The following is a 47364-nucleotide window of genomic DNA, read 5'->3' as shown; positions in this document are numbered from 1 at the left end:
TCCCTATACGCAGGCGCTGCTGTCGGCGATCCCACCCTCGCATCCCGACGAGCCGCGCCACAGACATGAATTGGTGGGAGATCTCCCCAGCGCGCACGACATCCCGGCCGGATGCCGTTTTGCCGCCCGGTGCCCGTTCGTGCAGGATCGCTGTCGAACTCTGGATCCACCTTTGATGCCCGTGCCCGACGGACGCCTTGTCGCGTGCCATCGGGCTGTCGACGGATCGCTTCCCACCTATCGTCTTAACTCCTGAGGTAACGAAAACGCCATGTCCAGAATCCTGATAGCCGAGTGCATGCAGGAAGTTTCTTCGTTCAACCCGCTGCCTTCGCATTACGAGAACTTCCACTTCGAGCGAGGGGAGGAGCTTTATGTCAAACGAGGCTTGAACACCTCGATCGGCGGGGCGCTCGCGGTGTTCGATGCCGAACCGGGCGTCACCGTCGTTCCGGTCATCAGTGCCCATGCGGGCAGCGCGGGCCTTCTGGCGGCTGACGATTGGAAGCGATTGTCGACGGAAATTCTTGAGGCGGTACGTCGTGAGTTGCATGACATCGACGGGATTTACGTATCGCTGCATGGGGCGATGGGTGCGGAAGGCGAACTCGATCCGGAGGGCCATCTGCTGAGCGAAATTCGCAAGATGGCAGGGCCCGATATCCCCATCGTCATCTCGCTCGATCTCCATGGCATCCTGACTGATAAGATGCTGCGCCAGATCGACGGACTCTCCATCTACCACACCTATCCGCATGTTGATTTTGCCGATACGGGTGAGCGCGCTGCCCGTCTCCTCCTTCGTCTGCTGCAGGGAGGCGTCAAGCCTGTGATCGCCCGAGTGGTAATCCCGGCATTGGTGAGAGGCGACGAGTTGATTACACAGACCGGATGCTACGGCGACCTGATCGGAGAATGCCGTCGGATTGAGCGTGATGGAACCGCCCTAGCGGCGGGAATCATGATCGGAAACCCGTTCACCGACGTTCCGGAACTCTGTTCCCAGGTGCTTGTGATGACCGATGGCGATGCCGACGGGGCGCAACGGGAAGCAACGCGGCTTGCGGCGGAGTTCTGGCCGCAGCGGTTCAGGATGCAGGGAAAGTTGATGTCGCTCGATCGTGCGATCGCGCAGGCGTCGGCCATCGACGGGCCCGTTGTTTTCACGGATGCGGCGGATGCAACCTCTTCGGGCGCGACCGGCGATTCCAATGTCATCGTCAAGGCGCTGAAGGATGCCGGGTACGGCAAAAAGGTTCTGGCTCAGATCGTAGATCCCGAGGCTTCCGCCGCGGCTCATAAGGCGGGGGTCGGTGCGACTATCAACGTGAACCTTGGCGGTCATTTCGATCATGCGCGCTTCACGCCCATGCCCGTGCGGGCGGAGGTTCGCCTCCTGTCGAATGGAAAGTCGCGGCTGGAAACGATGAAGACCCCCCTTCACGCGGGGGAGACTGCCGTCCTTACATTCGACAACTTCACCGTCGTGGTTTTCAGCAGATCGATCAGCCTGTTCGATCGTGCGATGTATTATGCCAATGGCCTCGATCCGGTGGATTACGATCTCATCGTGGTCAAGTCGCCGCATACCGAGCATCATATGTATGACGGCTGGGTGGCCAAAAACTTTAATGTGGATGCGCCCGGCGCGACATCCGCGAACCTCAAAAGTCTTGGCCATACGGTCTGCGCACGACCGATGTACCCCCTCGATGACGATGTTTCCTTCGTGCCAGAAGCCGCGATCTACCAACGTTCCTCAGCTCACTCTCAATCACGGTAGCCCCCCATGAAGATCGAGACTGTCGATTTTTTCTATCTTTCGATGCCGGAGGTCACCACGGAGGCCGACGGCAGCCAGGACGCGCTTCTCGTGCGTGTGTCGGCGGGCGGGTACGTCGGATGGGGAGAATGCGAGGCGTCACCGCTCACATCGATCGCGGCGTTTCTCTGCCCGATGTCCCACGGCGTCTGCCGTCCCGTTCGTGATTCCGTGCTTGGAATGTCCCTCGACAGCCCGGCCGATATCGCGAAGATCGCGGCCGCCGTTGAATATAACAGCATGGATCTGTTGCAGGCCGCCCACACGTTCTCAGGGGTCGAAATGGCCCTTTGGGATGTGCTCGGGAAAGTCAGGGAAACTCCTGTCTGGAAGCTCCTCGGCTATGCGGCTTCGCACAAGAAGACGCCGTACGCATCGCAACTTTTTGGCGATACGCCCGAAGAGACGTTGAACGGGGCCCTCAGGGCGCGCAGGGAAAACTTCAAGGCGGTGAAATTCGGTTGGGGCCCGATCGGACGTGGCAGCGTCAAGGATGATGTGGATCACCTTCAGGCGGCGCGTGAGGGCTTAGGATCCGACGGCATCCTGCTCGTGGACGTTGGTCAAATCTGGGGAGAGGACGTCGCCGCCGCCCAGGCCCGCTTGCCGGCCCTGGAGGCCGCGGGGGCGCTCTGGCTGGAGGAGCCCTTTCACGCCAGCGCGCTCGAAGCATACGGGCAACTGGCGAGGGTTAGCCCGAAAGTGAAGATCGCAGGTGGGGAGGGGGCCCACAATGTGTCCATGGCACGCCACCTCATCGATTACGGCGGCATCGGCTTCGTTCAGATTGATTGCGGCCGTATCGGCGGCATCGGTCCAGCGAAAGCAGTGGCGGATTATGCAGTCGCTCGCGGTGTGACCTACGTGAACCACACCTTCACGTCCCATTTGGCTCTAAGTGCGTCTCTGCAGCCATTCGCGGGTCTCGCCGATCACCGCATCTGTGAGTTTCCCTTCGCGCCAAAGGCGCTCGCTCGCGAAATCAGCGCCAATCACCTTCAGCGAGACGAGAACGGCGAAGTTGCAGCACCCGATGCGCCGGGGCTCGGCATAGAGATCGATGCAGCCGCGTTGCGAACGTACCTGGTCGATGTTGAGATCAAAGTCGCGGGGCGCACGCTCTATGTCACACCCGAATTCGCCTGATCGCCGAGAAAGAATCCGCTCATGACCGACGATCGTTTTCAAGGCAAACGCGCTATCGTGACCGGTGGCGCCTCCGGGATCGGACTTGGCGTTGCAACTAGGCTCGCCGCGGAAGGAGCACAGGTCGCGATCTGGGATATGAACCAGTCCGCGATCGATCGCGCCTGCGATACGATCAAGTCGAATGTCGTTGGCGTCCAGGTCGACATCACGGATGCCGCTGCCGTCGCGACCGCCCGGGCGAGAACCGTGACGTCGTTCGGGGGCATCGATATCCTCGTCACCAGCGCCGGGGTGACGGGACCCAACGCAAAAGTGTGGGAGTATCCGGTCGCCGCCTGGCGGCAGGTTATCGAGGTTAATCTCAATGGCTTGTTTTATTGCAATCGGGAGGTCGTCCCCACCATGCTGGAGGGGGGGTACGGACGCATCGTCAATGTAGCGTCGATTGCCGGCAAGGAGGGGAATCCGAACGCCTCCGCTTATAGCGCATCCAAGGCCGGGGTGATCGGGCTGACGAAATCACTGGGAAAAGAGCTTGCGACGAGCAACATCACCGTGAACTGCGTGACACCCGCCGCCGTGAAGACGGTAATTTTCGACCAGATGAGCCAAAGCCACATCGATTTCATGCTCTCAAAGATCCCTATGGGACGCTTCGGAGCAATCGACGAGGTCGTCTCTCTGATCGCTTGGCTCGCAAGCGAAGAATGCTCATTCTCGACCGGCGCGGTCTTTGACGTTTCTGGTGGACGAGCCACTTATTGAAGAAGCGCCACTTTCGATTTCCCTAACCACAGGGGCTCCGTCTACAACAGCGGAGGGAGCCTCTGTCGGCACTTTCTCGTTACGCCGGTATCCGGTCCTCGTAATCGGTCTTGAGACGGCTCCAACCTTCCAAGAAGGATGCCGGCTCCGTGCCGTTCAATCGTGCAGCCAGGACATCGAGATGCATGTGTGTGACTCTCTCTCTTCTGATCTCGCTCGAACCTGCCGCGAGCGCGGGCTAGCCTGGGAATCGGTCTTTCCCGATCCGGGCATGACCGCCGTAGCGATCGATAGACTCGTTCATCACGCCATCGTCCTGGAAGTAAACACCGAAAGCTACTGTGGCAAGGCGGCACAGGCTCGCGCCGTCACGTCCGATCTGGCACCGCCGCTCATCCGAATTGACGCGCAATCAAAAATCTTGACCTCCATCGACAACTAAGAAAGCAAACCGTGGCGCCGCAGGCGCTCAACGCATCAGCCGCGACCAGGAGCATGTGGCGGYCCTCTTCAAGCAGATGATCTTTGCCGGGGTACGGATCGAGATCGGCGAGCTGCATGTCGGGCTCAAGCGGACCATGAATGCCCTGTTTCTCAAGGACCTCGCCGACAAGACCCGCCGGGGGTTGAAGGGCCGGGTCGAGCGAGGCCAGTCCGGCGGCGGCCTGTGTTTTGGCTACAGCGTCCGGTGTGAACTCGCGACCGATGGGAGTCCGATCCGCGGCGGCCGGGTCATCAACGAGAGCGAGGCGGCCATAGTCCGCCAGATCTTTACCGACTTCGCTGCCGGCAAGAGCCCGCGCAAGATCGCCTTTGAGCTCAATGACCGGGGCATCCCTGGTCCCCGACATTCCGCCTGGGGACCATCCACCATCTACGGCAACCGGGCGCGCGGCACCGGCATCCTCGCCGACCGGACAGCAGATCACCGTCATCGGGCCGGATTGATGCATATCTGATCGTCATGCGGCAGCAGCCGATGGCTTTACACGCCCGCCGTTCGCTCATCCCGAATGTGCCCTCGAGATGCATGACAGCTTTCCGCTCGTCAGCGGGCGTCACCATTTCTTTCCCAAAAGGTCCTTCAGCGCCGCATTGTCCTGCATTGCATCGGCGAGCAGCCGCTTGAGGCGCGTGTTCTCGTCTTCCAGCGTCTTCAGCCGCTTGGCCTCCGAGACCTCCATGCCACCGAACCGGGCCTTCCATTTGTAGATGCTGGCATCACTGACGCCGTGCTTGCGGCATAAATCCGCGACTGGGACACCGGCCTCGTGTTCCTTCAGGATCCCGATGATCTGCTCTTCCGAAAAGCGACTGCGCTTCATGCTCTGGTCCTCAGATTGGGCCAGAGCGAACTTCAAACCGGATTAAGCTCGTGGGGCAACGTCAGTCCCCTCAGGGCCGACATGCAGATCAGCGCGGAGCAATCTACTTCTCAATGAGACTCGAACGCTACATTCCGCTGGCCGCTTTGGCTTTCCARCCTATCGGTCGGTCCGACGTCTGGCAGTTGGGGCCAAGTGGATCTTCCGCGCACTCAACTCAGCTTTTACTGGCCTCAAGCTGCGTCGCGCTTCGCCTTCGGGCTGTGGTCAGGTGCCGATCCTGATCGATCAGAAGCTTGGTACCGCGGTGTCGTCAAAGAGAGTCGTCGTTGGAGATGTTCAACAAGCACATGGGCTTGCGTCGTTAGCATGCCCATGTGGCCGCCCGGGATTTCGACCACCTCTAAATTGGAACTGATGCGACGCCAAGCCCTGCCATCATGCGCAGCGGCGTAGAACACTGTGGGCACCTCCAGAGGCAAAGACAGGTAGCGCGCCATCGCCACATTGTAGGCTTCCAGCCATGATGGCAACAGGAACACAAAGTCTGCATCAGCCACATGCCGACGGGCCTTGGTCAGGAAGGCCGCCAAGGGTAGCTTCGAGGCGCGCTCCAGCACAGTCAGGTGCAAGTAGATCCAAGCAAGCTGGCGGGGTGCAACCACGCGCCTCAGGAGCTTGAGAAGGAGCCTCGACATCGGACGGACGCTGACGGTTGGCGGATCAATCAGGGCAAGAAGCCCAACCTCGTGTCCAGTCGCTATCAACCGACGCGCCACCTCAAACGCGACTATGGCTCCGTTGCAATACCCTGCTAGCAGGATCGGTCCCCCTGCCGCATGCTTGAGAATGAGTGGCAGGCAGTCTGCTGCGATTTGCTCGATAGTGGTTGGGATCGGCTCCGCACATGCCCCGGGGGGGCAACAGTGACCACCGGCTGATCAGTCCCGAGAAGTCTGGTCATCTGGTGGACATAGCCCGCCCTTCTCAAGGTCGCCGTGGAACAAGACCAGCGGCGGGAGGCTGCCATCTGAGTGAAGGCGGGACAACGGTGYCAGACCCGGGCAGCGCCGATGTGCCGACACAGGAAAAGCTGCTGCCGACGGCGCCCTTGAGCCACAGGTCGCGCATCCTGCTCCTCTACAACTCATTGCGCGAGCAGTCCTACAGCCGATTTCTGACCCTCCAGGCGGAACGTTTCCTTCAGCGTTTCGGCGCCGAGACGCGTGTGTTCGATCCGCGCGGATTGCCCCTACCGGATGCGACGGCGGCCGACCGGACCAAGGTGCGGGAACCGCGCGAGCTGTCGCTGTGGTTGGAGGGGCAGGTTTGGACAAGTACTGAGCGGCATGGCGCGATGACCGCCGCTTCCGATTTCTAGTGTGATTGCGTTTGCTCTCACTGCGGCGCGAATGGGTTCTTGAACCCGCCGGCCCGAGCCGGTGCCTTCGGCGGGTGGTGCGAGGCGAGATAGTCGAGGATTAGGTCCCGGTCGGCGCCCTGGACATCGGGCATGCCGTGACGCTCCGTCATCCAGGTCAACGTCTCCTCCCACCTGTCGCGGGTCATGCCTTGGTTCGAGACCAGCTTGTAGCCATGGCATGCCGTACACATGCCAAACGTCTCGTCGCGTCCGGGCCCATCCGGCAGGTCCTCGATCTGCTCGTCCCTCGGCGTGAATGCCGGTGCTAGCCCCTGAGCCTCCACCGGCACGGTCGGGATTGACGCACTCAAGCAGAGCGCCAAAAGCCATCGGCCCGCGTACGGCATAGCGGTCTCAGCCGACGAGGATCGCCACACGGTGCATGGCGTTCCCGCCATACCCTTGCGGGTTCCAGTTGTAGGCCACCGGCGGCTGCATCTTGCCGTCCGAATCCGTGGCGCGCGTCCAGATCTCATAGTAGCCATCCGATGGGAGCCTCACGGTTGCCGTCCACCGGTTCCAGTCATAGCGGTTGCGGATGGGTGCCATCGCCGCCTGCGTCCAGGTCTGGCCAGCGTCCGCCGAGACGTCGACCCGGCTCACCGTGAGGTCGCCAGCCCAGGCGGCGCCGCGCAGCGCCACCTCCCGGGTGCCGGCCGGCAGGCGCGCACCGTTGGCCGGGCCCGTGATGATGCTTCTGACCGGCATGGATTCGAGAATGCGGAAATCCTTCTCGTCAGCCTTGCCGCCCGGCACCATCGGTGTATTGGGGACGCGGTAGGAGGTGCCGGTCATGCCCTGCCCGTCATGCTCCCGGTCCCGGATCGTGATCCGCGTCAGCCACTTGTGTGACAGCGAGCCGGGCCAGCCGGGGATGACCAGCCGCCGCTGCCCMCCATGAATGGTGGGCAGCGGCTCGCCGTTCATGGCGTAGACGATCATGCTGTGTGGCTCCATCGCCTTTGTGATGGGCATGCCGCGCGAGAGCGGGTCCTTCGTTGTTTCGCCCGAAAGGTGCGGGTCGGCACCGTAATGAGCGGTGTATTTCGCGGTGTCCTTCAGCCCTGCCGCCTGGAGCACTTCGCCGAGCGGGATGCCAGTCCATTCGGCGCAACCCGCCCCACCATTGGTCCACTGGTTGCCTCTCGCCTGCGGCTGGAAGAAGGAGCGGCCATTGCCGCCGCATTCGAGCACCATGCGGAAGGTCTTGGGCTGGAAGCGGGACTTCAGCTCGGCCAATGTCAGCTCAAGCCGGTTGTTCACCTCGCCATCGACGACAAGCTTCCAGCCGTCCGGGTTTGTGGCCGGCTCCGGGATCTGACCATTGTTGCGGATGAAGAATTTTGAGATCGGTGTCGTCTCGTCGTCGAGCAGATGCTCGGGCGTCTCAGCCACCAAGGGCCTTTCTCCCAGAACAGCGAGCCCCTTTTCCTTGCCGGGATAGTCGAGGGGCTGAGGAGCTCCGCCGGAAGCCGGAGCTCCCTGGGCGAGGGCTGACGATATCACTGTGCCTAACATGTGCGATGAAAAGGACACCGTGGCCCCAGAGGCGGCGCCGATCCCGATCAGGCTGACCCCTCCCAGGAAACCACGGCGACTGATGCGCACGGAGTCCCGGTCACGGGTGTGAGTTTGTTGAACCGACCCCTGGATTTCGGGTGTCATGGGCTGTCCTCCGCACGCCCCGGTCGCGCGGGACCCGTGGCCGTCGCGTCGTTTCACTCATTGTAGACTGAGAAGTTTGGCTTCGTGAAGTACTGGCCCGCCGGGGTGTGTTTTGCGACTGACGACTCGGCAACGAGACGCGTGGCCGCCCCTGTCAGGGCTTCGCGCGAGATCTCGCCGACATGCACGGACCGGAGCTTTCCATCGGGTCCGATGAAGAGCGTCGCCGGCAGACCTGGCATGGAATAGTGGCGTGCCACCTCCTGGCGTGGGTCGAAGAGCACGTTCGGCAGCGTGAGCTGCTGGTCTGCAAGGTAAGCCTCAATCGGACCTCGCCTTTCCCCCTGGTTCACAAACAGGAACGTGACATCTGATCTCGCCGCGGCCATTTCCGCCATCATCGGCATTTCCCGCCGGCAAGGCGGACACCAGCTCGCCCACAGGTTCAGCACGATGGGTTTTCCGCCGAAGGACGTCAGAGACGTGGCGCGTCCCTTAGCGTTCTCCAGGACGACATCGGGTATCGGCGTCGAAGGGGCGGCGTTCGTCAATTGCCACACGACGTTCCACGCAAACAACGCTACGGCGAGACTTATCACTGCCGCGATAGCGGCACGGCGCGTCCGCACCAAGGCCACGGAGACTGCGAGGATAGAACCAGCTGCCCAGGGCCAGGAGAACCCTCCTTGCCAGATCGCGAGGATGCGCCAAGGCTCGGCGGCGAAACTGGAGGCGTTCTCGATCACGTGGCCGAGACGTGCCGCGATCAGGCCCGCGATGAGGGCCCAGGTCGACCACCGCGTGAGACGGGGCTCCAGGCGGGAGGATAGGATCGACGTTGCGACCATGAAGGCAACGATGCCGCTGATGGCCGCGAGGCGATCACCGGCGATCACAAAGGGACCGATTGAGACAGCTTGCATGGGCCTGCTGATCGTAGGTTCAGCTTAAGGTCGCCTTAAGGGCCGGCACAAGTCCAACCCGCCATCGTCAGCCCTTCGCCTCGTTGATGCCGAAGCCGGCCCATAATCCGGACCGGTCCTGGCGGTTTCGGAGGACGAGTGAGGCCTTCGCCCGTCTGAGCGCCGCGTCGACGATGGCAAGACCCAGGCCGCTGCCGACGGCGCTGCGAAGACGGCCGCGGAAGAACCGGTCGGTCACAAGGCCGATCTCGTACTCGGGGATGCCGGGGCCCTCGTCCGCCACGGCGATCACCGGCGGGCTCGCGCTGCCGTCGAGAACCCATCGAACGAGACCGTCCTCCGGCGAGTGCTGCACCGCGTTCTCATGCAGGTTGCGCACGGCAAGATGGAAGAGCTCCCGGTTCATCCGGATGGTCGTGTGGTGAAGCGCGGGGTCGATCTCCACCCGGGTCGTGGTCTTGCCCGCACCAAGGCTTGCGATGACCTCTTCCAAGGCCGGGCCGACGAGGATGTCCTGAGCCTCCCCATCGTCCATGGCCGAATCGAGCTCGGACATGGCGAGCAGTTGGCGCACGAGCCGGCTGGTGCGGTCGACGGCCACCAGCGTTTGCCGCAGGGCCCCTTCGCGGATCTCCGGATCTCTCGCCGCAAGGGCCACCTGGACTTGGGTGCGCAGGCCGGCCAGCGGAGTGCGGAGTTCATGCGCCGCAAAGGCCGTGAAGCTGCGCTCATGCTCGCGCTCCGCCGCGACCTTGCCGAAGAGGCCGTTCAGGGCCTCGACCACGGGGCGGATCTCCGAGGGCGGATCGCCGACGTTGACCGGGCTCAGATCCTCTGAGCCGCGCGCCACAAGGCCCTGCGTCAGGCGGCGCAGGGGCCGCAACCTGCGTCCGACGCTGGCAAAGATCAGAAAGGCGAGCAGCGGGACCACGACGATGGCCGGGAGAAGGAGCCCGCGGATGAGGTCCGTCACGAGGCGGTCCCGCAGCCCCAGCCGGTCGCCGACCAGCACGCGGATGCCGCGTTCACGGTCGGCGAACGCGTAGACCCGCCATGGCTCGCCGCCGACCTCCTGTTCCGAAAAGCCACTGGTCTCGTTGGACAATGCGGCTTCAGGTGCCCCGCTGGACCGACCAATCAGGCGACCGTCGAACGACCAGATCTGGCACGAGAGCTGACGCTCGTAGCCCACTTGGATTGGCTCGGGGAGGGGAATGGATGCCGGGGCCTGATCGGCGCGGGCCGACAGCGCGATCTCGCCGCTGGTGACGAGCGAACCGACCATGCGGGCCGCCTCCATGAGGCGGGTGTCGAGCACATGCTGTAGCTGGCGCTTGGTGTCGAGATAGATCCAGGCGGTCGCGAACAGCCAGATCAGGGTCGTGGCGGCGATGAGGATGATGAAGAGGCGGGTTCGAATCGAGCTCACGTCAGGCACTCCGGAGACGGTAGCCGAGACCCCGCAAGGTCTCGATCGTGTCACGACCGATCTTGTCGCGCAGATGGTGGATATGGACCTCGACCGTGTTGCTCTCGACATCCTCCTGCCAGCCATAGAGACGATCGACGAGCTGGTCGCTGCTCGGGGTGCCGGCGGCAGCGGAACTGCCCGCTGTACGGTGGAAGCTACAAAACCTGGACAGGCTGACGGCGGATGCCCGAAGGCGGCTCGTCCGGGAAGTGGAAGAACTGCTGATCTGACGGGGGAAACGAATGCGCGATTATTCGAAGATGCTGGCCTTGGTCGCCGTGTGCGACGATGCCGGGAAGCTAAAGCAGTGGATTACGAATGCGCGGAAGGAAAACCAGAAAGAGCTAGAGGATGCAGCCTTCCGGCGCCTCATCGCGATMCTGCCGAAGGAGCTGCCGGGAACGGTCGAGCATGATTTCTGGCGCACGGTGCACGCGTTCGAGCATGTCCTGAGCGAAGAGCGGGGCAAGACGACAAGACTTGCCCGCACACGGCAGAAAGTGGCGCGCGTCGGCGAGATCGCGACGCTGAAGGACTGGGCCCTCAGCACCAAAAGCACTGACGGCTTTGACATGCTGATCGAGCGCGGCATGCCGGAGCTCGCAGGGGAGGCGATCGTGCTGCGGCATTCAGGGCGGTTCGAGGCCGCTGTGGTCGAGGCCGCGCGCAAGCGTCTCGAGGAGGCCGGGATCGATTTAGACAAGCTGCCGAAAGGCGATCAGGATTCGTAAGTCGGCGCATCCTGCCGGACCCGGCTCTAGGCTTGCGCCCCGTGCTTCTGCTGCGCAGATCACGGCCCATGTGGGTGACGATCCCTTGCGCAAGAAGGCTCGGGGATTAATCCACCAAAACAGGCCTTGCGTGCTTCGCCCGTTTCCACCGTCGCCTGTCAGGGTGAAGGCGACGGATGGCTCCAGACGAAGCAGAAAAGGGATTGTGCACAGGGCGCGCCGCGCCTGCTGTGCTGCAAGCGGTCTAGCGAATTTTGCCCCTCGGCTTGCTGGGCCGCTGATCCGCCGGCCCTCGATAGCGCAGGGCATCCACAAGCAGCGTAAAAGCGGGGGTCGGCTGGCGGCGGCTCGGATAATACAAATGATAGCCGGACATAGGCGCCGACCAGTCGGCCAGAACCCGCACCAGCCGGCCTTTCGCGAGATGTTCCCGCACCACGTCCTCAGGCAGGTAGGCAAGGCCGAGGCCCGCAAGCGCTGTATCGAGCGCCAGCGTGATGGTGTTGAACGCCAGCTGTCCTTCTGGCCGCACTTTCAGCTCGCGGCCCCCCTGCGTGAACGGCCACGACCATAGGCCCCCAGACGTCGGCAAGCGAAGCGCAATGCAGTGATGATCCGTCAAATCATGCGGTGTTTCGGGTTTGCCCTGCTTCTTGAAGTATGAAGGGCTTCCCACCACGAACTGATCGAAGTCCGGTCCGATGCGCACCGCGATCATGTCCTGCGCTACCTGCTCGCCAAGGCGTATGCCCGCATCGAAGCGAGCGGCTACAATGTCGGTAAGGCCGTAGTCATTGACGATCTCGACCGCGATATCCGGATAGCCGGGCAGGAGCTTTGCCAGTGCCGGTGCCAATATCGTCTGTGAGGCATGCTCCACGGACGTGATGCGCAGACTGCCGGCCGGCTTGTCCCTGAGATCGCCGAGGGCTGCCAGCCCCGCTTCGATACCGTCGAAATGAGGGCATATGGTCTGAACCAGCCTTTCGCCCGCTTCTGTCGTTGAAACGCTTCGCGTCGTGCGGGTGAGCAGGCGGACGCCCAGACGGTGTTCCAGTATCCCGATCGTTTTGCTGAGCGCCGGCTGCGACACCCCGAGCTGCCCCGCTGCGCGCGTGAAGCTCCCGGCCCGCGCCACGGCCAAAAAGGCAATCAGATCATCCACAGACGGGCGCGGCATTCATAACCCCAGGATATAAGACCAAGACGATTATAGCATCTAATTGTATAGGTGGCCCAGTGCTAAATTAGATCATGCAGTCAGCGCAAGCTGGCGAATAAAGACAGTTAAAACAGAACGGATGAGGCTCATGGCAAGTAGTAACGACTGTGAAATCAGTACTGGCATGCCGACCGGCCGCGAAAGCGTTGGTTTCGGACGGCGTCAGTTTCTGAAGTCGACCGCGTTGCTAGGCGCAGCGGCCGCCGCCGGCCCCTTGTGGGCAGCGGTAACGGCTCAGGCGCAGGAGACCAGCCCCGTCCAAAGCAAAGGAAACAAAAACATGAAACAACGCAAACTTGGCACTCTTCAGGTGTCGGAACTGGGCGCGGGATGCATGAGCATCAGCGCGAACTACGGCGCCGCCGCCCCGAAAGAGCAGGGCCTCAAAACCATCCGCGCAGCCTACGAGAATGGCGTAACGTTCTTCGATACCGCCGAAGTCTAYGGCCCCTACATCAACGAAGAGCTGGTCGGCGAAGCCCTGCAAGGAATACGCGACAAAGTCTCGATCGCCACAAAATTCGGGTTTGCGATTGACGGGACCGCCGCCCTCGACAGCCGTCCGCAGCGCGTCAGGCGTGTCGTGGAAGAGTCCCTCAAGCGCCTGCGCACCGATCGCATCGATCTCTACTACCAGCACCGCGTCGATCCGGCCGTACCGATCGAGGATGTTGCGGGCACGATCAAGGACCTCATAAAGGAAGGCAAGGTCCTGCACTTCGGGCTGTCCGAGGCGAGCGCGAAAACGATCCGGCGCGCCCATGCCGTGCAGCCCGTTTCCGCCGTTCAGTCCGAGTTCTCGATGTGGACACGCGACGTCGAAACCAACGGCGTGCTTGCCACCTGCGAAGAGCTCGGCATCGGTTTCGTGCCGTGGTCCCCGATTGCGCAAGGGTTCCTGACGGGGAAGATCGACCTGAATACCCGGTTCGACCCGCAGAACGATTTCCGCGACGGTTTCCCGCGTTTCTCCGCAGAAAACCGGCCGAAGAACATGCCGATCATCGAGTGGCTAAAAGCCTACGCGGGGAAGAAAGGCGCAACCCCCTCCCAGGTGGCGCTGGCCTGGCTGCTCGCCATGAGCCCGAACGTGGTTCCCATTCCGGGTACCCGCAACGAAGCTCATCTGCTTGAGAATCTCGGCGCTGTGAACGTCCGGCTCACGGACGAAGACATGCAGGAGATCGCCACGTCTTTGTCCCGGTTCACCGTCCACGGGGAACGCATGGGCAAAGATCACATGGCGTCGATCGATTACACAGTCTGATCCCACGTTGACCGTGTTGCTGTCACCTTGAAACCAATAGAAGAAGGAACATCCAATGAACAAGAACACTGGCGGCCTGAGCCGTCGCAAGCTCCTCCTGAGAAGCTCCATCGTTTCTGTAAGCCTGCTGCTGGCGGGTGTGTCGACCGTCGCCATGGCTGCTTCTCCTGCCGCGCAGATCACGAAAGCCCAGAGCGGAGAAGTTGCTGTGAAAGCCGTTGAGTTCAAGAACAACGACATCACCATGTCGGGCAACGTCTATCTGCCCAAGGGCTTCAACGAAGGCCAGAAATACGCCGCGATCGTGGTCGTGCACCCGGGCGGCGGCGTCAAGGAACAGGCTGCCGGCCTGTACGCGCAGAAGCTCGCAGCGGAAGGCTTTGTCACATTAGCTTTCGACGCGTCCCACCAGGGTGCGAGCGGCGGCATGCCCCGCTTCGTTGACGATCCGATGAAGCGCGTTGTCGATATCTATAGCGCCGTCGATTATCTGACCTCGCTTCCCTATGTCGATGCGCAGCGCATCGGCGCGCTGGGAGTTTGCGCGGGCAGCGGCATCACGGTGAAGGCGTCCATGACGGAGCGCCGCATCAAAGCGGTCGCTACCGTGAGCGCGGTCGATGTGGGCGCAGCCACGCGCAAGGGCTGGGACGGCAAGGGCTCCGAAGCCGATCTGCTGGCGACGCTTGACGCCGTTGCCAAGCAGCGGACGGCCGAGGCCGCCGGAGCAGCGCCGGTGTATGTGAACTATGTGCCGAAGGTCGGCGACAAGACGGCACCGCGCGATCTGCAGGAAGCCGCCGATTACTACCTGACGCCGCGTGGCCAGCATCCGAACTCGACCAACAAGATGCTGATGACGAGTGTCAGCACTCTGGCGTCGTTCACCGGCTTTGAGGGCGCGGAGACCTTCATTACCCAGCCGCTTCTGATCGTCGCCGGCAGCGATGCGGGATCGCTATGGCATAGCCAGGAGCTGAACGCCAAGGCGGCTTCGAAGGCCAAGGAGCTCTTCATCATCGACGGCGCCACGCACATGGACCTTTATGATGGTGAAGGCGCGACGACCGCCGCGAAGAAGATCGCGCCTTTCTTCCAGAGCAATCTCTGATCCCGACCAAGAGCCCCGGCCATTCCGACCCTGACAGGGGTCAGGCCGGGGCTTGCTCGCCTGATTTCGAGAAACGCTCTGCCGGAGGCCACTATCGCCCGCAAATCCCTGCATGCATTTGCTGTCCCGGTGATCCTGGCCCTGACGGCCGTCGCCGCCTTCGCGCAGAGCAACCGCGCCACGTTCCCGGCAAACTTTGACAAGTACGTCCGCTACGCGGTTTACGACCGCGGCTCCTCAAAAGAGGAAGCGTTCGCGACCCCCGAGACACTGGAAATCGCGAAGTCCGGAAAGCCGCTGCCGCCCGGCACGCAGCTGGTGCTGGGCATCTGGCAGAACAACAAGCTCACCGACTATTTTGTCATGGAGAAGGGTGTCGGCTGGGGCCWTGAAGTCTCCGCGGAGATGCGCACCGGCGACTGGCATTTCCAGCAGTTCGATACGAACCGCCAAGTCATGCGCGCCGCCATCGCCGAGCGGTGCCAGTCATGTCACCAGTCGCAGGCGAGAAACGACTTCATGTTCACGATGGACCGCATGCGAGCCTACCTTCCGTGAACAGGCTGTTTCTGTTTCGTCTCGGACTGGATCTTCTGGCGGTCAGCCTGCTGCTGGCCGCCTATGCCTACAACGGCCTGGGCAACGCCGCTCACGAGGTCATCGGCACCGTCATGTTCGGGCTGCTGATCACACACAATGTCTTCAACCGCCGCTGGTACGGAACCATCACGAAAGGACGGCGCGACGCGCGCGGCGCAATCGCCAAAGCCATAAACCTGTCGCTGCTCGCAGCGATGCTCTCATTGCTTGTCACCAGCGTCATCATTTCCCAGACGGTTTTCAGCTTCCTGCCGATCGCCAGCAGCGTCACCGCCCGTCAGGCGCATACTTTTGCCGCCTACGCCGCGCTGCTCGTCGTCGCGCTTCATCTCGGCCTGCAATGGTCGATGATCATGGAGCTGGTGCGGATCAGGCTGCGGCTTAGAGCCGGCAACCCGGTGCGGGCATGGGCGCTGCGCGCCGTTGCGGTACTCATCGCGGCCTATGGCATCCACAGCCTGATGGCCGTCAACATCGCCTCGAAGCTGTCGATGCGGGTTCCCGAAGGTTTTTCAGATTTTCAGATGCCGGCCCCGGCACTGCTCTTTCATCATCTCGCCATCGTGGTGCTAGGGGTAAGTATCATCCATGGGAGCCTGAAGCTTGTCCGGACTTTGGCTGCTGCCCCCTGCACCGATCAGGCCTGAATGCCGGCATCTGCTAAAATTCGCAATAAACCACAACGACACAGGAGTTCTCGGTTTCGTCCTGTCGGGCGCGCCCAATTGGAATGTACATTCCAATTCGCCTTCTAAATTCGCACTCGCCGCATTGTCGTGATGGCCCGGCGTTCGTCCATTGCCTTGTAACCTTCCGCGACATCCGCCAGCGGAATGGCGAGGTCGAACACCTTTCCGGGATTGCCCACACGCGTCCCTCGGCCCGAGCACGCCAGAATCGTGCGCGCCGTTCAGCGAAGGTCGCGATGGCGCAGGGCGTCGACGATAACTTTGAACGCCGGCGCGTTCTGCCGCTTGCTGGGATAGTAGATGAAGTAGCCGTCGAAAAAGGGGGACCAATCGTCGAGAACCACTACGAGGTCGCCGGTCTTGATGTGATCCGCTACGATATCTTCGGGGACGTAGGCTATGCCATATCCGTTGAGGGTTGCATCGATCATCGCGTAAGAATTGTTGAAGGTCAGCTGACCGTCCACCCTGACACGAAGATCCTCGCCGCCTTTGGCGAACTCCCAGGCATACATCCCGCCCGCCCTGGCCTGACGCATGTTGATGCAGTTATGCCGGACAAGGTCCTTGGGATGCTTTGGCTTCTGATGAAGCTCTAGATAGGCGGGTGAGGCGACCGCTACGAGGCGCCAGTCAGGCCCGATGCGCACCGCGATCATGTCCCTCTCCACGCTCTCACCCAACCTGATACCCGCGTCGAAACCGTCCTCGACGATATTGCGAAAGCCGGAGTCGAGGCTGAACTCGACTTTGATGTCGGGATAATCTTTCAACACCGGCCGCAGCTTGGGCCATACGGCGCTGGCGAGCGCATGGTCCGACAGCGTGATCCTGATGCTGCCGGACGGCTTGTCCCGCAGGGCCATCAGGTCCGCTATTTCTGCTTCGATTTCATCGATGCGGGGCGCCAGTGATTGGCGCAGCCGCTCGCCCGCGTCGGTCAAAGCGACATTTCTGGTCGTCCGCGTCAGCAGACGAAGGCCCATTTCTTCTTCCAACCGCTTGATCGTGTGGCTGAGTGTCGATTGGGCGATGCCGATCTTCGCCGCGGCCTTGGTAAAGCTGCGTTCCCGGGCGACAGCCAGAAACCACAAAAGATCATTAAACTTATGATTTGACATAGTATTTTCTCGATTAGCTCCCTTATAGATTTATGGCTCCAGTCGATTAATGCAAGCGAATTGCGACGACTAATCGAACTGACCTCCACACGCTACATTCTTGGGAGTGAGGCGTCGGCTCGGCCGTTGGCGCCTCGGAACCCAGAGGATGATAATGGATACGACTTACGACAAAGCATTGATGTCGCCCGCCGCCGCCTGGAGCGCTGTGGCCTCCATGGCTTTGTGCGTGTCGGTCCTCATCGCGTCAGAATTTATGCCGGTGAGCCTGCTGACGCCCATCGCGGGCGATCTCGGGCTCACGGAAGGGCAGGCCGGCCAGGCGATCTCCATCTCTGGACTGTTCGCCGTCATCACGAGCCTGACGATCGCCCGCCTGACGCGGGGCATCGACCGGAAGCTGGTGCTGGACGGTTTCTCGTGGATGCTGATCATCTCAGGCGCTCTTGTCGCCTTCGCTCCGAATTACGCCGCGCTGATGTTGGGACGCGCGCTACTCGGCGTCGCCATCGGCGGGTTCTGGTCGATGTCGACAGCCGTCGTGATGAGGCTTCTGCCCGTCGCCGACGTTCCGCGCGGGCTGGCGATGCTGAATGCCGGCAATGCCATAGCGGCGACCATAGCGGCGCCGCTCGGCAGTTATCTGGGTGACATCATCGGCTGGCGCGGCGCCTTCTTCCTCGTCATTCCCCTCGCTCTATTCGCGTTGGTCGCCCAGCGCTTGACACTGCCAACGCTGGCGGCCCCGCGCCGCGAGGTGCTCAGCGGCAATGTCTTCAGCCTGCTCCTGCGGCCGCAGGTGGCGTTGGGCATGGCGTCCATCCTGCTGCTGTTCATGGGCCAGTTTGCTCTTTTCACCTATCTGCGGCCCTTCCTCGAGCAGGTCGCCGGGTCCTCTGTCCCCGCGCTCTCGCTGGTTCTCCTGCTCATGGGGCTCGCAGGCGTCGCCGGCACCTGGTGTGTCGGGCTGGTACTGCGGTCCCGCCTTTACGCCATCGTCATTGTCATTCCCGTCGTGATGGCGGCCATCGCGGGCCTGCTGATGGCGTTCGGGACGACGCCTCTGCCGGTGGGCATTCTTCTCTTCGTCTGGGGATTCGTTGGAACGGCTGCGCCCGTCGCCTGGGGCACATGGCTGAGCCGCGCTCTCAGCGACGATGCCGAGGCGGGCGGCGGCCTACAGGTCGCTACCATCCAGCTTGCGATCACAATCGGCGCTGCTGCCGGTGGCATCCTTTTTGACAGGGCAGGCTGGGCCAGCACCTTCGCACTGGCCGCCTTCCTGCTGCTCGGATCGGCGCTCTTCGCCATCGCGGCCGCGATCAACGCAAGACGCGACAATAAACACGGAAAAAATCAGTTTAACGAAAAGCAATACGGGCGCTGAGCAACATCAGTTGAAATCCCTTCACCACCAAAAGACAAGGAAAGACGATGCAGAACATCCTGAAGGCAAGCAATCGAACAACAAACAGACATTCACGCCGGCAATTCGTCCAGACGGCAATCGTTGGCTGCCTCGCACTATGGGCAAGCCATGCCGCGGCTCAAACGACAGCAAATTCTAATTCGGGAAATACCATGCAACTCACTCAGGACTGGGACAAGACCTTTCAGAAAAGCGACAAAGTCGATCATCAGAAGGTCACGTTCAAGAACCGCTACGGGATAACCCTGGCGGCTGACCTTTACATTCCCAAGAATCGCGGGGGCCAGCCCTTTGCGGCCCTTGCCATCGGCGGACCGTTTGGCGCTGTGAAAGAGCAGTCTTCGGGACTCTATGCGCAGACCATGGCGGAACGCGGTTTCGTCACCCTGGCTTTCGATCCGTCCTATACCGGGGAAAGCGGCGGCGAGCCCCGCAATGTCGCATCGCCGGATATCAACACCGAGGATTTCAGCGCCGCCATTGACTATCTCGGCCTGCACGCTTCGGTCGACCGCGAGCGGATCGGCGTTATCGGTATTTGCGGCTGGGGCGGCATGGCTTTGAATGCTGTCGCCGTGGACAAGCGCGTCAAGGCCGTCGTGGTCACCACGATGTATGACATGACGCGCGTCATGTCCAAAGGCTACAACGACAGCGTGACCCTTGAACAACGCACGCAAACGCTGGAGCAATTGAGCCGCCAGCGTTGGGCAGATGCGGAAGGGGGAACCCCGGCATACCAGCCGCCTTACAACGAGCTGAAAGGCGGTGAAGCGCAGTTCCTGGTCGACTACCACGACTATTACAGGACCCCGCGCGGCTATCATGCGCGCGCGGTCAACTCAGGGAACTCCTGGTCGCAGACCACGCCGCTGTCGTTCATGAACATGCCGCTCCTGACCTACATCAAGGAGATTTCACCGCGCCCGGTCCTGCTAATTCACGGCGAAAAGGCGCACTCGCGATATTTCAGCGAAACCGCCTACGCGGCTGCGGCGGAGCCTAAGGAACTCATGATCATCCCCGGTGCCAGCCACGTCGATCTGTACGACCGCGTGGACGTCATCCCGTTCGACAAGATGACCACCTTCTTCGCTCAGCATCTTGGCTCATAAGGATGCCTGATGGGGCCTGTGCCTTCGGAAACAGGCTCCATCGGCATTGTCGGGAGGACGATCCGAATGAAAGCCTTGCTTACCGCCGCTGTTCTCACTTTTGGAATGATTGGTCCCGCCATGGCTCAAGATCGCATTCGCATCTCTTCAGACTGGGGCGAGGTCACCGCCGACCTTGCCGACAATGAAGCCGCGAAGGCTCTCGCCGGGATGCTCCCGCTCTCTGTTGAGATGAGCGATCATCTCCGTCAGGAAAAGACGGGTAATCTGCCGGTCGCCTTGCCCGAGCTGACGCGGCAACGCGACTTCTCCGTCGGCACGTTGGGGCTTTGGAGCTCCAATCATTTTGTAATCTATTATCGCGGCGGCAGCGTCCCTTCGCCGGGCATCATCGTGCTCGGGCAGGTTACTGGCGACGTCTCGATTTTTGATCGCCCGGGCCCCGTTACGGTGCGAATTGAGCGCGCCGGCCCATAGTCTCTTCAGAATTATATAGGTCCCACAATGACATAGCGGTGCCCAGTTTCATCCTGTCCGGCGCGCCACTTATCTCATTGAAAACTTTCGCTTCTTTCTAACTGGCCCCTCCATTCGAAGTGCGGTCAAGCGCGTGAATGGCCACCGGATAGCCACGGAATGCGATCTCGTGCCCTATATTGGAGCAACGACTCAATCAAATGCTCCGAAAAGCAACGGGTTGCGACGAGGGCGACGGCTGAGAGGAAGTTGCGCTCCAGTCTATCATAGCGTGTGACAATGCAGTCGTATGTCCGCTCCTGGCAATCTCGGAAGTACCGCGTCGGTCAGGTCAGGGTCGGTGAGCGGACGTTCAATGTGAACTCTCTACTTCGCATAGTGACCCGGTGCGGACCTTCCACAGAGGGGCAGCTATCCTGACGCGCCGCAAGCAAAGGCTTCTGCATCAACCGGAACTCTCTGCTCTGGCACTGAACGCCGACGCTGCGCGTTATGTGAAAATGGCGAACCCACTCAAGCTTGTCTCCATCCATCCGGAAGTCACACCTGGCGTGGTCGCCTCAGCCGCGTATGTGGCGGGTCAGCGCGTGGCTGAGATCCCGATTGAGAAGGCCGGGGAGTGGTCGCGCAAACCCGGGCACATGGTCTGGATCGGCTTGCACGAACCCAGCCTTGATCTCCTGCGTCAGCTTCAACGCGAGTTCGGCTTGCACGATCTGGCCATTGAGGATGCGCTCAAGGCACATCAGCGGCCAAAACTCGAACAATATGGCGAGGCATTGTTTGTCGTCGCTCGCACGGCTCAGATGTTCGATGGACGCATCGCCTTCGGCGAGACCCACCTGTTCCTCGGGCGCGGCTATGTGGTGTCTGTCCGCCATGGTGCTTCCACGACCTACACTCCGGTGCGGGAGCGCTGCGAGGCCGCGCCGGCAGCGCTCTCGGACGGCGAGGATTTCATCCTCTATGCCATTCTCGACTTCATCGTTGACAACTACATGCCCGTGATCCAAGCCATCCAGGAGGAGGTAGAGGAGATCGAGGACAGCATTCTCGCGGAAACCTCCACCCAGTCCCTTGTACGACGTCTGTATCAGCTCCGCCGGGATCTCCTGCGCTTGCGCAATGCCGCTGGTGGAGGTTTGCCGCCGTCTTGAACAACCAGGGCTGCCGGGGATCGATGCTTCCATGTCCCCGCTCTTTCGCGACGTCTCTGACCACATTCGCAGGGTCCAGGAGGAGATCGAGTCGCTGCGTGAGGTGCTGGCGTTCGCGTTCGAGACCAGCCTAATGAGCGGACAGGCGCAGCAGACCGAGATCACCCGCAAGCTCGCAGCCTGGGCGGCGATCCTGGCAGTGCCGACGGCAGTGGCCGGGCTCTACGGCATGAACTTCGACGTTATGCCCGAGTTGCACTGGCGGTACGGCTACGCCTTGGTGCTGACAATCGTCATCGTGGTATGTGGCTGGCTGTACTGGCGCTTCCGCCAGAAGCAATGGCTTTAGGCTGACGGCAGCACGGTGGTCCCACGGGGTTCAACCACATCAGCGGCTGCGGCTCGGCCGTCGTCTCTTGCTGCGGTCTCCACGGATTGCCTGAAGAGATCGAGCGTACGCCGGCATCGCATAGCTTCGGCCAATCTTTCAGGGTTCCGGGGTTGCGGCAGCGCTGTCGGACAAGTCCGGTGAGCAATCCGCATAGGCTCCCGGAACCGGAGCGCCCTGGCGACCGCGAGCGGGTCATCGAGCAATTCCGCACGCATTTCGCGAGCCGGACGGATCTCCACGAAAGGCTGGGCGAACTGCGGGGCAAAGTGCTGATCCGAAACCATGCCACGGCGATTATCTCGCCGAGTTGTCAATGCGTCGGAGTGACTATTCGCACCGCCTAGCGGGCTTTCGCGGGATCGTATTTCGCGGCAAATGCTGGGGGTGTTCTTCGCCGGCCCGGGCTAGTCCTGCGAATATTCGCGGTCGCGTTTATGGGATTTACACAACGGGCTTCAGTCGCGCGAGACCTACTCCCCGGTAGAGAGTAGGATAGCGAGAGCTGTTCCGGGAGGAACGCAATGCGAGTCGTCGATCATGCGGAACAGGAGCAGGAGCGGTGGCGGCCAGGCGTGCTTACTCGCGTGCGCATCTCGGCCCTGACCGCTGCTGCGCAACTGAGTGTCTTCGAGCAATGGTGCGATCCCGGCTGCGGCGCACCCGCTCATCTGCACGGCGTGGAAGAGGTACTAACCGTGCTCGATGGCTGCGCCGAGATCTGGGTCGGTGAGGAGCGCACCACCGTGCTGGCCGGGCAGTCCGTGATCGTGCCGGCAGGCCAGCGACATGGCTTCCGCAACACTGGCGAGACGGTGCTTCATCTGGAAGCAATCCTTGCTGCGCCAATGTTCGGTCCAGTCACGCAGCGCGACTGAAATGTGAGTTTATACTGCGCCTTATCGGAACTCCTGCGCTCGCCCTCGCACACCCGGACCAGGACGAGCCTAGGGGGCCGGATTTGGTATTCAGTTGCGATAAGGCGTAAGCTGGATCATCCGCGACGACGCCCCTCTCGCGGATTTCTTGAGCGCCTTCGGAAAGCGCCCCGGAACCACGTGGTGGTAACGGAGGAAAGACCCATGCACGCTGTAATCAGAGCCTACTCCGGTTCAGGAGCCAAGGAGCTTTTTGATCTGCTGGAGGAGCGCAAGTCGGATGTCGAAAGCCTGATCCGGTCGGTCAAGGGATTTGTCAGTTATTCCCTGGTCCGCACCGGCGATGGCGGCATCACCGTCACGGTCTGTCAGGACAAGGCCGGCACTGATGATAGCGTCCGAAAGGCCAAGGACTGGATCGGGAAGAACGCATCGGACATCGGCGCTAGTGCGCCGAAAGTGTCAGAGCGTCCGGCCATTCTTCATTTGAAGTAGTGGCGCCAGCCGACGCTGCGGAGCCACCTCCGTTAGCAGAGCGCTCAAATCGCCCCGGTCGAAAGACCGGGGTATCCTTACCGGGTTCCGTAAACGCGCTTGTCGGAAATTAGCGGTCTCTAAGCCGTCGTTCCTGGTTCCTGGCTGCACGGCCGGCTGACCTGGTGATAGGACTTTTCCCTAACACCTCTGGCAGTCCATTCCTGAGGGCAATTACTGGGTTGCGATGCACCCGAGGCGGAGAGCTACTCAGGCGACTGCCGGATCTCACCTCGTCTAAGCCCCACCGGCTTTGGAGGGAAGGCGCCTGGTGCGGATGGCACCGCCGCGGCGTCCAGGTCAGGGCCGGCCAGCGCTTTCCTCATGGAAAACCGCAGGATGACGCCAAGCGATGCGGCCAGCGGAATGGCAATGAGCAAGCCTGCGAAGCCGAACAGATACCCAAACGCGAACAGCGCGAACATCAGCCACACCGGGTTGAGCTTGACGCGACTACCAATGATCCGCGGCGACAGGACATAGTCAGCGATCGTTTCACCGAGCAGGAAGATACCGGCCACGACAGCCAGGGGAGTCCAGTTGGGCCAGAACTGGGCGATCGCGACGCACGCCGCAACGACGACGCCGACGCCGAGCCCCAGATAAGGGACAAAGCTGATCAGGCCGGCCGTGAGGCCAATCAGGATGGCATGGTTGAGCCCGGTCAGCCTCAGAGCTCCTGCGTAGAACACCGCCAGGATCAGGCAGATGACGATCTGCCCGCGCACGAAGCCAGCCACCGTGTCATGGATCTCCCGCCCGACGGTACGGACGTCCTCGCGGTGCTGAGCCGGCAACCAGCCGTCGATCGTCGCGATCATCCCGTCCCAATCTGTCAGAAGATAAATGCTGACGATCGGAACCACGACCAGCAGCGAGAGGAGGGAGAGCAAGGCTTTCCCGCCCGACCAGGCCGAGCGGACGAGATCATCGATCCAGGCACTGCCCGCGGCCTCCACCGTGTGGGTGACGGATTCCTCGATTCGGACTTCCTGGCCCATGACCCTGTGCAGCCAAGGCCGGCCCATGTCGGCGGCCAGCGACTGGACCCGCGTGACATAGCGGGGAAACTCGTCAAGGAAGAACCGCAGCTCCCCGCCCAGCGCCGGGAGCATCACCAGCAGCAGACCGACGAAGCCGACCGCCAGCACCAGGATGAGGACCAGGGCGGCCAGTCCGCGATTGATTCCGATCCGCTCCAGCCTGTCGACGACGGGGACGAGCAGGTAGGCGAGCGCCATGCCGACTGCGAACGGCAGCAGGATCTCGTGCAGCAGCACCAGCAGCACCAAAGCGATGATGGCGATTGTGATCCAAAAGACAGTGGGGCGAGCAACCGTCATTGCGTGCCTCCCGGGCGTGATCCTGCCGTACGGCTCCTAAGGCTGGGCGGGAAGATAGTCTTCCAGTCCCGCTTCATGTCAACTACGGTCCATCGATCCACCACCGCGGCATCGAGGGCGTTGTCGAGATGGCCGACCTTCGACTGGCGGTCACAGCCTACCTGGGTGCGGAGGAGTTCAATGACGGTCCCGCAATGGGCGCTCCTCCGCTTTGCTGTCTGGACGCTGCTGGTGCTCTTCGGAACCGTCGGTGTTTACCGATGGTCGAGTTCTCACTGGTGCGGACAATCGCTTCCTTGACCTGCTTGCCGGAGTCATTCTGGTCGCGAGGATCTGTCAGACAACAGTACACCTCGCTTGGGCTCCCTCCGATGTCGCCGCCTCGGTTCGGTTCGCATTGTTTTTTGTGCAGGCGATCGGCATGCTCTCAATGGCCGCAGCCGTCGCTGTCGCGGCCATCGGATAATCGCAACCTTCGAAGATTGAAGGTGTCCGCGCTGGCAAGTCCAACCGCGGCCCGCGACGCCATCCTCACCTTAACGACCAGAATTGAAAAATCCGCGCTCGGCTCGGGCCAGATTTAGGATCCCGCTTCCTGACCCAGATAGATGGCTTACGCCACCGTCCCTCAGGTGGGGAATTGGCCGTATCGAGGAGAAGGTCTCCAAATGGCACGCGCCGGTCGGTTGGGCTGCTTAAGCCTCAAGGCCGGACCTTGGCTCCCTAATTGGCAATAGGCTCTGAGGCGGCTCGTCGGGGAGCCGCCTCAGGCGGTTGGATCTCAACCTCCTCCGCAATCAGAAGAGCATCGTCGACCTCAATTCCAAGATACCGAACAGTGCTCTCGATCTTGGTGTGACCCAGCAGGAGCTAGACCGCCCGGAGATTGCCGGTTCTTCGATAGATCATCGAGGCTTTGGTACGCCGTAGTGAATGTGTGCCGTAGGCCAAGGGATCCAGCCCAATCGCGCGAAGCCAAGATGCCAGCAGGCGAGCGTACTGACGCGTTGTCATGGGCCTTTGTCGATCAATCCGACTCGGAAGGAGTGGCTCGCCCTTGTGCAGATCCTTCTTCTCCAGCCAGTGCGCCACAGCCTCGCGGGTCTGCTCTGTGATCTCGAACTGAACAGGCCGGCCGGTCTTCCTCTGCATGATGGTGGCTCGGGATCGCACCCGCCCATTGAGAGCTACATCGTCGACCCGGAGCGCGACGAGGTCGCAGGCTCGCAGCTTGCTGTCGAGGGCTAAATTGGACAGAGCCAAATCCCGGGTGCGCTGAGCAACCTGAAGCCTGACCCGAATGGACCAGATCTCTTTGGCATTCAGAGGCGGCTTGGGTCCAATCAGCTTGCCCCGATTCCATGGTGCGGTGGTTCGGCAAGTATGGTCAGCGATACTGTTTTGCATTGCAGTGCTCCTGAAGCGAAGCCCCTGCAATGAACCTTGGCCGTTCTGCCGACAAAACCAGACTGAGCATTTCCCCTAAGGTCTTCGTCAGCTTACCGACGTAAGCTGGGCGTCCCTTTCCATGCGCCGATCTCCTGCTCGTGACCCGCTCCGGACCTTGGCAACCCCGATTCTGATGGGTCGATACCACGGCTGACTGCACCAGCCCCCGCGCAAAGCTCATCCCCTACAAACGCGCGGTAGTGGGCGTCTGCCTGGTCCGTCCCCGTTACGTAAAAGGGGCGCGGGCCCGGATGAGGCTTCCATCACTTACGCTTGATCAGTCGGCTGCCGCCATGGACCACGAGCACAGGCGGCGCTACCTCTATCGGGTCAGGCGATGGCTTGCTGCACCACACTCGGTGGCTCACGCTGCGTGCACGGTTTTTTCTAGGCCCTCTCAGTGCATACAACTACTCCTCCACGGAGATGCGACATGACTTATGAGATCCTCAGCCGTCGCTCCATTCTCGCAGCGACGGCCGGCCTCGCCGGGACGGCGCTTCTTTCCAGGCCCCTGGGCCTCGTTGCCTCTGCTGCGGCTGCGACCGGGTTTGCTCCGACCCCGACCATGCGCGGGGGCGCCAACAACTACCGGCCAAACGCACCCCTTGTGGAACGGCTTGGCTCCGGGTTCCTGGTGCGGGGCAAGGTTCTGCGGGCCGGCGACGGCGCTCCGCTGAAAGGATTGCGCATCCAGATCTGGGCCGCAACGGTTCTCGGGGGCGAGCCCGATCCGGTCAACCATGGGAGTGTCCTCACCCGCGCCGACGGCACGTTCGAACTCGAGATGGCGCAAATCGTCCCGAACTTCGGACAGCCGCACGCCCACCTGGCCTATGACGACGGGGCATTCCAGACAGTCTTCCTGCGTCCCGTCATGCCGAGCGCGCGGGACACGTCCGTGTCCGCCGATTTCGTCCTCGCCCCTGCTTGATCGCCGGCTCAGCCCTGATGGAGTCGATCGACAGGCGTCGGTTTTCGGCTGTTCTTGCCTGGGGCAGTGCGGCCGCAGTCATGATCGTGCCGGTCGCGGTCGCGGCCTTCAGCCCGTACCTCGCGTCCCGCAACATGCCCTACATCGTGGGCGGCTTCGCCGGCATCATTTGCCTGTCGCTCCTCTTTCTCCAACCGCTCCTCCCCGCGGGCTACTTCGCCGGATCGGAGGGGCGGGCCGGACGGCGCTGGCACCGCTGGCTCGGCGTCGCAATCATTGTGGCAGTGGTGCTCCATGTGAGCGGGCTCTACCTGGCCAGCCCGGAGGACACTACCGATGCACTCCTACTGGTCTCGCCGACTCCTTTCTCGGTCTACGGCGTCACGGCAATGTGGGGTGTCGTGGCCACGGCGATCCTGGTGCTCTCCCGCCGTCGGCTGGGGCTGCGCCCTTCGGCCTGGCGGCTGGTCCACAACGGCCTGGCGGCGATCGTCGTTATGGCAACCGTAACCCACGCGCTACAGATCGAGGGTGCGATGGAGCCGGTCTCCAAGTGGCTGCTGTGCATGGCTGTCGTGGCCGCGACGGGCGTGGCACTCTGGGACTTGCGCGTCGTAAGGCCATTTCGTGCGTGGAGCTAACGCGGCCCGAATCGAGGCGCCAAGCGCGTGCTGCCAAAGTCCAACGTCGGTTGAAAAGCCGCGTCGACGAATGGCCGCCGGCGCATAGAGGCTTTGGCATGGCCGGGGCGCTACGCACAACTCGGGAACGACAATAGTCGGTTTGTTGCCGACAAGCAGACTTTGATTGCAAGGCTCAGAGATCAGACTCTGACCCCACGCTGACCTTCCTTGCTCTTATTGAATGATAGCCACAGGAGCCCGTTCCGAAGCTCGGACAGGTCGTCCTCGTCGCGTGTGGGGGCACCTCGGCAGCAGAGGCAGTGATGTCGCCAGGGCTCGAGGCGCAATGAATGGGGATGGTGCTCTCAAGATGCCGCTCGATAAATGAGTGCCCTAGGTGTAACCTTCTTGCTTGCTGTGGTCTCTTGGCAGGAGACGGGACGTGGATGTCGCACAGTGGCTACGAAGCCTCGGACTGGCGCAGTACGAGCAGGCCTTCCGCGACAATGCCGTGGATGCCGCAATCCTGCCGCGGCTCACCTCTGATGATCTGAAGGAACTCGGCGTTCATGCCGTCGGTCATCGCCGAAAGCTCCTGGACGCCATTTCTCGCCGCGCTCGGTCGCCAGCCCATCCCGCCAACGTCGGAGCGGAAGCGGAGCGGCGGCAACTGACGGTCCTGTTCTGCGACCTGGTCGGATCGACGCCCCTCGCAAGCGCTCTGGATCCGGAGGAATACGGTAGGATCCTCGACGGATATCATGAAGTTTGCGCCGAAGTCGTCGCCGAGTTCGGCGGCTTCGTGGCGAAGTACATGGGCGACGGGGCGCTCGCCTATTTCGGCTATCCGCAGGCTCATGAGGATGACGCCGTCAGGGCCGTCAGTGCCGGGCTGGCCCTGACGGAGAAGGTGGGGCGCGTCCCGGTTCCGTCTGGCGTCGATCCGCTGCGCGCCCGCGTTGGCATCGCCACCGGCTTAGTGGTCGTGGGCGACCTGGTCGGCACGGGTTCGGCCCAGGAACGGAGCGTCGTGGGCGAGACCCCGAACCTTGCGGCGCGGCTTCAAACCCTTGCGTCACCGGGCGCGGTGGTGATTGCATCAGCGACCCGGCGTCTGCTCCACAGCGGATTCAACCTCGGCGACCTCGGTTCCCAGCGCTTAAAGGGTTTTGCCGCCCCCGTCACGGCCTGGCAGGTTCTCGGCACCCGCGCCGTCGAGAGCCGCTTCGAGGCCCACGGCACCGGAGCCACGCCGCTGATCGGGCGAACTGAGGAACTTTTGCTGCTCGCACAGAAGTGGGAGCAGGCCAGGGGTGGAGACGGTCAGGTGGTGCTGCTGTCCGGCGAGGCCGGGATCGGGAAATCACGGATCGCGCGCGAGTTCCGCGACGGCTTGCAGTCACAGCCGCACACCGACGTGCAGTGCCAGTGCTCGCCCTTCTTCAGCAATTCTCCCATGCACCCGTTCGTCGAGCGGATAGAGCGGGACGCGGGGTTCCAGCAGGACGAAACGCCTGGCGAGCGGCTGGTGAAACTGGAGACCCTCCTGGCCCAAGTGACGGATGAAGTCCTGACCGCCGCGCCCGGGTTCGCCATGATGCTCTCGCTCCCCTTGGGCGATCGATACGGGCCATCCCCATACGATTCAGGGCAGCAGCGAGAACTGATGATGGAGGCGCTGATCGGGTATCTGATTGGTCTCGCCCGGCGGGTACCGCTCCTCCTGCTGATCGAAGACGTCCACTGGGCCGACCCGACGACCCTCGAGGTGTTAGACCGACTGGTCGACCGCGTGGGGTCCGAGCGCGTCCTGCTGCTGATCACCTTCCGGACGGAGTTCTCGCCCGTATGGCGCGCGCGGTCGAGCGTCACGTTGATCCCGCTTGCCAGCCTAACGCAGTGCCAGAGTACCGAGCTCACCGAAGCAATTGCAGGCAGCGCGGAATTGCCGGTGGAAGTGCGCCGCCAGATCGTTGAGCGGACCGACGGCGTGCCGCTCTTCGTCGAGGAACTCACCAAGGCCGTGTTGGAGCGCGAGTCCGGCGCCGTCCCGGCCACTCTGCACGACAGCCTCATGGCGCGCCTTGACCGGGTCCCAGCTGCGAAGGCCGTGGCCCAGCAGGCCTCCGTGATCGGGCGGGAGTTTTCCTACGACATGCTGGCCAGCATCAACCCGCAGGACGAACGCGGGCTGCGAGCCGCGCTCCGGCAGCTCATGTCAGTCGAACTGGTCGCCGTGCGCGGCACGCCTCCCGATGCGCGCTACACGTTCAAGCATGCGCTGGTGCGCGACGCCGCCTACGGGAGCCTGCTCAAGAGCCGCCGGCAGGAACTGCATGCGATCATTGCGGAGGTTCTCGAACGACGCTTTCCCGATGTGGTGACCCGTCAGCCCGAACTCGTCGCCCACCACCTTACCGAGGCGTGCCTACCGGAGCGAGCGGTCTTCTACTGGCAGCGTGCCGCGGACTATGCCGCTCATCGGCAGGCTCACCAGGAGGCGATCGCGCATTGCATGCGGGGTCTCGAGATGGTCAACCTTATCCCCGACCCGGGGCCGCGCGCCCAGCACGAACTTGGGTTGCAGGTGCGCCTGGGAAACTCTGCCACCAGTGCCAAGGGATATTCGGCGCCGGAGGTCGGGAAGGCGCTGTACCGGGCACGAGATCTCTGCACGGAGTCGGGTGACAAGCGGCTGATGCACCCCATTCTGGTCGGCCTCTACTTCTTCCATGCGAACAAGGCCGAGCTGCGCACTGCCGAGAGCCTCGGTGTCGAGATCCTGGCGCTGGGGAATGCCCAGAACGACCACGTCATCCAAGTCGACGGCCACAAGACGCTCCTTAATGCACGCTACAAGCTGGGGAAGTTCCCGGAGGCGCAGGAGCATCTCGAGCGAGGGATCCGTCTTTACGAGGAGCGCCCCTGGCCCGCGGCCCTTATCGAGCAGTTTGACGATCCGGGCCCGCACCTGCTGGTCATTGGCGGATGCGTGCTGTGGGTTCGAGGCTATCCGGACCGTGCTCGGCGGGCGGTGGCCGATGCCATCGCTCTCGGCCACCGCGGCGGGCACCACCTGAGCACCGCCCACGCGATCCACATGTCCGGTCACTTGGCCGAGCTGATGGACGACTGGGACGGCGCACGAAACGCCAATGAGGCGACCATGGCCCTTGCCACGGAGTGGGGCCTCTCCGGGCTGCGGCAACAGGTGGCCCTGCGCGAGCGCCTCGTGGCGGTGGCCCTGCACGACGACCCGGAGCAGATGGAGTACAAGCGCCAGCACCCGCAGCCGGGCTTTGCACGATCGCTCCACGACGGCGTGCTGGCGCGGGCCTACTGTCGTTGCGGCACCTCTGAGGAAGGCTTGCGGGTCATTGAGGAATCCCTGGCTTGGACGGAGGAGACGGGCAGCCGGTTCTTCAACGCCGAGCTGTACCGGATACAGGCCCAACTGCTCCTGCTCATGCGGCGCCTTGATGAGGCCGAGCGCAGCTACCGCAAAGCTCTGGAGATCGCGCGGGAGCAGGGAGCACGTATGTGGGAGCTCAAGTCTGCCTGTGATCTTGCCGAGATGCTTCGTGAGCAGAAGCGGCAGGCAGAAGCCCGTGATCTCCTTGTTCCGATCCACTGCTGGTTCAGCGAGGGATTTGATGTCCTTGAGCTGTGTAGGTCGAAGGCTCTGCTCGAGAGGCTGTCGCCGCCACTTCCATGACGCCCCCCCGCCAGAACCCGTCCATTGCAAGCAGCGTAGTCGTGCTGGCAGTTGAAATAGAGGGGTGATGGCGCCAGATGAATGTCGCCTAATGGCACTTCTCGGAAGTAAGCCGAGTGTCTGCTTGAGGTGCGAACACCGGACGTTGACGCRGTCCTTCAGCGCCGGAGCAGATCATTATGCAATCCGCCATCAACGGATGAGAATGCCGCGGAAATCGTTCACGTTCGTCAGGGTCGGTCCTGTGACCACAAGCCTGTCGAGTTTCGCAAAGGCTGTATAGGCATCGTTATTCGCCAAGTAGGCCGCAAGGTCCATCCCCTTGTCTCGCGCGCACTCATGCAGCATCGGACCGAACCATGCTCCCGCGTTGTCTTCCGAGCCGTCGATGCCATCCGTATCGCAGGCGATGGCGGAAACAGTAGCCTCGCCCTTTAACTCCAGAGCGAGTGACAGTAGGAATTCCGCATTGCGCCCGCCCCGCCCTTGCCCTCGCACGGTGACAGTGGTCTCGCCACCCGATAGCAGTACGCAGGGAACTCTGACCGGGTCTCCATGTCTGCGGGCCGACTGAGCAATTCCAGCCATGACGCGCCCTACCTCCCGCGCCTCACCTTCAATGGCATCCCCGAGGATTAAGGGGGCAAGACCGAGTTCACGCGCTTTCGCTGCGGCGGCATCGAGCGCCATCTTCGGGGTCGCGAGCATATGCAGCGCGCCGCCCGCAGGGGGGCCGTCTATCGTATTGGCCTTGATGGTCTGGAGGACATGTTCAGGCACGTCGATGCCGTACTTGCGCAGGATACTGAGAGCGACGTCCGGATCGACCCGTTCGGGGATCGTCGGGCCCGACCCGATGCTGTCGGGATCGTCGCCCGGAACGTCAGAGATCAAGTAGGTGACGAGCTGCGCCTTGCCGGCCGCTGCCGCGAGCCGCCCGCCCTTGATCGCGGAGAGCGACTTGCGCACCCGGTTCATTTCGCCGATTGGTGCGCCGGATTTCAGCAAGGCACGGTTGAGATTCTGTTTGTCAGCCAGCGTCACCCCTTCAGCCGGCAACGACAGGAGTGCCGAGGCCCCGCCAGACATCAGACAGACGACGAGATCATCCGGGCCAGCCTGCTGTGCGAGAGCCAGGATTCGGCGCGCTGCGTTCAGGCCTGCCTCATCGGGAACCGGATGGGAGGCTTCGACGATCTCGACGAATCGGGTCGGCGCCGCATGGCCATAGCGCGTGACCACGAGTCCTTCGCAGGTTCCGCCCGCATGTGTCCAAGCTTCCTCAAAAGCTGTTGCCATGCGCGCAGAGGCCTTTCCTGCGCCTAGGACGATAGTTCGTCCGTATGGTTTCGGCGGCAGCCTACCATCGAACTTTCCGTTTGGGAGAGCTGCGTTCAGCGCCGCATCGAACAGGGCTCGCAGAATTTCAGCATCGTTTAACATTACTGACCTCGTGCCCGAGTTTGTTTGTGGAAAGGTAAAATGCTGGCTGACTGATCTGTCTTCTCTGAGCCGGCAGATTCGGGTGCTAGTGAAAGCATGGATGGTTGGTAGTGCGGTGACGGCATTCGGACCTAGTAGTTTCGAACCTACTGCGAAGACCTGCAAAGATGCTGGAGGTGGTTGATCAGGCCGCTCGTCGAGCTGTCATGCCCTGTCACTGTCTCGTGGCTTTGGAGCTCCGGCAGGATCCTTGATGCCAGTTCCTTGCCGAGTTCGACGCCCCACTGATCATAGCTGTTGATGCCCCAGATGATGCCCTGAACGAAGATCTTGTGCTCGTAGAGGGCAATCAGGGAGCCGAGACGGCGTGGCGTCAGCTTGTGGTAAAGGATCGAGGTCGTAGGCCGGTTTCCATCGAAGACCCTGTGCGGCACAAGGGCGTCCAAGGCCTCACCCGTTAGGCCACGCTCCCGAAGTTCGGCTCGGACTTCATCTGCCGTCTTGCCAAACGCGAGGGCTTCAGTCTGCGCCAGGAAGTTCGCGAGCAGCTTTTCATGATGATCTGCCAAGGGCGTCTGGCTCTCGGCTGCCGCGAGAAAGTCGGCCGGTACCAGCGCCGTGCCTTGGTGGAGAAGCTGAAAGAAGGCGTGCTGCCCATTCGTGCCCGGCTCACCCCAGATGATCGGGCCCGTATCATATTCCACTCGTGTGCCATCTCGGCGCACGGACTTGCCGTTGCTCTCCATGTCGCCCTGCTGGAAATACGCCGCGAACCGAACGAGGTGCTGGTCGTAAGGCAGCAGGGCGAGGGTCGAGGCCCCCAAGAAATTGCGGTACCAGATGCCAAGGAGACCCATAATCACGGGCATATTCTGCTCAAGGGGAGCGCTGAGGAAATGCTCGTCCATTTCATGGGCGCCCTCCAGCAGCTCAATGAAGTGGTCGAACCCGACGGCCAGCACGATTGGCAGGCCGACAGCGGACCAGAGGCTGTAGCGTCCGCCAACCCAGTCCCAGAACTCGAACATGTTCGTCGTATCGATGCCAAACCGCGCCACCTCGGTAGCGTTGGTTGAGACGGCGACGAAGTGTTTCGCCACCGCGTCCTCACCCAAGGCTTCGGTTAGCCAGGATCGCGCGCTGGCAGCGTTAGTCATCGTTTCCTGCGTCGTGAAGGTCTTCGATGCCACGATGAACAGCGTGCGTGCAGGATCGAGACGAGCGAGGGTGTGGGAGAGATGGGCCGCGTCGACATTGGACACGAAATGCGGCCTCAGGTCCGGGCGTTGGTACGGCTTCAGCGCCTCGCAAGCCATGACAGGGCCAAGGTCCGAGCCACCAATGCCGATATTGACGACATCTGTGATGGCCTCGCCCGTCGCCCCGCGCCAGGAGCCGCTTCTGACCTGCTCTGAAAAGAGCCGCATCTTTTCCAGCACAGCCGCGATCTCCGGCATGACGTCAGTGCCATCGACAAGGATTGGTCGTTCTGCGCGGTTGCGCAACGCAACGTGCAGCACGGCTCGATCCTCGGTACTGTTGATCTTCTCCCCCGCAAACATCCTGTCCCGCCAGCCCTCCACATCCGCGGCCCTGGCCAAGCGGAGGAGAAGCGTCATGGTCTCAGTTGTGATCCGGTGCTTGGAGTAGTCGAGCAGGAGATCCTCAAGCCGGAGCGAGAAGCGATTGAAACGCTGTGGGTCCTGGGCAAACAGATCGCGCAAATGAAGGTTTCGAATGCCATCGGAATGCGCCTGAAGCGCGTGCCAAGCTGGGAAGTCCGTGATTGTCTTCATCGCGCCGGAGCCCTGTCTATGAAAAATGCTCGGGTAATCCAGCTTCGCTCTCCAAATACGACCGAGCAAGCGCAACTTACGCCCTTTCTTATAAGCTAAACTTTCAGCCGCCACCTCAGATCTGCTGACTCGCCCCGACGCCGCCAAGTCCTGCCACGCTTAGCAAGAGAAGGTCAGAACATTTTCTCCGATCACGGTCGTGAGTAATAATTGGTTATGCCAATCGCTGCAACGCTTGCCATTCGCTTCGCCTTCGGCTAACTTTTTGGTATAACCAATAATAACATCGTAACGTTTTCATGGAGGACAAGAATGCTGAAGTCGATGATTCGTGGCTTGGCCACAGCCGCTGTAATGATTGCTGCGACTGCAGCGAGTGCTCAGACCAATTTTACTCTCTCAACGCCTGATCCGGATAATTCTGAGATCACTCTGGCGGCCAACAAGTTCGCCGAGCTGGTGTCGCAGAAGACAGGCGGCAAGGTCGCGATCAAGGTGTTCCCAAATGGCCAGCTGTATGGCGGCGATCCCTCAGCTGCAGTGAAGCAGCTTTCAGGTGGCTCGCTTGACATGCTGCTGCTCTCGACGTCGCTCTATGCCAACTTCAACCCGAAGTTCACGGCGATTTCAGTTCCGTACCTCTTCACCAATACGGCCCAGCTCCGCACATACCTGTCCGGGCCGCTGGGGCAGGAGCTGATCGCTGACCTTAACAATATCGGTATTCAAGGTCTCGGCCTGTGGCCGCGTCCGTTCCGCCAGATGACCAATTCCCGCAAGCCGATCACGGGCCCGCAGGATCTGGCCGGCATGAAGTTTCGCGTGCCCAACAACCCGCTCTGGGTCGAGTTCTTCAAGAAGATGGGCGCTGCCCCGACCCCAATGGCGTTTGCAGAGGTTTACAATGCCCTGCAGCTGAAGGTCATCGATGGCCAGGAAAACCCGATCAACATCCCGGTCACGGCTAAGTTCTATGAAGTGCAATCCTTCGCCACCATGACAAACCATATGGCGGATGGTTGGGTGCTGGGAATCAACCCCGCTAAGTACAACGCTCTCCCTGAAGACCAGAAGAAGTCGATCAAAGAAGCGGCTGTTGAGGCCGAGGCTTGGAAGGTGGAAAACGACGCTGCAGACGAGGGCAAGTCGATCGCAGCGCTGACCGAGAAGGGCATGAAGGTCGACCGCCTCACCCCTGAGCAACAGAAGGCTTTCGCTGACGTCGCCAAGGAGCTGTTTCCGACCTTCGCCAAGCTCGTGAAGGATCAGACCTTCTTCGACCGCACCATCGCGGCCGTCAGCAAGTAGTAAGACAGTCCTACAGGGCATCCTGGTCGCGAACCTGCGGCCAGGATCCATCTGAGAGGTGAAGCCCCATGGCTCAACAACCGTCTTTGCTCGGCCGTTTCGTCAAGCTCACTGCGGACTTTGCAGCTGGCGCCACGGCAGCCGGGATCCTGATTGTCGTGGTCGTACAGATTGTAAGCCGCTTGATCGGACAGCCTGTCTCCTGGTCTGAGGAGGCCACCCGCTTTCTCTTTGTCTGGATGGTCTTCCTGGGCCTCGCCGCGGGCTTCCGCACCGTTGAAAGTGCCCGCGTTGTGGTGTTCATCGCTGCGGCGCCACGCCTGTTCCGGCGATTAGCGGTGCCAATTTATGTGGTCTCATCCGTTCTGTTCTTCGGCATCATGGGGTGGACTGGCCTTAGCCTCGTTCGCCAGCAGATCATGATGAGCGAGGAGGCGGCGACGCTCGCCATCCCGATGTGGGTGATCGGTCTCATCATGCCCATCTCGGCAATTCTAGCTGTCTTGGCCATCGTTGAGTCGCTGAAGACGAAGCGCGATCTCATTGCGCTTCCGGAGGTTGGCGCGCCGCGGGTTGACCTCGACGAGCCTGATGTCTTTGTTTCGAAAGGACATACGCCGTGAGCATTGCGCTTCTTCTTCTCTTCCTGGGGCTGTCTGCCCTTGGTGTTCCTTTGGCAGTAGCGCTCGGCCTGGCTAGCGTGGCGGCCATCATGATGTTCACGTCCACCCCGATCGATCTCCTCTCGCAGAGCATGTTCTCGGCGATGAACTCCTTCCTGCTTGTGGCCGTGCCGCTCTTCATCCTGGTCGGGCATTTCATGGAGCGGGGGCGTGTGGCCGAGCGTATCTTCGACTTCGCCGAGGCGATGGTCGGCTGGATGCCCGGCGGCCTCGGCCACGTAAACGTGGTTTCCTCGGTGATCTTCGGCGGCATCTCCGGATCGTCCGTTGCCGACATCGCTTCTGTCGGCGCGATCGAGATTAAAGCTATGGAGCGGCATGGCTTTCCCAAGAGTTACGCGGTCGGCATGACGCTCGTCACCTCGACGCTGTCCTCCATCATCCCGCCATCCATCTTGGTCGTGATCGCAGGCTCGATCGCAAACGTATCCATCGGCACGCTGTTGGTGGCTGGCCTGATCCCAGGCCTGTTCATCGCCTTCGTATTCATGGTGTTCAACCATTTCTACGCTGTGCACTACGGCTATAATCCACCGACTCCGTTCAATCTCCGCTTGGTTGTGACGACTGGGCTTCGCGCTATCCTACCGATGCTGACACCGGTCATCCTACTCGGCGGCATCGTCAATGGCTTCTTCACGCCCACGGAAGCCGCCGCAATTGCGGTGCTCTATACGATGTTCCTGTCAGTCGTCGTTTATCGCTCAATTCCTCCAGCAGAGATATGGAGTATCCTGGTCGAGACGGCCCGGGCCTCTGGGACGATTCTGTTCATTGCCGCAACCGCGAAGCTCGCTGCCTGGGTGTTCGCCTTCGACGGCCTGCCAGTCCAGGTCGCTAATTTCCTAGCCAGCATCAGCACCGGCCCGACTATGGCGCTGTTCCTAATCTTCCTGTTCCTCATCGTGGTTGGGATGTTCATGGATGCCATTGCGGCCATGTTCATCTTGATACCGGTGCTGCTACCTCCGGCACTGAAAATGGGCATCGACCCGATGCACTTCTTGATCGTGACCGTGATCACCCTCACGCTTGGCCTCGTCACCCCGCCGGTTGGTGTCTGTCTGTTCGCTGTGGCTCAAGTGGCGAAAATGCGGATTGAGGACGTTATCCGCGGATCTATGATCCCGGTTGGGATCCTGACTGCCGCGATCCTGGCGCTGGTCCTGTTTCCAGTCTTGACCCTGGGGCCGATCAGACTCCTCGGGCTCTATTGACGGCAACAAGTGAAGAAAGGGCAGGGTGTATCAACATCTGGCCCTTTGCATTTCCTGGCGACGGTGGAAGCCGGTTTGTCGAGGCGGATCCAGACCTCACATGCCGCGCATAGATCGCCACAACCGACTCGCAGAAAGTGGTGTCGTATGACTGAAGCCCTGCCCGGTGCGCCGGCCWGCATTGTGTTCCTCGATCGAGAGACGCTCTCTCCAGAAACGCAGCTGCGGACGCTGTCCTTCCCCCATGAACTTATCACCTATGGCAAGACTGCTCCGGGCGATGTAGGCACGCGCATTGCTGATGCTGAGATCGTCATCACCAACAAGGCACCGGTAAGACGCGATGCCATCGCGCAGGCACGCAACCTCAAGCTCGTCGCTGTTGCGGCCACCGGGTACGACGTCGTCGACGTCGCAGCCTGCCAGGAGCGCGGTATTTCCGTGTGCAACATCCGCAATTATGCGGTGAACACTGTGCCCGAACACACTTTCGCGCTGATCCTCACCCTGCGGCGCAGCATCCTAGCCTATGCGGACGCTGTTCGCCGAGGCCGATGGCAGGAGGCGAGTCAGTTCTGCTTCTTCGACTATCCAATCCGCGATCTCGCCGGCTCGACCCTCGGCATCATCGGCGATGGCGTGCTTGGACAGGCCGTTGCCGACATCGCCCGAGGCTTCGGCATGCGAGTGCTGTTCTCCGCCTACAAGGGCTCAACCGGCATGGGGCCGCTCTACACCCCTTTCGAGGATGTGCTGCGCCAGAGCGACGTCATCACGCTGCACTCTCCGCTGATGCCCTCGACCCGCAACATGATTGCTGCTCTGGAATTCGCCCTCATGGAGCGTCGGCCCCTGCTCATCAACACGGCCCGCGGAGGGCTAGTGGACGAGGCTGCCCTGGCGGATGCGCTCACAGCCAGACAAATCTCCGGCGCCGCCTTTGATGTGGTCACGGCGGAGCCGCCAGCTGCGGATCACCCATTTATGCGCCTGCTGGACCGGCCCGACTTCATCCTTACGCCGCACGTGGCTTGGGCGAGCAGCGAGGCTGTCCAGGGGCTCACGGACCAGCTGTTTGAGAACATCGAGCTGTTTCGGGCTGGTAAACCCAGGAACCTAGTAGCGTAAAATTGGTACAACCAATTGATGTTTATGCTTGTATAGGAACCTTAATTGGTATAACCAAACCTGATCCCAGTTTCGTCGGCAACATCCGACCTGCATTAAGGAGCCTCTATGTTTCTCGGGAAAGAAGTTCGTCTGAACCGGATCGTGAATCCCAAGTCTGGCCGCATGCTCGCCATCACGGTTGACCATCCGATCACCCGCGGGATGATGCCCGGACTTGTGGATATCCGCTCTGTTATGCGCAAGGTTGTAGCCGGCAAGCCTGACGGTATCACCATGCACAAGGGCATCGCCGAGAAGGTGTTCGCACCCTATGCGGGCCAGGCCTCGATCATCTTGAAGGCTAGCGCCTATTCCGTGCAGTATCATCCGACGTATGACACGCCCGTTGCGGATGTGGAGGAAGCGGTGCGCTTTGGTGCTGACGCCATTTCGGTGGGCTGCATCGTCGGCGGTCCCGACCAGGCCCAGCAGCTGACATTCCTCAGCAAGATCTCCAAGGACGCAGCTTCGGCCGGCATGCCGCTTGTCGCGCACATCTATCCGAAGGGCGCGCTGATCAAGGATCAGCACGACGCTGAGGTGCTGGCCTACGCGGTGCGCGCTGGCGCCGAGCTTGGCGTCGACATCATCAAAACCATGTGGTCCGGTTCAGCCGAGAGCTTCCGCTCGGTGGTGGATGCCTGCCCGTCCATCGTGGCTCTGGCTGGTGGCGAGATGGGCGAGACTCTGGAGGACTATTTGCGCATGACCCGCCAGGCACTCGATGTCGGTATGCGCGGCGTTACCTATGGCCGCTTCGTGTGGTCGCACCCGCATACCTCTGCCGTTATCAAATCCTTGTCCGCTTTGATGCACGATGACGCCAGCGTCGAAGGAGCCCTCAAAGTTTACGAGCGCGCCCTTGAAGAAGAGAAGGATCTCCAGAAATGAAGGCAGCAGTTCTTCGAGCTCCCGACGACGTCGTCTTGCAGGATGTCGCAACCCCGTCCGCGGGGCCCGGTGAGTTGATCCTGAAGGTGAGGGCGGCGACTGTGTGCGGGACGGATATTCGCATCCTACGTGGCCGCAAAACCAAGGGCGTCCGCTTCCCGTCCGTTCTCGGCCACGAGTTCGCGGGCGAGGTGGTTGAAGTGGGGGCAGGCGTCTCGCAGTTCTCCTGCGGTGACCCGGTATCGGTTAATCCTGTCATTCCCTGCCGCAAATGCGCCTACTGCAAAACCGGCCGTGAGAATGTCTGCCAGAATCGTCAGGCCATCGGATACGAATTCGATGGGGCTTATGCCGAGTACCTGAAGGTGCCTGCGCTCGCGTTAGAATCAGGTAATGCCGTCCGTATTCCGCAGGGCATGCCGTTCGAAGCGGCGGCTTTGGCTGAACCGCTGGCGTGCTGCATCAACGGCCTGCGCAATGTCGGCGTTGAACTTGGTGACGTGGTGGTCATCCTCGGGGCAGGGCCGATCGGCCTCATGCATGCGGCACTCGCGCGCCGGGCCGGGGCACGACTGGTCATCGTCAGCGAGCCCAACCAGATGCGCCGCGAGGCTGCCCTCGAGCGCGGCGTCGACATCGCCTGTGATCCGACCAAGGAAGATCTGGCGGGGGTGATCCGTGGCGTGACTGACGGGCTCGGCGCGGACGTGGCAATCTTGGCCATCGGCGTTCCGGCGCTTGCCAACGAGGCGCTGAAGCTCGTTCGCAAGGGTGGCCGCGTCAATCTGTTTGCAGGCTTCTCGGCAGGTGACATGGCGACATTCGACGTCAATCTCGTGCACTACAACGAGATCGTCGTGACCGGGGCGAGCGCGCTGCGCCGCCAGGACTATGAGACAGCTCTCAACCTGCTCGCAGGCGGGCTCATCGATGCCAACTCGCTCGTAACCCATCGCTTCGGACTAGCGGATGCTGTCGAGGCGCTCAAGGAGGCGGAGAGCGGACGGGCACTGAAGGTGGCGATTCGCAATGACTGAAGCCTTCCTCGGGGTCGACGCTGGAACGAGCGGTATCAAGGTTTGCGCTTTCACGCGTGAAGGCCGCTTGGTTGCGAAGGCGCACCGGACGGTTCCTGTGGTCACACCTTATCCGCTCTGGGCCGAAATTGACCTCGACCGCTACTGGGCGGCCACCGCCGATGCTATTCGGGAGGTTGCCGCCCGCGTCCCCACGATCGTCTCAATCGGGCTCGCTACAACCTGCCCGACAACCATCCTTCTCGACGAGGACGGGCAGGCGGTACGGCCGGGCATCCTTTACCTCGATGGCCGCGCTCAGGTGCGTCTCGAAGACGTGGTCGGGACCGATGCTGAGGCAGATGTGCAGCAGACCGGCAACCGGGGCAGCACGTCAACCTGCTGGGCAGCCAATTTGGCGTGGATCCGCGAGAACGAGCCAGCCGCTTGGGCAAAAGTGCGGCGGGTCACTATGCTCAACGGGTTTCTGGCTCGCCGCCTCGGCGGGCGGGATGGCATTGAGCCGACACAAGCCTCTTATTCGGGTCTGATGCGCATTGCTGATCCCAAACCGTCCTGGAACCGTGATCTCCTGGCCCTGTGGGGACTTGATGCGGCAATCCTGCCGGAGATCAGTGCCTGCACCGACGCAATTGGCCGGGTGACAGATGAAGCTTCCTCTCTGACGGGAGTTCCTGTCGGTACCTCTGTGGCGCTTGGTTCTGCTGATACGGCTGCGGCCTCCTTTGCGGTTGGCCTGATGGACAGCGGCGAGGTTTTCGAATCGGTTGGCACGTCCGGGGTCATTACCTTCTGTCTCGACCGACCGGACTTCGAACCGTCTTTCCTGCATCGTCAGCATATCGTGCCCGGCCGCTGGCTGGCTCATGGAGCGATGTCGACGCTGGGTGGTGCCTTCGGCTGGCTCAACAACAAGGTCTGGCCGGAACTCAAGACTCTCGCCGAGTTGGAGCGCTTGGCGCAGGAGTCTGTTCCAGGAGCCAATGGTCTCTTGTTTTTGCCCTACCTTGCCGGCGAGCGGAGCCCCATCTGGGACGCGGAAGCGAGCGGCAGTTGGCTCGGGCTACTCCTCCGCCACAGCCGACAGGACATGGTCCGCGCTGTGTTCGAAGGAACGACCTTCGGCCTGCGGCAAATTTTGGAGCGGGGTTCGGTCAAGTGGGGCAAGCGCCCGGAGCGCATGCTCAGCGTGGGCGGCGGAGCGCGGAACAAGTTCTGGGGACAGATGAAGGCAGATGTCCTGAAGCTCGACTATATCATGTCTGACATGCCCGACGCTGCGGCGCTGGGAGCCGGCTTGCTCGGTGCTATAGCGGCAGGGCTGTTCACGGGCAGCGACGACAGAGAACTTCCACTGATTTCAGCCAACGCCACCGCGATTCGGCCCGGGTCCCAGAGAACCATCGAGACCTACGACCGCATGTTCAAGATCTTCGAATCCGCTTACCCGCAACTGCGCGACTTGATGCACGCGCTTGCAGATCGTAGTTCTGGCCCGTACGCGGATGAGGAGGCGCGGCCCCGGCTAGGGTGCGAGCCACTGGGTAAAAGGAACTACGGTTTTATATGACCGACGGCGAAGACGATATCCTTGCGCGCGTCATCGACATCGCAATGGAGCTGAGGCCCGACAGCAGCGGACGGATCAAGCTCCCCACGGAGCGTGAGCTGGCCGACCAACTCGGCATCCAGCGTCCGACTTTGCGGGATCGGCTGACCGTTCTGGAGACGCTCGGGCTGCTCCAGCGCGTCCAAGGCAGCGGAACCTATCTGGCGCTCCCGAACTCGCGGTTCCTGCAGTTCTATTTCGGCGTTGCTCTGAAGCTTGGGTTCATCTCGATTGATCAAATCCAAAGCGCCATGGAGATGATTGGCCGAGAGATGGCGGGTGCCGCCGCGATCCAGGCCAGCACTGCTGATCTTGAGGCGCTCGAGGATCTCATCGATCAGATTGCCGCATCAGACTCCTTAGAGGATGTGGTTGAGCTCCAGTTCGAGCTTCACGCCAGCCTCGCCAGGGCGTGCCGCAACCCTGTGATCGTCATCGTCATCGATGGCCTCTCGTCCGTCATCCGGTCTGTGATTGCGAACAAGGTCAGGATCATCTCCATGGTCCGCGGTGCGTTCGAGCGAAACGTCGAAGCGTACCGTGCACTTGTGCAAGCCCTAAGGGATCGCGAGCCAGAGCTCGCTCGTGAGGCTATTCAGGAGTGTTACTGGTTGTGGCGTCGGGAAGAATCGAAGATTTCGATCCTCAACATCAGCGAGTGAGAGCCTCGGAAAGGCACGAGCGACAATCTCATCCGTGTAGATTAGTGCTTCCCTAATCCGCAATGTCCGTATCAACGGTAGAGTGGAACGACAATGACTGAGCCTAAGCCATGCCCAGTGTGCAGAAGCGCCGAATTAGGGATCACCTGCCTCGAATTATATGGGCAGTACGAGGCGCATTTTCTCTGCCTCAGTTGCGAGAGCGAAGGCGCACCACAGGGCCCTTTGTCAGAACCGTGCGGGACGGCAGCTGAAGCGGAGGGGGCGGCTCTTCGCGCTTGGACCGATTTCGTGTGTTTTCCCGGTCGCAGGAATGTAGCCCAGTTGTCGCTCATAGCCGCAACCCGCCGTGACAGGCAGGGTTGGTTGTGAGTTGCTTCGCAGAGACTGAAGAATTTTGCATTTATGACTTACTGGCGTTCTCAGTCGAGGGTGTTGCCAGCGCGTGCGAGATGCGCATTCAGAACACGTTCGGCCCTGAGCTGGTTCGCATAGGCAGTTGCATTAACGACGCGCATCACGAGACGGAGGATTGCTGTTACGAGCATAATTCTTATCCCTCTACAGAGGCGTTCAATAAGCCTCGTGATGAATAGATAATTCTTATGCTGCTGCGCGGTAGATAGGTCAGCACACATGAGCTATGCGCTGTAGGCATATCAATCTAAAATTGCGCCAATGCTCCTTTCCTGGGCGCATGAGTTATATGATGACTTTATTGATTTTTTGACTGCATGGTCAGGATCCAGAGCGAGCCCACGTGGGAGATGTGCTTGACATTAGCAGGAGCAGAACCCGCACCTTTCCGAGGGGAAGGTGGCTGATCTGACTTGCAGCCGATGCCGCAATTAAATTTTAGCTGTAGTGAGGAGAACGTAAGTTTCGGGATCCTCAATCTAGCGCAGAGCTTGTGCACTTTGACAAAGTCGTAACAAGTTCAATGGTTTATACTTGTGTGACGTCAAATCAATGGAAATTATGAAGGGCAAGACCGCGATTGAGGTCGGCCCTCTTGCCAATCTCCCCACGCTCATCGAGGCCGTTCCTGCTGGAGAGTTGGACAACGCCATTGCCACAGCAGCAGCCGCAAAAGGGCTGGCTCTGAATGGTCGTGGTAAGCCAAGGGCGAATTGATGTCGCGGTAACCGAGTTCGGCTCATTGGCTGCAAATGGCCAATGGAGTCGAGCGGAAGGGTCGAAACGCCTGCATTAGCCTTCAGATCGTTGACCTTGAGCGGCAGTATTTACTCAGCTCAGGGTCTCGGCTGTTGGCTAAGTTGAGAACTCAAAGCCAAAAAGGCCTCGTGCGTGCATCGCAAAACAATTCGGGACCGCAACTTTCGTATCCTCGGCTACATTGAGACGATGTCAGACGCACGACAAAAAGCGCTGGATGCGAGGCTTAAAACCCTGGGCTACTATGATCCCCAGCGTGATGTCACCATGGACGCGAACCTTCGAATAATCGCGCAGGGGAACGTCTTATCTGCTCTTGTCTACGACGCGGACTGCGGGTGATCGGCAGCTCTCAGTGCACTGGGGGGTGTAAAGAGCAATTGGGCTGTACAAGAGCTTCTCAGGAGCTGTTTGACCCTTTGCCGCTGAGTTGCGTCTTGTTGGTGCCAATTTAAGTTCTTCGTTTGAAGGTCAGGTATGAGCGCGAGAGCTGACCTTCAATGCATTGTGGGGATTTCGCTTTTTGACCCAGTGCTGACCTTTAGCCTTTAACGGCGCTGTTGTTCCAGCCCGGTGCTCAAAAGCCAGCCCTCCCCTTGACTGAGAGGGCTGCTCCCGCGATCACATCATCGGCAGCGCCGCGATGTCCCGGACTGAACCGCTCACCCCGGAGATCTTGCCGACCGAATTCGCCTTGCCGGTCGCCAGATCGATCTGGTAGAGGCTATCGCCAGCCATGAGCCAAGCCGTGTTCATACCCTGGCTCGCGGTCTCGTAGACGATATCAAACGCGGCGTTCTCAGCGGTCATCCCGATCATGCCGATCGAGTTGAGGATACCGTCATTCGGTGGAGCCTGCTTCACCAGAGCGCCTGTAGCGTCGATGTCATAGAGCGTGGTCTCCTTCGCGCCTTTCATGGAGTTCGTATAAGCGCCGGCGACGATCCTGGGAGCCTTGCCTTTGTGCATGTCGTTGTCGGAGAACTTGAGCTGACCGTCCTTGGTCACCTTTCCRTCGTCGACATTGGCGCGAAGGTTTGTCCCATCCGAGCCGATCACGCGCAGGCGATCCGCTACCGGGTTGAAGTCAACCGTCGCCATCATTCCGGAAGGCATCATCGCGTCGAGCTTGGACTTCTCGGTCGCCTTGCCGGATGCTGGGTCAATGGTGACAACCGTACCATCGGCCACGAGCCCGTAGAGCAAGCCGTCCGCGGGCCTGACATCGATGCCCAACAGTTTTCCGGAAAGGCCCGACACCTTCATTGATTTGCCGACCCGCTTCGCGGCGACGTCGACGACGGCGATGGTATCGTCGCCGACAAGCGCCGCGACGGATTGGGCCTGGGCGGCGCCGGCGCTCAGCGTCGTGCCAACGAGCGCGGCAGCAAGGATGGTCGACTTCATGGTGGTCTCCATTATGTTTCCCGGCGCGATGCCGCCAGTGATGGAGCTACACGGCAGATGAAGGGTCGGATGCACTCCACTGAAAATTTTTTGGAGGGCTGCATCCAGGACAGGCTCTGCCGTGTAATCTGCATCGACTGGGAACGGAGACCTTGTGTGACGGCGGCGTTGGGGATGGTACCTTCCTCACCTTTCGACCTGAACGACGCCCTGCGCCTCACCGCCGGCGGCGATCGCGCTGCCTTGCGCAGAATTTACGACGAGGAAGCATCACGGATGCTCGGCGTCGCGATGCGCCTCCTGCGTCGGCGTGCGCTAGCCGAGGAAGCGGTACATGACACCTTCGTGCAGGTCTGGCAGAAAGCGGCAAGTTTCGACCCCGCGCGGGGCACGGGGCGCACTTGGCTCTATGCCATCCTGCGCAACCGCGCGCTCAACATCCTGCGGGGGGAGGCCCGGACGGATGTCGTAGACGATTTCGAGTCGATGGGGCTGGAGGCTCCCGGGGAGGATGCCGAGGCGCTCGTGGTCCGGCTTTCCGACGCAAGCGCCCTACGGCGATGCCTTGAGCGCTTGGAGCCGCTCCGCCGCAAGGCAATCCTTCTCGCCTATGTGGAGGGTCTGAGTCATGGCGAACTCGCAGGCCGCCTCGGCGTTCCTCTCGGCACCATGAAATCCTGGATCCGCCGGTCGCTCGCTGTGTTGCGGGAGTGCATGCCATGACCCCGGAGCATGAGCGGCTCGCCGCAGAGTACGTCGTCGGCCTGCTCGATGGTGACGAGCGGCGGACCGCCGAACGCCTCGCCGGGAGTGATCCACGCTTTCAGGAGGCCGTCGCGCAATGGCAGGCCCGATTGGCGGAGCTCGACGCTATAGCGGCACCTATGCCACCGAGAGACGAGCTCTGGAGCAGGATCGAAACAGGTCTCGACGGGGCGACGGCACCGCTGCGGGTTGAGGATCCAATACCCCCTGTGATCCCAAGCCCGCGCGCTGCCTTCGCGGCGCTCTGGCGCTCTCTGCCGTTCTGGCGCATCGCGGGCATTGCAGGCGCGTTCGCGTCGCTTCTGCTGGCGCTTGGGGTGGGCCTTCTCGCCACGCGTGCGGCACGGGAGCCCGTGCTCATTGCCGTGTTGCTCACCGAGCAGAACCGCCCGGCCGCGGTTGTCAACGCCTTTGCCAATGGCAACGCCGAGCTCATCCCGCTCGAGGCGATCCCGGTTCCGCCCGGCCAAGCTCTCGAAATCTGGACTCTCTGGGATCGAGCCCGTGGCCCCGTCTCCGTTGGCCTCATCGACCAGGCGCGCACCGTGCGCCTCAACCTCGGTAACCTGCCCCGGACCGGGCCGAACCAACTTTTCGAGATTACCCTCGAACCCGCCACAGGCTCACCCACCGGACGACCGACTGGGCCCGTGCTGATGAAAGGCACCACAAGCATCGCGCTATAAGCGGAGAGCCTAACTAACACAGTTCGAGGGGGCGCTCGCTGTCTGGGGCCTTGAGGGTACCCAAGGAAGAATGCCGAGCTTGCGCGAGTATGTCACCGCCAATGGTCAGATTATGGTGTTTGGTAACGTGCTCGGGATGACCGCTTCTGGCACGCGGCGGTCGTTCTTGCTGCGTCCGCTTAAGCCTC

The 47364-nt window shown here is 61.4% G+C and carries 42 protein-coding genes and 6 pseudogenes; 32 read left to right on the top strand and 16 right to left on the bottom strand.

Going from position 1 to position 47364, the window contains the following annotated elements; all coding sequences use genetic code 11:
- The 6 genes from AC1DVM_RS09080 to AC1DVM_RS09055 all read left to right on the top strand — a co-directional run.
- A partial coding sequence (locus AC1DVM_RS09080) for an oligopeptide/dipeptide ABC transporter ATP-binding protein (protein ID WP_477253848.1) occupies window positions 1–256 on the top strand: 256 nt, incomplete at its 5' end.
- Window positions 257–271: 15 nt separating this feature from the next.
- The gene (locus tag AC1DVM_RS09075) at window positions 272–1783 is read left to right on the top strand and encodes a M81 family metallopeptidase (protein WP_477253846.1); all 1512 of its coding nucleotides are present in this window, start codon (window positions 272–274) and stop codon (window positions 1781–1783) included.
- 6 nt (window positions 1784–1789) lie between these two features.
- Window positions 1790–2968 carry a mandelate racemase/muconate lactonizing enzyme family protein gene (locus tag AC1DVM_RS09070; protein WP_477253844.1) on the top strand — a complete coding sequence of 393 codons (1179 nt, stop codon included), beginning with the start codon at window positions 1790–1792 and terminating at the stop codon, window positions 2966–2968.
- 21 nt (window positions 2969–2989) lie between these two features.
- Window positions 2990–3736 carry an SDR family NAD(P)-dependent oxidoreductase gene (locus tag AC1DVM_RS09065; RefSeq protein ID WP_477253842.1) on the top strand — a complete coding sequence of 249 codons (747 nt, stop codon included), beginning with the start codon at window positions 2990–2992 and terminating at the stop codon, window positions 3734–3736.
- A 181-nt stretch (window positions 3737–3917) separates the two neighbouring features.
- Window positions 3918–4178, top strand: coding sequence for an ATP-binding protein (locus AC1DVM_RS09060; RefSeq protein WP_477253840.1), 261 nt, complete (start codon window positions 3918–3920; stop codon window positions 4176–4178).
- A gap of 76 nt (window positions 4179–4254) precedes the next feature.
- Window positions 4255–4695 carry a recombinase family protein gene (locus AC1DVM_RS09055; RefSeq protein ID WP_477253855.1) on the top strand — a complete coding sequence of 147 codons (441 nt, stop codon included), beginning with the start codon at window positions 4255–4257 and terminating at the stop codon, window positions 4693–4695.
- On the opposite strand, the pseudogene AC1DVM_RS09050 reads toward AC1DVM_RS09055, so the two are convergent.
- A pseudogene (locus AC1DVM_RS09050) lies at window positions 4658–5061 on the bottom strand (transposase); the annotation flags it as partial. The gene AC1DVM_RS09055 and the pseudogene AC1DVM_RS09050 overlap by 38 nt on opposite strands.
- 233 nt (window positions 5062–5294) lie before the next feature.
- On the bottom strand, window positions 5295–5957 hold the full coding sequence (locus tag AC1DVM_RS09045; RefSeq protein ID WP_477253853.1) for a thioesterase domain-containing protein: 663 nt from the start codon (window positions 5955–5957) through the stop codon (window positions 5295–5297).
- A 179-nt stretch (window positions 5958–6136) separates the two neighbouring features.
- On the opposite strand from AC1DVM_RS09045, the pseudogene AC1DVM_RS09040 reads away from it, so the two are divergent.
- Window positions 6137–6424 (top strand): annotated as a pseudogene (locus AC1DVM_RS09040) (NAD(P)H-dependent oxidoreductase); the annotation flags it as partial.
- 35 nt (window positions 6425–6459) lie between these two features.
- Here AC1DVM_RS09040 and AC1DVM_RS09035 read toward each other — a convergent pair.
- From AC1DVM_RS09035 to AC1DVM_RS09015, 5 genes and pseudogenes are all read right to left on the bottom strand, one after another.
- Window positions 6460–6795, bottom strand: a complete 336-nt coding sequence (locus tag AC1DVM_RS09035; RefSeq protein ID WP_477253838.1) for a hypothetical protein — start codon at window positions 6793–6795, stop codon at window positions 6460–6462.
- A 43-nt stretch (window positions 6796–6838) separates the two neighbouring features.
- A complete protein-coding gene (locus AC1DVM_RS09030) occupies window positions 6839–7879 on the bottom strand; it encodes a sulfite oxidase (protein ID WP_477253836.1) in 1041 nt (346 codons plus the stop codon).
- 323 nt (window positions 7880–8202) lie between these two features.
- Complete coding sequence (locus AC1DVM_RS09025) at window positions 8203–9072, bottom strand: prolipoprotein diacylglyceryl transferase family protein (protein ID WP_477253835.1); 870 nt, start codon at window positions 9070–9072, stop codon at window positions 8203–8205.
- 67 nt (window positions 9073–9139) lie between these two features.
- Complete coding sequence (locus AC1DVM_RS09020) at window positions 9140–10501, bottom strand: sensor histidine kinase N-terminal domain-containing protein (RefSeq protein WP_477253834.1); 1362 nt, start codon at window positions 10499–10501, stop codon at window positions 9140–9142.
- Between the two features lies 1 nt (window position 10502).
- Window positions 10503–10643: pseudogene (locus AC1DVM_RS09015) on the bottom strand (winged helix-turn-helix domain-containing protein); the annotation flags it as partial.
- Between the two features lie 160 nt (window positions 10644–10803).
- Between AC1DVM_RS09015 and AC1DVM_RS09010 the strand changes: the two are divergent.
- The gene (locus AC1DVM_RS09010) at window positions 10804–11274 is read left to right on the top strand and encodes a hypothetical protein (protein WP_477253832.1); all 471 of its coding nucleotides are present in this window, start codon (window positions 10804–10806) and stop codon (window positions 11272–11274) included.
- Between the two features lie 244 nt (window positions 11275–11518).
- Here the strand turns inward: AC1DVM_RS09010 and AC1DVM_RS09005 are convergent, their stop codons facing one another.
- A complete protein-coding gene (locus AC1DVM_RS09005) occupies window positions 11519–12454 on the bottom strand; it encodes a LysR family transcriptional regulator (protein ID WP_477253831.1) in 936 nt (311 codons plus the stop codon).
- Between the two features lie 322 nt (window positions 12455–12776).
- On the opposite strand from AC1DVM_RS09005, the gene AC1DVM_RS09000 reads away from it, so the two are divergent.
- The 4 genes from AC1DVM_RS09000 to AC1DVM_RS08985 all read left to right on the top strand — a co-directional run bounded on the left by AC1DVM_RS09000 (window position 12777) and on the right by AC1DVM_RS08985 (window position 16121).
- Window positions 12777–13763 (top strand): aldo/keto reductase, encoded by a 987-nt coding sequence (locus AC1DVM_RS09000; protein ID WP_477253851.1) that lies wholly within the window; start codon window positions 12777–12779, stop codon window positions 13761–13763.
- A 55-nt stretch (window positions 13764–13818) separates the two neighbouring features.
- Window positions 13819–14874: an alpha/beta hydrolase gene (locus AC1DVM_RS08995; protein WP_477253829.1), complete on the top strand. Its 1056-nt coding sequence runs from the start codon at window positions 13819–13821 to the stop codon at window positions 14872–14874.
- A gap of 129 nt (window positions 14875–15003) precedes the next feature.
- Window positions 15004–15432, top strand: coding sequence for a cytochrome P460 family protein (locus AC1DVM_RS08990; RefSeq protein WP_477253827.1), 429 nt, complete (start codon window positions 15004–15006; stop codon window positions 15430–15432).
- Window positions 15429–16121, top strand: coding sequence for a DUF4405 domain-containing protein (locus tag AC1DVM_RS08985; protein ID WP_477253826.1), 693 nt, complete (start codon window positions 15429–15431; stop codon window positions 16119–16121). The genes AC1DVM_RS08990 and AC1DVM_RS08985 overlap by 4 nt, the downstream gene beginning before the upstream one ends.
- Before the next feature lie 104 nt (window positions 16122–16225).
- Here AC1DVM_RS08985 and AC1DVM_RS08980 read toward each other — a convergent pair.
- Together AC1DVM_RS08980 and AC1DVM_RS08975 are read right to left on the bottom strand one after the other, a co-directional pair.
- Window positions 16226–16336, bottom strand: a pseudogene (locus AC1DVM_RS08980) (IMP dehydrogenase); the annotation flags it as partial.
- 48 nt (window positions 16337–16384) lie between these two features.
- Window positions 16385–17284: a LysR family transcriptional regulator gene (locus AC1DVM_RS08975; protein WP_477253824.1), complete on the bottom strand. Its 900-nt coding sequence runs from the start codon at window positions 17282–17284 to the stop codon at window positions 16385–16387.
- A gap of 154 nt (window positions 17285–17438) precedes the next feature.
- Here AC1DVM_RS08975 and AC1DVM_RS08970 point away from each other — a divergent pair, with 154 nt between their 5' ends.
- The 6 genes and pseudogenes from AC1DVM_RS08970 to AC1DVM_RS08945 all read left to right on the top strand — a co-directional run bounded on the left by AC1DVM_RS08970 (window position 17439) and on the right by AC1DVM_RS08945 (window position 23223).
- Window positions 17439–18671 (top strand): MFS transporter, encoded by a 1233-nt coding sequence (locus AC1DVM_RS08970; RefSeq protein ID WP_477253822.1) that lies wholly within the window; start codon window positions 17439–17441, stop codon window positions 18669–18671.
- Between the two features lie 47 nt (window positions 18672–18718).
- Window positions 18719–19828, top strand: a complete 1110-nt coding sequence (locus AC1DVM_RS08965; protein WP_477253821.1) for an alpha/beta hydrolase — start codon at window positions 18719–18721, stop codon at window positions 19826–19828.
- 66 nt (window positions 19829–19894) lie between these two features.
- Window positions 19895–20305, top strand: coding sequence for a cyclophilin-like fold protein (locus AC1DVM_RS08960; protein WP_477253820.1), 411 nt, complete (start codon window positions 19895–19897; stop codon window positions 20303–20305).
- Window positions 20306–20805: 500 nt separating this feature from the next.
- Window positions 20806–21811, top strand: a pseudogene (locus AC1DVM_RS08955) (magnesium and cobalt transport protein CorA).
- Between the two features lie 563 nt (window positions 21812–22374).
- Window positions 22375–22728 (top strand): cupin domain-containing protein, encoded by a 354-nt coding sequence (locus AC1DVM_RS08950; RefSeq protein WP_477253818.1) that lies wholly within the window; start codon window positions 22375–22377, stop codon window positions 22726–22728.
- Window positions 22729–22932: 204 nt separating this feature from the next.
- Entirely contained in the window at window positions 22933–23223 is a 291-nt protein-coding gene (locus AC1DVM_RS08945) for a hypothetical protein (RefSeq protein ID WP_477253816.1), read from the top strand.
- Window positions 23224–23468: 245 nt separating this feature from the next.
- On the opposite strand, the gene AC1DVM_RS08940 is transcribed toward AC1DVM_RS08945, so the two are convergent.
- Together AC1DVM_RS08940 and AC1DVM_RS08935 are read right to left on the bottom strand one after the other, a co-directional pair.
- Window positions 23469–24605, bottom strand: coding sequence for an AI-2E family transporter (locus AC1DVM_RS08940; RefSeq protein ID WP_477253814.1), 1137 nt, complete (start codon window positions 24603–24605; stop codon window positions 23469–23471).
- A gap of 723 nt (window positions 24606–25328) precedes the next feature.
- Window positions 25329–26012: pseudogene (locus AC1DVM_RS08935) on the bottom strand (tyrosine-type recombinase/integrase).
- Window positions 26013–26487: 475 nt separating this feature from the next.
- Between AC1DVM_RS08935 and AC1DVM_RS08930 the strand changes: the two are divergent.
- From AC1DVM_RS08930 to AC1DVM_RS08920, 3 genes are all read left to right on the top strand, one after another.
- Complete coding sequence (locus tag AC1DVM_RS08930; RefSeq protein ID WP_477253812.1) at window positions 26488–26988, top strand: twin-arginine translocation pathway signal; 501 nt, start codon at window positions 26488–26490, stop codon at window positions 26986–26988.
- Between the two features lie 17 nt (window positions 26989–27005).
- Window positions 27006–27629: a ferric reductase-like transmembrane domain-containing protein gene (locus AC1DVM_RS08925; protein WP_477253810.1), complete on the top strand. Its 624-nt coding sequence runs from the start codon at window positions 27006–27008 to the stop codon at window positions 27627–27629.
- A gap of 424 nt (window positions 27630–28053) precedes the next feature.
- A complete protein-coding gene (locus tag AC1DVM_RS08920) occupies window positions 28054–31326 on the top strand; it encodes an ATP-binding protein (protein WP_477253808.1) in 3273 nt (1090 codons plus the stop codon).
- A 192-nt stretch (window positions 31327–31518) separates the two neighbouring features.
- Here AC1DVM_RS08920 and AC1DVM_RS08915 read toward each other — a convergent pair whose 3' ends face one another.
- Window positions 31519–32769, bottom strand: a complete 1251-nt coding sequence (locus AC1DVM_RS08915) for a glycerate kinase type-2 family protein (RefSeq protein WP_477253806.1) — start codon at window positions 32767–32769, stop codon at window positions 31519–31521.
- Window positions 32770–32915: 146 nt separating this feature from the next.
- Window positions 32916–34565: a glucose-6-phosphate isomerase gene (pgi, locus tag AC1DVM_RS08910; RefSeq protein WP_477253850.1), complete on the bottom strand. Its 1650-nt coding sequence runs from the start codon at window positions 34563–34565 to the stop codon at window positions 32916–32918.
- 312 nt (window positions 34566–34877) lie between these two features.
- Here pgi and AC1DVM_RS08905 point away from each other — a divergent pair, with 312 nt between their 5' ends.
- The 8 genes from AC1DVM_RS08905 to AC1DVM_RS08870 all read left to right on the top strand — a co-directional run bounded on the left by AC1DVM_RS08905 (window position 34878) and on the right by AC1DVM_RS08870 (window position 43142).
- Window positions 34878–35873, top strand: coding sequence for a DctP family TRAP transporter solute-binding subunit (locus tag AC1DVM_RS08905; RefSeq protein ID WP_477253804.1), 996 nt, complete (start codon window positions 34878–34880; stop codon window positions 35871–35873).
- 68 nt (window positions 35874–35941) lie between these two features.
- Window positions 35942–36496 (top strand): TRAP transporter small permease, encoded by a 555-nt coding sequence (locus AC1DVM_RS08900; RefSeq protein WP_202063378.1) that lies wholly within the window; start codon window positions 35942–35944, stop codon window positions 36494–36496.
- Window positions 36493–37773, top strand: coding sequence for a TRAP transporter large permease (locus AC1DVM_RS08895; RefSeq protein ID WP_477253802.1), 1281 nt, complete (start codon window positions 36493–36495; stop codon window positions 37771–37773). Before AC1DVM_RS08900 ends, AC1DVM_RS08895 begins: the two co-directional genes overlap by 4 nt.
- A gap of 147 nt (window positions 37774–37920) precedes the next feature.
- Window positions 37921–38901 carry a D-2-hydroxyacid dehydrogenase gene (locus AC1DVM_RS08890; RefSeq protein ID WP_477253800.1) on the top strand — a complete coding sequence of 327 codons (981 nt, stop codon included), beginning with the start codon at window positions 37921–37923 and terminating at the stop codon, window positions 38899–38901.
- Window positions 38902–39009: 108 nt separating this feature from the next.
- Window positions 39010–39834: a class I fructose-bisphosphate aldolase gene (locus AC1DVM_RS08885; protein ID WP_477253798.1), complete on the top strand. Its 825-nt coding sequence runs from the start codon at window positions 39010–39012 to the stop codon at window positions 39832–39834.
- A 74-nt stretch (window positions 39835–39908) separates the two neighbouring features.
- A complete protein-coding gene (locus AC1DVM_RS08880; protein WP_477253797.1) occupies window positions 39909–40871 on the top strand; it encodes an alcohol dehydrogenase catalytic domain-containing protein in 963 nt (320 codons plus the stop codon).
- A complete protein-coding gene (locus AC1DVM_RS08875) occupies window positions 40864–42441 on the top strand; it encodes a xylulokinase (RefSeq protein WP_477253796.1) in 1578 nt (525 codons plus the stop codon). The genes AC1DVM_RS08880 and AC1DVM_RS08875 overlap by 8 nt, the downstream gene beginning before the upstream one ends.
- Window positions 42438–43142, top strand: coding sequence for a FadR/GntR family transcriptional regulator (locus AC1DVM_RS08870; RefSeq protein WP_477253795.1), 705 nt, complete (start codon window positions 42438–42440; stop codon window positions 43140–43142). The genes AC1DVM_RS08875 and AC1DVM_RS08870 overlap by 4 nt, the downstream gene beginning before the upstream one ends.
- A gap of 422 nt (window positions 43143–43564) precedes the next feature.
- Here AC1DVM_RS08870 and AC1DVM_RS08865 read toward each other — a convergent pair whose 3' ends face one another.
- Entirely contained in the window at window positions 43565–43690 is a 126-nt protein-coding gene (locus tag AC1DVM_RS08865; protein ID WP_477253794.1) for a hypothetical protein, read from the bottom strand.
- A gap of 430 nt (window positions 43691–44120) precedes the next feature.
- On the opposite strand from AC1DVM_RS08865, the gene AC1DVM_RS08860 reads away from it, so the two are divergent.
- On the top strand, window positions 44121–44276 hold the full coding sequence (locus tag AC1DVM_RS08860) for a hypothetical protein (protein ID WP_477253792.1): 156 nt from the start codon (window positions 44121–44123) through the stop codon (window positions 44274–44276).
- A gap of 663 nt (window positions 44277–44939) precedes the next feature.
- On the opposite strand, the gene AC1DVM_RS08855 is transcribed toward AC1DVM_RS08860, so the two are convergent.
- Window positions 44940–45725, bottom strand: coding sequence for a DUF4394 domain-containing protein (locus AC1DVM_RS08855; protein WP_477253790.1), 786 nt, complete (start codon window positions 45723–45725; stop codon window positions 44940–44942).
- 174 nt (window positions 45726–45899) lie between these two features.
- Between AC1DVM_RS08855 and AC1DVM_RS08850 the strand changes: the two genes are divergently transcribed.
- Together AC1DVM_RS08850 and AC1DVM_RS08845 are read left to right on the top strand one after the other, a co-directional pair.
- Window positions 45900–46448, top strand: a complete 549-nt coding sequence (locus tag AC1DVM_RS08850; protein WP_477253788.1) for a sigma-70 family RNA polymerase sigma factor — start codon at window positions 45900–45902, stop codon at window positions 46446–46448.
- Complete coding sequence (locus AC1DVM_RS08845) at window positions 46445–47176, top strand: anti-sigma factor (protein ID WP_477253786.1); 732 nt, start codon at window positions 46445–46447, stop codon at window positions 47174–47176. Before AC1DVM_RS08850 ends, AC1DVM_RS08845 begins: the two co-directional genes overlap by 4 nt.
- The last annotated feature ends 188 nt before the right edge of the window (window positions 47177–47364 follow it).

The sequence above is a fragment of the Microvirga sp. P4_A5 genome, assembly GCF_056402495.1.
Note: the sequence above shows the minus strand (reverse complement) of the source record. Positions and strands in the feature narration are given on the sequence as shown.

Bases quoted from the DNA above. Each gene is read 5' to 3' on its own strand.
- AC1DVM_RS09075 (WP_477253846.1), top strand. From the start codon at position 272: ATGTCCAGAATCCTGATAGCCGAGTGCATGCAGGAAGTTTCTTCGTTC.
- AC1DVM_RS09070 (WP_477253844.1), top strand. From the start codon at position 1,790: ATGAAGATCGAGACTGTCGATTTTTTCTATCTTTCGATGCCGGAGGTC.
- AC1DVM_RS09065 (WP_477253842.1), top strand. From the start codon at position 2,990: ATGACCGACGATCGTTTTCAAGGCAAACGCGCTATCGTGACCGGTGGC.
- AC1DVM_RS09060 (WP_477253840.1), top strand. From the start codon at position 3,918: ATGCATGTGTGTGACTCTCTCTCTTCTGATCTCGCTCGAACCTGCCGC.
- AC1DVM_RS09055 (WP_477253855.1), top strand. From the start codon at position 4,255: ATGATCTTTGCCGGGGTACGGATCGAGATCGGCGAGCTGCATGTCGGG.
- AC1DVM_RS09025 (WP_477253835.1), bottom strand. From the start codon at position 9,072: ATGCAAGCTGTCTCAATCGGTCCCTTTGTGATCGCCGGTGATCGCCTC.
- AC1DVM_RS09005 (WP_477253831.1), bottom strand. From the start codon at position 12,454: ATGCCGCGCCCGTCTGTGGATGATCTGATTGCCTTTTTGGCCGTGGCG.
- AC1DVM_RS08995 (WP_477253829.1), top strand. From the start codon at position 13,819: ATGAACAAGAACACTGGCGGCCTGAGCCGTCGCAAGCTCCTCCTGAGA.
- AC1DVM_RS08975 (WP_477253824.1), bottom strand. From the start codon at position 17,284: ATGTCAAATCATAAGTTTAATGATCTTTTGTGGTTTCTGGCTGTCGCC.
- AC1DVM_RS08970 (WP_477253822.1), top strand. From the start codon at position 17,439: ATGGATACGACTTACGACAAAGCATTGATGTCGCCCGCCGCCGCCTGG.
- AC1DVM_RS08965 (WP_477253821.1), top strand. From the start codon at position 18,719: ATGCAGAACATCCTGAAGGCAAGCAATCGAACAACAAACAGACATTCA.
- AC1DVM_RS08960 (WP_477253820.1), top strand. From the start codon at position 19,895: ATGAAAGCCTTGCTTACCGCCGCTGTTCTCACTTTTGGAATGATTGGT.
- AC1DVM_RS08950 (WP_477253818.1), top strand. From the start codon at position 22,375: ATGCGAGTCGTCGATCATGCGGAACAGGAGCAGGAGCGGTGGCGGCCA.
- AC1DVM_RS08945 (WP_477253816.1), top strand. From the start codon at position 22,933: ATGCACGCTGTAATCAGAGCCTACTCCGGTTCAGGAGCCAAGGAGCTT.
- AC1DVM_RS08940 (WP_477253814.1), bottom strand. From the start codon at position 24,605: ATGACGGTTGCTCGCCCCACTGTCTTTTGGATCACAATCGCCATCATC.
- AC1DVM_RS08930 (WP_477253812.1), top strand. From the start codon at position 26,488: ATGACTTATGAGATCCTCAGCCGTCGCTCCATTCTCGCAGCGACGGCC.
- AC1DVM_RS08925 (WP_477253810.1), top strand. From the start codon at position 27,006: ATGGAGTCGATCGACAGGCGTCGGTTTTCGGCTGTTCTTGCCTGGGGC.
- AC1DVM_RS08915 (WP_477253806.1), bottom strand. From the start codon at position 32,769: ATGTTAAACGATGCTGAAATTCTGCGAGCCCTGTTCGATGCGGCGCTG.
- pgi (WP_477253850.1), bottom strand. From the start codon at position 34,565: ATGAAGACAATCACGGACTTCCCAGCTTGGCACGCGCTTCAGGCGCAT.
- AC1DVM_RS08905 (WP_477253804.1), top strand. From the start codon at position 34,878: ATGCTGAAGTCGATGATTCGTGGCTTGGCCACAGCCGCTGTAATGATT.
- AC1DVM_RS08900 (WP_202063378.1), top strand. From the start codon at position 35,942: ATGGCTCAACAACCGTCTTTGCTCGGCCGTTTCGTCAAGCTCACTGCG.
- AC1DVM_RS08885 (WP_477253798.1), top strand. From the start codon at position 39,010: ATGTTTCTCGGGAAAGAAGTTCGTCTGAACCGGATCGTGAATCCCAAG.
- AC1DVM_RS08875 (WP_477253796.1), top strand. From the start codon at position 40,864: ATGACTGAAGCCTTCCTCGGGGTCGACGCTGGAACGAGCGGTATCAAG.
- AC1DVM_RS08870 (WP_477253795.1), top strand. From the start codon at position 42,438: ATGACCGACGGCGAAGACGATATCCTTGCGCGCGTCATCGACATCGCA.
- AC1DVM_RS08865 (WP_477253794.1), bottom strand. From the start codon at position 43,690: ATGCTCGTAACAGCAATCCTCCGTCTCGTGATGCGCGTCGTTAATGCA.
- AC1DVM_RS08860 (WP_477253792.1), top strand. From the start codon at position 44,121: ATGAAGGGCAAGACCGCGATTGAGGTCGGCCCTCTTGCCAATCTCCCC.
- AC1DVM_RS08850 (WP_477253788.1), top strand. From the start codon at position 45,900: ATGGTACCTTCCTCACCTTTCGACCTGAACGACGCCCTGCGCCTCACC.
- AC1DVM_RS08845 (WP_477253786.1), top strand. From the start codon at position 46,445: ATGACCCCGGAGCATGAGCGGCTCGCCGCAGAGTACGTCGTCGGCCTG.